Genomic DNA, 48,176 nt, shown 5'->3' with positions numbered 1-48,176 from the left:
TTTTTTTTTTTTTTTTTTTGGTTTTTTTTTTTTTTTTTTTTTTTTTTTTTTTTTTTTTTTTTTTTTTTTTTTTTTTTTGGGGGGGGGGGGGGGGGGCCCCCCCCGCCGATCGATGTCAGGCGGCGACCTTCTGCACTTCGGCGACGATCTTCTTCGCCGCATCGCCCAGGTCGTTCGCGGGAACGATGGCGAGGCCCGAATTGGCGAGGATGTCCTTGCCCTGCTGCACGTTGGTGCCCTCGAGGCGGACGACCAGCGGCACCGAGAGGTTCACTTCCTTCGCCGCGGCGACGATGCCCTCGGCGATGATGTCGCAGCGCATGATGCCGCCGAAGATGTTGACCAGGATGCCCTTCACGGCCGGATCGCTCAGGATGATCTTGAACGCCGCGGTCACCTTCTCCTTGTTGGCGCCGCCGCCGACGTCGAGGAAGTTGGCCGGGAACATGCCGTTGAGCTTGATGATGTCCATCGTCGCCATCGCCAGGCCGGCGCCGTTGACCATGCAGCCGATATCGCCGTCGAGCTTGATATAGGCGAGGTCGTACTTCGAGGCCTCGAGCTCCATCGGATCCTCTTCGCTCTCGTCGCGCAGCTCGGCCAGGTCCTTGTGGCGGAACATCGCGTTCGAATCGAAGCCGACCTTGGCGTCGAGGACGAGGAGGTTGCCCTGCTCGGTCAGCGCCAGCGGATTGACTTCGATCTGCGCGGCATCGGTGCCCTGGAAGGCGGCGAAGAGCGAGGCGGCGACCTTGGCGGCCTGCTTGCCCTGGTCGCCGGTCAGGCCCAGCGCAGCCGCGACGGCGCGGCCATGGTGCGGCATGAAGCCGGTCGCCGGATCGACGTCGAAGGTGTGGATCTTCTCGGGCGTCGAATGGGCGACTTCCTCGATGTCCATGCCGCCCTCGGTCGAGACGACGAAGGCGATGCGGCCGGTGACGCGATCGACGAGCAGCGCCAGGTAGAATTCCTTGGCGATGTCGGCACCGTCGGTGATGTAGAGGCGGTTGACCTGCTTGCCGTGCTCGCCGGTCTGGATCGTCACCAGCGTGTTGCCGAGCATCTCGTGCGCGGCTTCGCGCACCTCGGCCTCGCTGCGGGCGAGGCGGACGCCGCCCTTGGCCTCGGGCGGAAGCTCCTTGAACTTGCCCTTGCCGCGGCCGCCGGCATGGATCTGCGCCTTCACGACATAGAGCGGCCCGGGCAGCTTGTTCATCGCCTCGACCGCCTGCTCGACGGTGAAGGCTGCATAGCCGGCGGCGATCGGCGCACCGAACTTGGCGAGCAGTTCCTTGGCCTGATATTCGTGGATGTTCATGGGGAGCGCGCCCTCGTCATTTGTGGCGGGAAGGGGTTTGCGCGAGCCTTAAGCACGGCGCGCGCGCGAATCCAAATCTTTTCGGCGTAAATGAGATTGCGACGTACTTGCAAGAAGGCCTGGCGCTTCGTCCCACCTGGCTTGTCTGGCGATTGTCCGCAAAGATCGGGACCCCGTCCGTCATCCCCGCGCGGGCGGGGATGACGGACGGGGTGTTTGTTCCCCAGGGGAAAAGTCCGGGGTCGCAGGGACAAGGACCGGCCGGACGACTCGCATCCGCCGCTGACGGATCGCGTGCGAGCGCCTATCTACACCGCATGCCCTCCTGGCTCGGCCCCTTCCTGTTCCTCGCCACCATCGCCGCGATGGAAGGCTTCGCCTGGGCGATGCACCGCTGGGTGATGCACGGGCCCGGCTGGTTCCTCCATGCGAGCCATCATCGGCCCCGCACGGGCCCGTTCGAATGGAACGACCTCTATGCCGTGATCTTCGCCATGCCCTCGATCCTGTTCCTGTACGGCGGCGGGCAGGCGGGCTGGTGGCCCGGCTTCGCCTGGATCGGGGCGGGGATCGCCGGCTATGGCGCGATCTATTTCGGCTTCCACGACGTGATCGTCCACCAGCGGATCCGCCATCGCCACGTCCCGCGATCGCGCTACCTGAAGCGAATCGTCCAGGCGCACCGGCTGCATCATGCGGTCGAATCCAAACATGGCGCGGTCAGCTTCGGTTTTCTCTGGGCGCCGCCCGCCGACGCGTTGAAGCGCCAACTCAAGGTCAACGCCGGTTTGGCCCGCTTCCGCGCCAACCCGGATTGACGCGGCCCCCGGCGCCGGACACATGCTTTGCGCCATGGAGCATCTGAATCTCTCCGAGTCCGAGTGGCGCAAGCGCCTGAACCCGGAGCAGTTTCACGTGCTGCGCGAAGCCGGCACCGAGCGGGCCTTTTCCGGCCACTATACCGACAACAAGGCCGACGGCCTCTATCTGTGCGCCGGCTGCAAGCTCGAGCTGTTCGACAGCGCCGACAAGTTCGACTCGGGCTCGGGCTGGCCCAGCTTCACGCGGCCGATCGATCCGGAGAACGTCACCGAGCACGCCGATACCAGCCATGGCATGCGCCGGGTCGAGCTGCGCTGCGCGCGCTGCGACGGGCACCAGGGCCATGTCTTCCCCGACGGGCCGCCGCCGGCGGGCCTGCGCTACTGCATCAACTCGGTCAGCCTCGATTTCCGTTCACGTGGCGGCAACCAGAATGTCGCTACCAGCGAACCGAGCGGCGCCTGATCCTTGTGAGCAGGCCGAATAGGGCTTAATCGCACTCCCCCGATGCCATCGAAGAATTTGCCCACCGTGATCCGCACGCCCAAATGGCGTGACTTCTCCTTTTGGAAGCGAATCGCTTTCTGGACGCTGGTGACCGGCGGCGGCCTGGCGCTGCTCGGCTTCATCGCGCTGCTGATCGCGGTCTATTCGACCAAGTCGACGCTGCCGAGCTTCGACGAGCTCAAATCCTCGCCCAACGGCCAGATGATCCGCGTCCATGCCGCGGACGGCACCGTGCTGGTGTCGCTCGGGCCGAGCTATGGCGAGTGGATCAAGTACGACCGGATTCCGCAGGTGATGAAGGACGCGATCATCGCCACCGAGGATCGCCGCTTCGAATCGCACTGGGGCGTCGATCCCGTCGGCGTCGCGCGCATCTTCTGGCGGGCCAAGCAGCTGCACGACGAGGGGCGGCGCCTGCAGGGCGGCTCGACGATCACCCAGCAGGTGGCGCGCACCATCTTCCTGTCGAACAAGTACGATCTTGGCCGCAAGGTGCGCGAAGGCGTGATCGCGCTGGCGATGGAACGGAAATTCTCGAAGGACGAGATCCTCGAACTCTATCTCAACAAGGTCTATTTCGGCGGCGGCGCCTATGGCATCGACGCCGCGAGCCGGAAATTCTTCGGCCACCCCGCCACCAATCTGAGCCTGGCCGAGGCGGCGGTGATCGCCGGCCTGGTCAAGGCACCTTCGCATTATTCGCCCACCGCCGATGCCGAAGCCGCAGTCGGCCGCGCCAGCGTGGTGCTCGACCTGATGGCCGAGACCGGCAAGATCACGCAGGGCCAGGCCAAGGCCACCGATCCGCGCACCGTGGCGCTCGCCCCCGAACCCCAGCAGAACAGCGTGCGCTATTTCACCGACTGGGCACTGCCCCAGCTGGAGGTGCTGATCGACGAGACCGAGGCGCCGCTGGAAGTCTGGACCACGCTCGACCTGTCGATGCAGCGCGCCGCCGACGACGCGATCCGCGCCAACGCGCCGAAGAACGCGCAGGGCGCGCTGGTCAGCCTCGATCGCGACGGCGCGGTCCGCGCGATGGTGGGCGGCAAGGACTATGTGGCGTCCATCTACAATCGCGCGACCCAGGCCACCCGGCAGCCGGGCTCGGCGTTCAAGCTGTTCGTCTATCTCACCGCGCTCGAAGCCGGCCACAAGCCCGACGACATGGTGGTCGACGAGCCGGTGACCATCGCCGGCTGGAGCCCGCGCAACAGCTCGGGCGCGTTCCGCGGCGAGATGAACATCCGCACCGCCTTCGCCTATTCGGTCAACACCATCGCGGCGAAGCTGGGCCAGGAAGTGGGCTTCGGCGCGATCGCCAACATGGCGCGCCGCTTCGGCATCACCACCCCCGTCGACACGCATCCGGCAATGGTGCTCGGCACGTCGGACGTCCGCCTGATCGACATGACCCGCGCCTTCGCCTCGGTGGCGAACAAGGGCGTGGCGGTGACGCCCTATGGCATCACGCGCGTGACTGCGAACGGCGCGGTGATCTACCAGCATGAAGTCGACACCAGCCAGGTCCTGGTCGCGCCCTATGTCGCGGCGCAGATGACCGACCTGATGCAGACCGCGGTGGCCACCGGCACCGGCCGCGCCGCGCAGATCGGCCGCCCGGTCGCCGGCAAGACCGGCACCACCACGTCGAACAAGGACGGCTGGTTCGTCGGCTTCTCCTCCGGCCTCACCACCGGCGTGTGGATGGGCCGCGACGATGCCAAGGTGGTCCCCGGCCTGCAGGGAGGCACCGCCCCGGCACGCGCCTTTCACGATTTCATGGTCAAGGCAGTGGCGCGCCGGCCGGTCGAGCAGTTCGACACCCAGGTGACGCTGCCCGAATATCAGCTCGACGAAGAGAATGCGGCCTATGCCGAGCCGGACAATGGCCTGTTCGTCGATCCGGACGGCAATCCGCTGCCCGAGGATCAGCAGCCGCGCGGGGACGGCACCGAGCAGGCCCAGCCCCAGCATGGCCAGGACGAGCAGCTCGACCAGGACTGGATCGACCGGATGACCGGCCGCAAGGCGCCGGCCCCGGCACAGCGCGACCAGCGCGATGCCCCACGCGACCTCCCCCGCCAGCCGGGCCCGCCGCCAAGGGGCGACGCGCCGCGGGGCGAGCAGCAATAGGTCTGCGCTTCTCTCCCTAAGGGAAGCGGGAAGGGCCAGGTCGAGAACCCGGGCGAGTATCCGAGACCATATCCGTCATCCCCGCGCAGGCGGGGATCCAGGGTAGCTAGGGGCGATCGAAGCAATCTTGGCCAAGGCCGCCGGAGAAGGCACCGCGGGCCGCATCGCCGCCGCGCCTGGCCCTGGATCCCCGCCTGCGCGGGGATGACGGCCGACAGAATATCGGGACCCGCCTATCGCCCGTACCAGTGCAGCCCGGCGCCGTTACGCTTCAGCCACGCCCGCGCCCGCTCCGGATCCCCTTCATAGAGTTCCGCCACCACCCGGTGGAAAGCCGGCGAATGGTTCATGTGGATCCGGTGGGCGACTTCATGCGCCACGGTCGCGCGGCGGACATGGCCGGGCGCCAGCAGCAATCGCCAGCTGTAGCGGATCTGGCCCGAGGAAGCGCAGCTCCCCCAGCGCCCGCGCGGATCGCCGATCGATACCTTGGTGACCGTTACGCCCGCGCGCTCGGCATATTCCGCGGTCTCCTCGCTCAGCAGGTCGAGCGCGGCCTGGCGGAGCCAGCGTTCGATGCGCCGCTCCAGCCCCTCGCGCGGGCCGCCGCAGAGCAGCCGGTCACCCGCCAGCCGCGGCGTGCGGCCGGCACCCGGCGCGGGCCAGACAATCTCCACTTCGGCATCGCCGATCGGAATGCGTGCGGCGGGCGCGAACGGCCGCGCCTCCGGCATCTTCGCCTGTTGCGCCGCGATCCAGCCCTGCTGCTCGCGCGCCCAGTCCATGCCCTTCTTGAGCGAGGCCCGGGGCGGCAGCGTCAGCTTCACCCGGCCCGAGCGCGGATCGACCGAGAGCCGCATCCGCCGCGCGCGGGCGTGACGGACCACCTCGATCTCCGGGTCGCTCAAAGCTCGCGGTCCACCAGATGATGTTCGAAATCCACCACATCGTCCTCGCTCACCGTCCAGCCGCGCGTCGACTGGCCGGCCGCATGGACCGATTCCGGATCGCCGCTCACCAGATAATGCCAGTCGGGCAGGGGCTTGCCCTCGCCGCGCAGCCGATAGGCACAGGTGGAGGGAAGCCATTCGATGTCCCGGACGTTGCGCGCCGTCAGCCGCACGCATTCGGGGACATAGGCATGGCGGTGCTTATAGTCCGAGCAGCGCCCCATCCGCCGGTCGAGCAGGCGGCAGGCGACATTGGTCGGCACCAGCTCGCCGGTCTCCTCGTCCTCGAGCTTGTGGATGCAGCACTTGCCGCAACCGTCGCAAAGCGCCTCCCATTGCGCCCGGTCGAGCTGCTCCAGCGGCAGGTCTTCCCAGAATTTCCCGGTCATTTCACCCAATGGTCGAGCTGCTCCACCATGGCCGCAGCGTCCTTCTCGATCGGCAGCGACGTGATCGGCTTGCCGTCCTTGTCCATCAGATAGGCAATCTGGCTGTGTCCTACCAGATAGGCGCCGTTCGGGCCGGGCGCTTCCTTCTTGGCATAGACCGCATATTGCTTCTCCACCGCCGCGATCGCCGCCGGGCTGCCGGTGAGGCCGACGATGCGATCGTCGAAATTGCGGACGAATGCGCCGACCACCTTGGGCGTGTCGCGCTCGGGATCGACGGTGATGAAGATCGGCACGATCGCCTTGGCCTTTTCCGGCGCCTGCTTGTCGAGCATCCGCATCGCCTGGCCGATCTTGAGCATGTCGTTCGGGCAGATGTCGGGGCACCAGGTATAGCCGAAATAGACGATGCGGTACTTGCCGGCGAAGTCGCTGTCGCGCACCGGCTTGCCGTCCGGATCGGTCAGCGTGAAGGGACCGCCGATACGGGCGCCGGCGAGCGGCGGCTCGTCCGCGGCGCCGCTGCAGCCCGAGACGATCAGTAGCAAAGGCGCAAGGGCCTGAAAAATCCTGCTCATGGTATCTCCTGCCATGATCTGATAGTCCGGGGCTTGCAAGCACTGCCGCTATGGGGTTTGGGCAAGACATGATCGTTCGCGTATTGGGTGCCGCCGGCGCCGCCCTGCTGATGCTCGCCGCCGCGCCCGCATCGGCCCAGCAATTCTCCGACAGCTACAATTTCCTCAATGCCATCCGCGAGACGGACGGCACCAAGGTGAACAAGTATCTGGAGAACAAGTCGCTCCGCATCGTCAACGCCAAGGACCGCTCGACCGGCGAGGGCGCGCTGCACATCGTGACGCGGCGCAGCGACTCGACCTATCTGCGCGTGCTGCTCCAGCAGGACGACATCAATCCGAACCTGCAGGACAATCGCGGCAATACTCCGCTGATCATCGCCGCCGAGCGGGGCTGGGGCGACGGCGTGCAGATCCTGCTCAAATACGGCGCCAATGTGAACACCGCCAACGCCAGCGGCGAGACGCCGCTGATCCGCGCCGTCCAGGTCCATGACATCGACGTCGCCCGCCAGCTGCTCGCCGCGGGCGCCAATCCGGACCGGACCGACAATGTCACCGGCAAGTCGGCGCGCGATTATGCCCGTGACGAGACGCGCTATCCGCAGATCGCCAAGCTGCTCGCCGAAGCTCCCAAGGGCGGCAAGTCGAGCGGCAGCGCGGCTCCGGCGGGCCCGAAGCTCTAGAAAGCCGCTTCCGCGTCGGGATCGAGGATCTGGATGACTCGGCGCGCGGCGCGCCGGGCAAAGGCCAGCGTGCATTTCCGGCGCGTCGGCGCGGGCAGGGGGAATGTCGCCGCCTCACGCATCACCGCCGCATCGTAGCGATCGGCGACGATCAGCCCGGCACGCGCGGGCAGGAAACTCTCCTGCTCGAAGGGCCTGAGGTCGAACCCCGCGGGCACTGCCCAGAAGAAGCGGTCGCAATGGGCGAGATAATCGGTCCATTTCCCGTCGCCGAGCAGATCGGCGCGCGACACCTTGATCTCGACGATGACGATGTTGCCGCGCGAATCGATCGCCATCAGGTCGGCGCGGCGGCCACCCTCCAGCGGCACCTCGGCGAGCGCGACGCAATCATGGCGAAGGAGCAGCCGAGTGACGCCGCGCGCGACATCGGCGGCGATCAAGGGCCCATCTGGCTGCGGGTCTTCCTGAATCGAAACGGCCGGGGAAGTCATCCCCGACCGTCTAGAACATTACGCGAACGCAGGAAACCCCGCGACTCACCTATTCTGGATTCCGGCACCGGCCCGCTCCCCCGCCCGGCCACCCAACGGCAGTATTCCATGGGTGGCCGGGCGGGGGAGCGGGCCGGTGCCGCCAATCAACTATCAACGATAGAAAACATGGTTGCCGACGGAGCCCACCCGCGCGCGCTTCCAGCTCGGCTTCACATAGCGGGCATGGAAATAGAGCGCCTCGGGCACCGGCGAATCCCACTGGTCCTTCATCGCGACCTGGGCCACGGCGAGCGCCTTCTTCCACTGGCCGTTGGCCGGCGGAGTCGGCAGCTTGCCGCCGCGCACGAAGGAGAACTGGCCGCGCTGGGTCACCACACCGCAGACCGAGCGCGGAAAGCGGCCCGATTCGGTGCGGTTGAGGATCACGTCCGCCACGGCGAGCTGGCCGGCGAGCGGCTCGCTCTTCGCCTCGTAATAGACGCTGACGGCAAGGCAGTTGAGCTCGCTGTCGAGCGATGCAGGCGCATCCTGCGCGGCCACGGCTTCGGAGAGCGAGTCGAAATCTTCGTCGTCCGCATCCGCATTGGGGATCGGCTGGACGATCTCGGTCTTTTCCTGGATCGGAGTCGGCGCGGCCTGCGGGGCCGGCATGGGAACCTGCTGGAGGTTCTGGACGTTGACCTGCTGAACCGGCGCATCCTGCGCGTTCGGGGTCACGTCGATCGTGGCGGCATTCGCAAGTGCGCCAGCGCAAAAAGTCACGGCCGCGAAGCCCGCGGCGCGATGGAAGAACTTCATTAGGGTTCGTTGCTGTGCGGTTGGTGCGCGGCCGGCCCTTCTTGTCTAGTGGGCCGCCGGGCTTCCCCCCCGACTGCGTAACCTGCCGACTTCACACCCCGGCAGACACAACGCGATTGATAGTAGGCGCCGCCTTTCGCCGCGCGCGCCCCATATGTCAATTCATCGCGATCGTTTCAGCGGCGAAGCGTTCCCCATCCACGATATCCAGTTCGACCACCCAGAGGTCGGAATCGCGCTCGCGGCGCCGGCGCCAATAGGCCGTGACCTCGCCCTCGTCGGCGAATGCGCGCGGGCCCGAGGCGATCAGCGCGGGGTTTCCGTCCGGCCCGAGCCCGCGCTCGACGAACCGCGGATTGGCGCCGCGATCGACCAGCAGGAGCAGCACCGCGCCGGCAGTCGCATCCCCCCGGGCCAGCACCATCGCGCTCCCGCCCGCGCCCTCGGCACGGCGGATCAGCGCGTTGACGAGCACGCCGGTGGCGATCCGCGCCATCAGCCCTGGCGATATCCGGGCAACGAAGCGAGCGGGATGCGCGAGCGCATGAACGTGCCCGTACCGCGCGCCGCTTCCTCGCCGGTCGCATCGATCAGCCGCGCCTCGCCGACGAACACGCGCCGCTGCCCGCTCACCCAGCGCCCCTCCGCAACTACCGGCCCCGGGCCAAGCGGCTTGGTGAGCAGCAGGTTGAACTGGGTGGTCAGCACGAAGCGATCGGTGACGAGGCTGTTCACCGCATAAAAGGCGGCATCGTCGAGCATCTTGAAATAGCTCGTGCCATGCGCGGCGCCCGCCGCATGGAAATAGCGCTCGTCGATCGTGAAGCGAATGCGCGCGACGCCACCTTCCGGAATCTCGAGCTCGGACTCGAACAGCCGGTTGATCGGCGCCGCGGCATAAAGGGATTCGAGCGCACGGAAATGCGCCTCCGCCCCGATGGGCTCCTCAGGCCGCGTCACGCGCCTCCACGCCCGCAAGCAGCGCATAGAGCGCATCGCGCGATCCGGCGCCGCGCAGCTTGGCGGCGATCGCCTTGTCGCGCAGGCAACGCGAGACGCAGGCCAGCGCCTTCAGATGCTCGGCGCCCGCGCCCACCGGCGAGAGCAGCATGAAGACGAGATCGACGGGCAGCTCGTCCACCGCACCGAAATCGACCGGCTTGTCCAATCGCACGAACACGCCGCAGACGCGGCGGATCGCATCGAGCTTGCCGTGCGGAATGGCGATGCCGGCGCCGAAGCCAGTCGATCCCAGCTTCTCGCGCTCGGCAAGGGTTTCGGAAACGGCGCGCGCGTCGAGGCCATAGGCCTCCGCCGCGGCGGCCCCCAGCGCTGCGAACAGCGCCTTCTTGCTGGCAACACTCACGCCGGAGAGCACTGCCTCCGGCACGAGCAATTCAGTGATGGTCGTCATCGATATTCCAGTTGAGGTCCGCCCCCCGGGGCCTGCCTTTAATACTCAGGCGGCGCGATTGGGTTCCACCCATCCGATCGTCCCGTCGCCGCGCCGATAGACCATGTTATGGGCACCTGTCGCGCTATTTCGGAAAAGCAGCGCATTGGTGTTCCGCAGATCGAGCATCATCACCGCGTCCGAAACCGTGGCATCGGGCACATCCACCCGGGTCTCCGCGATGATCAGCGGCGCATCGACCGGCTCGTCCTCGTCCACCGTCTCCTGAAAGAGCGTGTAGCCGGCGTTGTTGTCATAGGCGCCATTCTCGGCGAACGCATTGACCACGCCGTTCTGGCGGTCCTTCAGCCGGCGCGTATAGCGGCGCAGCTGCTTGTCGATCCGGTCGGCTGCGCCGTCGAACGCGCCATGCGCCTCCATGCCCTTGTTCGTCGCCTTGAGGACAAGGCCCTGGGTTACGTGCATCACGATGTCGCAGGTGAACCCATTGTCGTGCGGTCCCTTGCCGAAGGTCGCCTGGGACGAGATCGCGCGCGAGAAATATTTGCCCGCAATCCCCTGGAGTCGTTCGTTGACCTGCGCCTTGAGCGCGGCGCCGGTCTCGACCTGATGCCCAGAAACCCGGATGTCCATTGTTCACCTCCACTTTGTACCGAGGACCCGTACTGGGGTGGGTCCGAGCCGATTGACCGCCGGCGATCGCCGGGAGTCAACTGGCCGGGGCGGTGCCCCAGAGCGGGTCCTCCATCTTAGAGAGAAAGGCCGCGTGGCGTTCGAGTTCCGCCGCGCTGGCCGTAAATTGCCGGGCCGGGCGCGCATGCACGCGCGACGGCGCCTCGACCGCGGTCTCGCGCACCACCGGCGCGTCCACCGCCAGGCCCAGCGTGATCTGCCGCCCGCCGGTAAGCTCGACATAGACCTGGGCCAGCAGCGAGGCGTCGATCAGCGCGCCGTGCAGCGTGCGCTGGGTAAGATCGATGCCGTAGCGGGTGCACAGCGCATCGAGCGTGTGCTTGGCGCCCGGGTGCTTGACGCGCGCGATCGCCAGCGTGTCGACCATGCGGCCCAGGTCGACGATCGGCCGGCCGCTGCGAGTCAGCTCGCCATTGATGAAGCCGAAGTCGAAATTGGCGTTGTGCGCGATCATCGGGCTGTCGCCGATGAACTCGAGCATATCCTCGACCACGTCCTCGAACAGCGGCTTGTCCGAGAGGAACACGTCCGACAGGCCGTGCACGTTGAACGCCTCGATCGGCATCGGGCGCTGGGGATTGATATAGGCGTGGTAGGTGCGGCCGGTCATCACGCGGTTGACCAGCTCGACGCATCCGATCTCGACCAGCCGGTCGCCACCCGAGAAGCTGAGCCCGGTGGTTTCGGTGTCGAACACGATTTCACGCATTGGGACCTTATCCTCCCACGCGGCCCGCTAGGCAAGCGATGACATCACGGACCACCGCGCGCGTCTCCCCGATCGGCACGCCGGTGGGGATGACGAAATCGGCACGCGCGCGCTTTTCCGAGTCGGGCAGCTGGCGGGCGAGGATCGCCTCGAAGCGGGCCTCGGTCATGCCGGGCCGGGCGAGCACGCGCGCGCGCTGCACATCGGCGGGCGCGGAGACCACGGCGACCCTGTCGACCTGCGCCCATCCACCCGCTTCGAACAGCAGGGGTATGTCGAGCACCACCAGCGGCGCATCGCGATTCGCCTGGAGAAACGCCTCGCGCCGCGCGGCCACGGCAGGATGGAGGATCGCCTCCAGCCGGGCAAAGGCACCGGGATCGGCCGTCACCGCCTCGCGCAGCAATGCGCGGTCCACCCCAAGATCGCCGGTAGTGCCGGGGAACGCCGCCGCGATCGCCGCCAGCGCCGCGCCGCCCGGGCCCTGGAGCCGATGGACCTCGGCATCGGCATCGAACACCGGCACGCCGTCTTCCGCGAACATCGCCGCCACGGTCGACTTGCCCATGCCGATCGACCCGGTGAGGCCCAGGATGATCGGGCGCGTGCTCATTTCAGCAGCAGCGCGCGCAGTTCCTCGTCGCGGTCGCGCGGCGGCTCGGCGCCGAAGAACAGCTCGAAGGCGAGCGCGGCCTGGCCGACCAGCATCTCGAGTCCGTCCACCGTATCGAGATCGCGGTCGCGCGCCTGGGCAAGCAGGCCAGTCTCGAGCGGAGCATAGACCGCGTCATAGACCACGGCGTCGGGGGGCAGCGGTGCGAGGTCGATCTCGAGCGGCGGCTGACCCACCATGCCGAGCGCGCTGGCATTCACCAGCAGCGCGGCCGGAGGCAGCTTGGCGGTGAGCGGCAGCGCCTCGCCCTTGATCCCGAAGCCGGAAAGCAGGGCCGCGCCCTTGAGCACATTGCGGTTGAGCAGAGTCACCCGGCCGATGCCGACCTTGGACAGCGCGAACAGGATCGCCCGCGCCGCGCCACCCGCGCCGATCACCACTGCATGCCTGCCGTCGAGATCCAGGCCCGCGATCGGGGCATAGAAGCCGCCGGCATCGGTGTTGGTGCCGATCAGCGCGCCATCCTCGGCCCGCACCACCGTGTTGATCGCGCCGATCGACTGGCGGATGCCGCCGCGATCCTCGACGAACTCCAGCGCCGCCTGCTTGTGGGGCAGGGTGATGTTGCAGCCGCGCCAGTCGGGATCCGCCCTGCGCGCTTCGAAATAGCCCGCGAGCGCGTCGGGCTTCACATGCGCGCGGCGATATTCGGCTGCGATGCCGAGCTGCGCCAGCCAGAAGCCGTGGATCAGCGGCGACTTGGACTGGGCGATGGGGTCGCCGATCACCTCGGCATAGGCAGTCATGACGTCAATATCCCCCGGATGCGCAGATAGTCGAGGATCGGCAGCAGCGGCATGCCGAGAATGGTGAACTGGCTGCCCTCGGTCCGGCTGAACAGCTGGACGCCGGGCCCCTCGATCCGGAAGCAGCCGACGCAACCGGCGATCGCGGGCCATTCCATGTCGAGATACTGCTGGATGAACCCTTCCGAGAGCGGCCGGACGTGCAGCCTGGCCCGGTCGACATGGCGCCACACCGCGCGGCCGCCCTCGGCGATCACGGCGGCGCTGTAGATGTCGTGCGTCCGGCCCGACATGCGGCGCAGGTGATCCGCCGCCTGCTCGCGGCTCTCCGGCTTGTCGAGCAGCGAACCGTCGTCGAGCGCGACCAGCGAATCGCCGCCCAGCACGAGCGCGGCCGGCACCAGGCCGGAGACCTTGCGCGCCTTGAGCTCGGCCAGCGCATCGGCCAGGTCGCGCGGGGAAATGCCGCCGGCGACCAGCGACTCCTTCGCCGAAGCCTCGTCCACCTGTGCCGTCACGGCGTCATGCGGCACGCCGGCGGCGTCGAGCATCGCGCGGCGCGAGGCGCTTTGCGACGCGAGGATGAACTTCATGACCTTCCCTTCTCGAGCGTCCGCTCGTTGCACAGCTGGATGATCGCCGCCGCGGTCTCCTCGATCGAGCGGCGCGTCACGTCGATCACCGGCCAGCCATTGTCGGCGAACATCCGCCGGGCATAGGCGACTTCGCGCGACACCGAGTCCTGGTCGACATAGCTCGTCTCGGGCGCCTGGTTCAGCGAGAGCAGCCGGTTGCGGCGGATCTGGATCAGCCGGTCGGCACTGGTGGTGAGGCCGACGATCAGCGGATGCTTCAGGTCGAACAGCTCCGTCGGCGGCGGCGATTCGACCACGATCGGGATGTTGGCCGTCTTGTAGCCGCGGTTCGCCAGGTAGATCGACGTCGGCGTCTTGGACGATCGGGAGACGCCGGCGAGCAGGATATCGGCTTCTTCCCAATCCTCGGCGAGCAGCCCGTCATCATGCGCGATGGTGAACTGGATCGCGTCGACACGCGCGAAATAAGCGGCATCCAGGGTATGTTGCCGCCCCGGCCGCGCCTTGGCTTCCTGGCCGAGCAGGTTGGAGAGCGCATGGTTGACCGGATCGAGCGGCGCGATCGCCGGCAATCCCATCGCCCGGCAGCGGCTTTCCAGCGTGCGGCGGATCTCGGGGTTCACCAGCGTATAGAGCACCAGGCCCGGGTTCTGGGCGATCTCCTGCAGGATGCGCTCGAGATGCGCCTCGCTGCGCACCATCGGCCAGAAATGCCGCAGCGTCTCCACATCGTCATACTGGGCGAGCGCCGCCTTGGCGATGTTCTCCAGCGTCTCGCCGGTGGAATCGGAGAGGAGGTGGAGGTGAAGGCGCATCAGTGGCCCTTGCGGGGGGCGCGCGGCGCCACGGGGGATGAATCTGTGGAGAACATGCCGCACAGCCACTAGCGCAACCGGGCGCACGAACCAATCGGGTCAGTTCCATGACTCCCGCTGGTGATTCGTCCACATGCCCGTCCCCAGCTTGTGATTCCGATCCACAGCCTGTTGAAAACGGGGACGGGGCCGGCGAATCCGGAGACTCCCGAGGGGCCCGCGGAGTCAATCTGTTGGCAAGTCGCGGACGAATGCATAAGCCCCGGCTTTCACGTCCCAACAGACTCCAACAATTCCTAGATTCTCTTTTAATAGTTTTAGGACCGAGGCCCTGACCGCTCCCCGAACCAAGCCGCTGCTCGAGACGCTGAAGGGCGTCCGACAGGAAGTGCCGCCCCTGTGGCTGATGCGCCAGGCCGGCCGCTATCTGCCCGAATATCGCGCGCTTCGGGCCGAGAAGGGCGGATTCCTCGAACTGGCGCTCGACCCGCAGGCCGCCGCCGAGATCACGCTCCAGCCGATCCGCCGCTTCGGCATGGACGGCGCGATCCTGTTCTCCGACATATTGATGGTGCCGATGGCGCTGGGCCAGAGGCTCTGGTTCGAGACCGGCGAGGGACCGCGGCTGGCACCGACCGTGACGTCCCGCGCGATCCTGGATGCCCTTGAATCGCGTCCTGAGGCCCTGCAGCCGGTGTATGAGACCGTCCGGCAGGTACGGGCCACCCTCGACCCCCGAGTGACCTTCCTGGGCTTCGCAGGCAGCCCCTGGACCGTCGCCACCTATATGATCGCGGGACAGGGCAGCCGCGAGCAGGCCGAGGCGCGCCGGCTCGCCTATGCGGATCCCGGACTCATGCAGGCGCTGGTCGATCGCATCGCGGACTGCACGATCGACTATCTGAATGCCCAGATCGATGCCGGCGTCGAGGCTGTGCAGCTGTTCGACAGCTGGGCCGGCAGCCTTTCGCCCGAGCAGTTCGAGCGCTGGGTGATCGCCCCTACCGCCCGCATCGCGGCCGCGGTGAAGAGCAGGGCGCCGGTGATCGGCTTCCCCAAGGGTGCCGGCGGCAAGCTCCCCGCCTATGCCCGTGAGACCGGCGTCGATGCGATCGGGCTCGACGAGACGGTCGATCCGGTCTGGGCGGACGGCGTGCTGCCCGAGCATCTCCCCGTGCAGGGCAATCTCGATCCGCTGGCGCTGATCGCCGGCGGCGAGACGCTCGATCGCGCGACCGACCGGATTCTTTCGGCCTTTCCAAGCCGCCCGCATGTGTTCAATCTGGGGCACGGCATCCAGCAGGACACGCCGGTCGCGCATGTCGAGCGGCTGCTGGCGCGGATCAGGAGAGGGTGATGGCGGCCCGCGAGCGGAGGCGAGCATGACTGGATTCCTGGGCGGGGCCTATCTCTGGGTCAAGGCGTTCCACATCATCTTCGTGATCTTCTGGATGGCCGGCCTGTTCCTGCTGCCGCGCTATCTCGTCCATCACCAGGAGGCGCTGGGCACGCCGGAAGCCGCCGCCTGGGCGAAGCGCGAGGCGCTGCTCCGCCGCATGATCCTCACGCCGTCGATCCTGGTGGTGTGGCTGCTCGGCCTGGCGCTCGCTGCCAATCTCGGGCTGTTCGAAGGGGGCGCCGGGCTCGGCTGGCTGCATGCCAAGCTGTTGATCGTGTTGCTGCTTTCCGGATTCCACGGCTGGGCGGTCAGCTATTCCCGCAAGCTTGCCGGCGGCCATGGGCCGATTCCGGCGCGGCGGCTGCGCATGCTCGGCGAGCTGCCCGCCCTGGCGGTGATCCTGATCGTCATCCTGGCGGTCGTGAAGCCCTTCTGACCGCAGGCGTAACATAGTTGCGCACGGCTTCCGTCTCCCGCAAGATGAAACCTGCCGCAAAAGCGCATTGCAGACCGCGGAGACCGGTTGACTTGGCCTTGGGCCCTACCTAATTCGGCGTTGTGGTCCGGGTCACCGGGCCATCCCTCCTCCAAGCATCGTTATTCGTGCGCGACCGTACCGCCGACCGACGCTCTCCCCAAGCAATCCAGGCATCCGGACTCCCAATGCATCTCAAGGACCTCAAGAAGAAAGCCCCCGCCGAACTGGTCTCGATGGCCGAGGAGCTCGGCGTCGAGAGCGCTTCGACTTTGCGCAAGCAGGATCTGCTCTTCGCGATCCTCAAGGCACAGGCCGAGCAGGGCGACCAGATCATGGGCGAAGGCACGATCGAAGTGCTGCCCGACGGCTTCGGCTTCCTGCGCAGCCCCGAGGCGAATTATCTCGCCGGGCCCGACGACATCTATGTCTCGCCCAACCAGGTCCGCAAGTTCGGCCTGCGCACCGGCGACACGGTGGAAGGCGAGATCCGCGCGCCCAAGGATGGCGAGCGTTATTTCGCGCTCACCCGCCTGGTCTCGGTCAATTTCGACGACCCGGATGCGGTTCGCCACCGGGTAAATTTCGATAATCTCACTCCGCTCTATCCCGAGCAGAAGCTGACGCTCGACAGCCTCGATCCGACGATCAAGGACAAGTCGGCCCGGGTGATCGATATCGTCGCGCCCCAGGGCAAGGGCCAGCGCGCGCTGATCGTGGCGCCGCCGCGCGTCGGCAAGACCGTGCTGCTCCAGAACATCGCCAAGGCGATCACCGACAACCATCCCGAGGTCTTCCTGATCGTGCTGCTCATCGACGAGCGCCCCGAGGAAGTGACCGACATGCAGCGCAGCGTGAAGGGCGAGGTGATCTCCTCCACCTTCGACGAGCCGGCGCAGCGCCACGTCCAGGTCTCCGAGATGGTGATCGAGAAGGCCAAGCGGCTGGTCGAGCACAAGAAGGACGTGGTGATCCTGCTCGATTCGATCACGCGCCTTGGCCGCGCCTACAACACCGTGGTTCCGTCCTCGGGCAAGGTGCTCACCGGCGGTGTCGACGCGAACGCGCTGCAGCGGCCGAAGCGCTTCTTCGGTGCCGCGCGCAACATCGAGGAAGGCGGCTCGCTCTCGATCATCGCCACGGCGCTGATCGACACCGGCAGCCGCATGGACGAAGTGATCTTCGAAGAGTTCAAGGGTACCGGCAACTCGGAAATCGTCCTCGATCGCAAGGTGGCCGACAAGCGCATTTTCCCGGCGCTCGACGTCGGCAAGTCGGGCACCCGCAAGGAAGAGCTGCTGGTCGACAAGTCCAAGCTCACCAAGATGTGGGTGCTGCGCCGCATCCTGATGCAGATGGGCACCGTCGATGCGATGGAGTTCCTGCTCGACAAGATGAAGGATTCCAAGACCAACGAGGATTTCTTCGACAGCATGAACCAGTGATCGTCCGGACCCTCCTTTCGGGGGAGGGGCGGACGGCGGATCGGGAAAGGCCGGGCATCACGCCCGGCCTTTTCTTTTGCCCGCGTCACGCTAGGGCTTAGCGATGCTCGACTTGCTCTTCAGCGCCGCCGCGGCCGGTATCGGTTCCCCGCTCGATATCTGGAACCATATCGTCGCCGATTTCTCGAACCTCGGCGATCCGTCCGCGCTCGCCGCCTTCGGCTCGGTGCTGATGATCGACCTGGTGTTGGCGGGCGACAATGCGATCGTCGTCGGCGCGCTTGCCGCGGGCCTGCCGGCGGAACAGCGCCGGAAGGTGATCCTGATCGGCATCGGCGCCGCGCTTGTCCTGCGCATCCTGTTCGCGCTGATCGTCAGCTGGCTGATGGGGATTGTCGGGCTGATCTTCGCCGGCGGGCTGCTGCTGCTCTGGGTGAGCTGGAAATTCTGGCGCGAGATCCGCGAGGGCGGGCCGCATGCCGATGAGGTCGAATCCGGCCTGAAGCCGGCCAGGAGCTTCGCTGCCGCCGCCTGGGCGGTCGCCGTGGCCGATGTCTCGATGAGCCTCGACAACGTGCTCGCCGTGGCCGGCGCCGCGCGCGAGCATCCCGGTATCCTCGTCGTCGGCCTGCTGCTCTCGGTGGTGCTGATGGGCATTGCCGCCAACCTGATCGCCAAGCTGATCAACCGCTATCCATGGATCGCCTATATCGGCCTCGTCGTGATCGTCTTCGTCGCCTTCCGGATGATCTATGAGGGCTGGGTGGGCACGCACGAGACGCCGGGCATCGTCAGCTTCTTCTGAAGAACGGGCTGGATGCCCTTGCAATGGCCCTGGACATCGCTGCTGGTGGTCGTGGCCATGGCGGTGGTGTCGCGGGTCGTTGCATTCCTGTTCGGAAAAGGGGAGGCCGGCCCGGCGCCCATCGCCGAAGCCGCTTCAGGCACATGAAGCCGTTCCCTTGATGGCTGCGCACGAGAGGCTTGCCGGCTTCCGGGCCCGTGGCGGCGATCGTCCGGCACCGCAAGCGGATGCGGAGACGGCGGTGCTGGGCCTGGATCCTCTGCTGCGAGGAGGGCGAGGATTATGGCCGGGTCGCCGTTATCGGCGCGGGGGATCGCCGGGTCGCCGACAGCTTCACCGGCTTCGTGAAAGCCGATGTCGCCGACGCGATGTCGGTGTGCTGAGGCAATCGCAAGTGGCGCGCCTCAGCACATGAATTTCAGTTCCCTATGATAGATTCCTCGCAAAGAACTCCGCGGTGCGTCCATCGGCCAGCTTAGCTGATTCATCCGAGCGGCGCTTGCCGAAGGTATCGGCGAATCCGTGATCCTCGCCCGGATAGTCGAACAGCGTGACCTTGGGATGGTCGTCCAGCCCGGCATGCATCGCCGCCTGCGTCTCGGGATCGACGAAATGATCGGCCTGCGGGATATGGAGCAGCACCGGATGGGCGATGCCGTGCTTCTCGCCGAGCAGATTGTCGATCCCCACGCCATAATAGCCGACGCTCGCATCGCTGTCGGTCCGGGCCGCGGTCATGAACGCCAGGCGGCCGCCCAGGCAGAAGCCCACCACGCCGACCTTGCCGCCAGCGCCGAGCGATGCCCGGGCACGCCGGATCGTCGCTTCGATGTCACGGATGCCGGCATCCTGGTTGAACTTGCCCATCAGACCCAGCGCCTGCTGGAACTGCTCCGGCACATCGGGATCGAGCTGGATGCCCGGCTCCAGGCGCCAGAACAGGTCGGGCGCGAGGCTGAGATAGCCCTTGGCCGCCCAGTCGTCGCACTTGCGGCGAATGCCCGGGTTCACGCCGAAGATCTCCTGGATCACGATGATCGCGGCGCGCGGCGTGCCTTCGGGACGCGCGACATAGGCCTGGAAGCTGCCGCTTCCGTCGATCGTGTCGATGCTGATCATCTCGCTCATGGCAATGTCCTTCCGGCGTGGCGCCGCTCGCGCTCGAGCGGCCAGGATCTGGTCTTCGGTCCGCAACTGCCGAACCGGCCGCCCTTGTGAGCCCGGTCCGGGCCAATGGGCGTTGCGATCACGGCACGGTCGCGCGCATAGATGGGTTCGAACTAGCAGCCACGGTGCTGCCCGCGCAACGGAGACGGCCATGAAGATCAATGTCGAGGTGGATTGCACCCCCGAGGAAGCGCGCCGCGCCATGGGGCTGCCGGACCTCGCCCCGGTGCACGAGCGCTATGTCGCGATGATGGTGGACGCGATCGACAAGCAGGGCAGCCCCGAAGCGTTCCGGGCGATGCTGCAGAGCTGGGCGCCGATGAGCGAGGCCGGCATGGGCTTCTGGCGCGCGATGTTCGACGCCGGGAGCAAGACCGAGAAATAATGGACACGATCTACGCGGTCTCCAGCGGCGCGCTTCCCGCCGCGATCGCCGTGCTGCGCGTGAGCGGGCCGCGCGCTTTCGACATGGTGCGCGATTTCGCCGGCGACCTGCCGGCGCCGCGCCGCGCCGCGGTGCGGGCGCTGGCCGATCCCGCCGATGGCGGCCTGCTCGATCGCGCGATCATCCTCTGCTTCCCGGGCCCGCGTAGCGCGACGGGAGAGGATCTTGCCGAATTCCATCTCCATGGTGGCCGCGCGGTGGTGCGTGCGGTCGAGGCGGCGCTGGCCCGCCGGCCGGGGCTCCGACCCGCCGAACCGGGCGAGTTCACCCGCCGGGCGCTGCTGCATGGTCGGATCGATCTGAGCGAGGCCGAAGGGCTGGGCGACCTGCTGATGGCCGAGACCGAGGCGCAGCGCCGGTCCGCGATCCGATCGGCGGAAGGGGCGGTTCGCCGGGCAGTGGAAGGCTGGACCGATCGGCTGCTGATGCTTGCCGCGCGAGTCGAGGCCGAGCTCGATCACAGCGACGAGGAGGATGTCGCCGACGCCACGCTGCTTCCGGCGATTCGATCCGGCGCCGCGGCGCTGGCGGAGGATATCGCAGCGGCGGCGGATCGGCCGCCGGTCGAGCGACTGCGGGACGGAATCCGCGTCGTGCTCGCCGGCCCGCCCAATGCCGGCAAGTCGTCGCTGCTCAACGCAATGGCCGGGCGCGACGCAGCGATCGTCTCGCCGATCTCCGGCACGACGCGGGACCGGATCGAAGCGCCGGTGGTACGCGGCGGCATTGCCTGGCTGCTGATCGACACGGCGGGCCTGGCGGCGCGGCCCGGCGACGAGATCGAGGCGATCGGCATCGCGCGGGCCCAGGCTGCCCAGGCCGAGGCGGACATCCTGTTGTGGCTGGGGGACGATGCACCCCCGGCACATCATGGCCGCAGCCTCTGGCTCAATCCGCGCGCGGACCTTCCCGGACGCTTGGCCGCGACGGACCGATTGTCGCAATCATCGCTTACGGGTGAGGGGCTGGACAGGCTGTGGGATGCAATGGCGGCGCTCGCTGCCGACATGCTGCCGCCGCCCGACCAGATGACGCTCAATGCCCGCCAGCGGGCGCTGGCGCAGAACGCCGCCGCGGCGCTGCGGGCGGCGGCGGGGGAGGGCGACCTGCTGCTGATCGCCGAGCAGCTGCGCAGCGCGATGCGTGGCTTCGACGCGATCACGGGCCGGGCCGGGGTGGAAGCGATGCTCGACGCGCTGTTTGCCCGCTTCTGCATCGGCAAATGACCCTGTTCCACGTGGAACGGTTTTGACGCGGCCGCGCGCATTCTGTAGCGCGCGGCCAATGGATTTCGACGTCATCGTCATTGGCGGCGGGCACGCCGGCACCGAAGCGGCCGCCGCCTCGGCCCGCCGGGGCGCGCGTACCGCGTTGCTCAGCTTCGACCTGACAAAGCTGGGAGCGATGTCGTGCAATCCGGCGATCGGCGGCCTGGGCAAGGGGCATCTGGTTCGCGAAGTCGATGCGTTCGATGGGCTGATGGGCCGGGCGACCGATGCCGCGGGCATCCATTACCGCATGCTCAACCGGTCCAAGGGCACGGCGGTGCAGGGGCCGCGCGTCCAGGCCGACCGGGTGCGCTATGCCGCCGCGATCCAGCAGATGCTCGCCGAGCAGCCGAACCTGCACTTGGTCGCAGGTGAGGCAGCGGCACTCGAGCTCGCGGGTGGTGCCGTCGCCGGCATCCGCCTGGCCGATGGCATGCTGCTTTCCTGCCGCGCCGTGGTGCTCGCCACGGGTACCTTCCTTGGCGGCCGCATCTTCCGGGGCGAGGAGCGCGAGACCGGCGGCCGGGTGGGCGAGGGTTCCGCCCTCCGCCTTGCCGAGCAACTGCGCGGGCTCGACCTTCCCATGGCCCGGCTCAAGACCGGCACGCCGCCGCGCCTGGACGGGCGCACCATCGACTGGGCGCGGATCGAGGAGCAGCCCTCCGATGCTGATCCCTGGACCATGTCACCGCTCACGCCGCGCCGGGAGCTGCCGCAGCTCCATTGCGGAGTTACTCGCACCACCCATGCCACGCACGACGCGATCCGTGCCGGGCTCGATCGCTCACCGCTGTTCACCGGCGCGATCGACGCGCAGGGGCCGCGCTACTGCCCCTCGATCGAAGACAAGATCCATCGCTTCGGCGATCGCGACGGCCACCAGATTTTCCTCGAACCCGAAGGCCTCGACACCCATCTGATCTATCCGAACGGCATGTCGACGTCGCTGCCGGTCGATGTGCAGATGGCGATGGTCAATTCGATTCCCGGGCTGGAGCGGACCGTGATCGTGACGCCGGGCTATGCCGTGGAGTATGATCATATCGACCCGCGCGCGCTCGACGCGACTCTGGCACTGCCGGCGATCCCCGGCCTGTGGTGCGCCGGGCAGATCAACGGCACCACCGGCTATGAGGAAGCGGCGGGGCAGGGCCTGGTCGCCGGGCTCAACGCCGCCGCCCATGCCCAAGAGCTCGCGCCGCTGATCCTCGATCGCGCGACTTCCTATCTCGGGGTCATGGTGGACGACCTTGTGCTGCAGGGCGTCACCGAACCTTATCGCATGCTCACTGCCCGCGCCGAGTTCCGCCTGCGCCTGCGCGCCGATAATGCCGGATCGCGTCTCGGCCCGATTGCCGCCGGACTGGGATGTCTGGGGGCCGAGCGGCTTGCCTGGCTCCAGGCCCGCGAACAGGGCAGGGCCAGGCTGGACCAGGCCTTTGCCGCGGAACGCACCGCCAGCGCCCTGGCGGCCAGGGGCGCTACCGTCGCGCAGGACGGCGCCCGGCGCCCGGCGCGCGAATGGCTGCGCTTCCCGGGTATCGAGCTCGCGCATCTCGATATCCATTCGGAGGCGGATCCCGATCTGCTCGCCGAATATGTCGAGGATGCTCGCTATGCCCCCTATCTCGAGCGCCAGGAAGCTGAGGTCGCCCAGCTGCGCGCGAACGATGCAGTGAAGCTGCCCGCCGGCATGGACTTCGCCGCCATTGCCGGCCTCTCCAATGAGATGGTGGAGAAGCTCAGCGCCGCGCGGCCCGAGACGATCGGCGCCGCCGCGCGCATTCGCGGCATCACGCCGGCGGCGCTGTCCGCCATCCTCCTCCACGCGAAACGGCGCGCTGCATGACCGAAGACGAAGCCCGAGACTGGATCCTGAATCGCTTCGGTGTTCCACGTGGAACGCTGCTGGAGCGCTTTGGAGCGATCCTCCGCGAAGAATCGACTCGGCAGAACCTGATCTCCGCGGCGTCCTTCGAGACGCTCTGGGCGCGGCACTTCGTCGATTCGGCCCAGCTCATCCCGTTGGCGGCCGAAGCGGGGGAGGGGATCTGGCTCGATATCGGCACGGGTGCCGGCATGCCTGGCCTGATCGTGGCGCTGCTGATCGATCGCCCGGTGGTGATGGTGGAGCCGCGCATCCGCCGCGTCGAGTTCCTTCGGGCAGCGGCCGAGGCGCTCGGCATTGGCGATCGGGCCAAGGTCGCCCATTGCAAGGTCGAAACCTATGTGCCGGAGGGCAAGGCCGCAATCGTTTCCGCCCGGGCAGTCGCGGCGCTGCCCGATTTGTTCCGCGCCGCGGCGCATTGCACTGACTCGTCCACAATCTGGTTGCTGCCAAAAGGGCGAAGTGCGCAATCGGAGGTGGATGCGGCGCGCGCGAAATGGCAGGGTGCGTTTCACGTGGAACCCAGCATCACGCAGCCGGAATCGGGTATCGTGGTCGCGCGAAAGGTACGCCCCAGATGATCTGCATCGCTATCGCCAACCAGAAGGGTGGAGTGGGAAAGACCACTACGGCGATCAATGTCGGCACCGCGCTCGCCGCGACCGGCCAGCGCGTGCTGCTGATCGACTTCGATCCGCAGGGCAATGCCTCGACCGGCCTGGGCATCACGCGTGCGGAGCGCGAGCATTCAAGCTACGACCTGCTCGTCAGCGATGTGAATCTCGAGGACGTCGCCACGCCCACCAAGGTGCCGGGGCTCGATATCGTCCCGGCGACGCAGGACTTGTCGGGCGCCGAGATCGAGTTGATCGAGTTCGAAGCGCGCACGCACCGGCTTGATGCGGCGATCGCCCGCCACCATGCCAATCGCTGGGATGTGATCCTGATCGATTGCCCGCCTTCGCTTGGCCTGCTCACGATCAACGCGATGGTGGCCGCGCATGCCTTGCTGGTGCCGCTGCAATGCGAGTTCTTCGCGCTCGAGGGGCTCAGCCAGCTGCTCACCACAGTCGAGCGCATCCGCAGCCGCTTCAACCCGGGCCTGTCGATCCTGGGCGTGGTGCTGACCATGTATGATCGTCGCAACCGCCTGACCGATCAGGTTTCGGACGATGTCCGCGCCGTGCTTGGCCGCGTGGTGTTCGACACGGTGATCCCGCGCAACGTGCGCCTGTCCGAAGCGCCCAGCCACGGCCTGCCGGCGCTGATCTATGATCATCGTTGCCCCGGCTCGGAAGCCTATATCGCGCTTGCCCGCGAAGTGATCGACCGCCTGCCCAAGCTCAAGAAAGCCGCATGACCGACGCCAACCGCAAGCCTCGCCCCGGCCTTGGCCGCGGGCTCTCGTCCCTGCTGGGCGATGCCGTTCCCGAAGCGCCGGTCTCGGGCACGCCCGATGCCGCTTCCGGCCTGCGGATGCTCCCGGTCAGTTCGCTGGTGCCGCATCCGGACCAGCCGCGCCGCCATTTCGACGAGGATAAGCTGGAGGAGCTGGCCCAGTCGCTCAAGCAGCGCGGGCTGATCCAGCCGATCGTCGTGCGGCCGACGGGCCATAACTACCAGATCGTCGCCGGCGAGCGCCGCTGGCGCGCGGCGCAGCGCGCCCGGCTGCACGAAGTCCCCGTCATCGTTCGCGATTTCGACGATGCGGAGACGATGGAAATCGCGCTGGTCGAGAATATCCAGCGCCAGGATCTCAATGCGATCGAAGAGGCGGAGGCCTATGCCCGGCTGATCCGGGAGTTCGGGCACAGTCAGGAAGCACTCGGCAAGCTCGTCCACAAGTCGCGCAGCCATATCGCCAACCTGCTCCGCCTGCTCGACCTGCCCGAGGGCGTGCGCCAGATGGTGGTGGTCGGCGATATCGACATGGGCCATGCCCGCGCGCTGATCGGCGCGCCCGAGGCGGAGCGGCTTGCCCGAGAAGTTGCCGCCAAGGGCCTGTCGGTGCGCGAGACCGAGAAGCTGGCGCGCAACGCCAAGCCGGGATCGCGGCGCAAGGCCGATCCCAAGATCCGTGACGCCGACATCACGGCGCTCGAGCATCAACTGGGCGATGTGCTCGGCCTCAACGTGCGGATTGTCCACGGCGCCAAGGGCGGCACGCTCACGCTTTCCTATTCGACGCTCGACCAGCTCGACATGGTCTGCCAGCGGCTGAGCGGCGAACGGATATAGATCGACCGAAATGGATTAGTCTCGACGCTTGAGGGAATTGCGCACTTCGCGTTGGTCGAGTCATCTCTCTCTAGTTGTGAAGGGAGAGATAGATGACGGAGCATGCCCCGCTAACGCCTAGTCAGCGCGAATTGTGCAACAAGATCGCCGCCGCTCCGATGAGGATGACGAGTGGAGAAATGACATCTGCTGATAGTGTCGGAAAGGACGCCACGTTCCTGATGAACGCAGGCTATCTTAACGGCGCCGTTGTCTATGTTGCTCAGGAAAGCCGGGACAGCGTGATCGAACTAGTGCGTTCAGGTAAGGCGCTGCCTGTCTAGGTTCACGATTCAATCAGCAGATATCGTCATCCCCGCGCGGGTGGGGATGACGATGACCCGTCCTTCAACAGGGCTGACAGAGACAGCCGGGGCTTAACCTCGCGCCCGCGCCGCCTGGCGCGCGATCGTCACCGCCTCGGCATCCGCCAGCACTTCGCCGGCGCTGCCCGAATGCATCATCGCCCGTTCGGCCTCGCGCACCCGATCGATCGCGCGGGCGAGCTGCACGCCGTTCCAGCGGCGCAGCGCGCGGCCGGTGGCGGCTTTCTCGCGGAAGAAAACGCGATGTTTCTCAAGCACTTCATCCATATCGCCGCCGCGATCCAGGTCGATCCGCATTTCGGCCATGGATTGCAGCCGCCGGGCGAGCTGGCGCATCAGCGGCACGCCGATGCCTTCGCCCAGCCGGGCGAGCTCGGTGCCGATATCGCCGACACGGCCATCCACCACCGCCGTGATCGCATCGCTCAGGTCCGAATCGCCCAGATCGGCGCCGATCGCGTCGAGCGCAGCGCCATCGGCATCCCTGGGCCGCTCCGGCGCCGCATCGAGATAGAGCGCCAGCTTCTCGATCTCGCGCGCCAGGATCGCCCGGTCGCCCGCGGTGGCGGTGGCGAGCCGTTGCGGCACGTCGCCGGTTAGCCGCAGGCCGTGCTCGCGCGCGATATTGGCGGCCAGGCGGGTCGCGTCGATGCCCTCGGGCACATAACAGGCATGGGCATAGGCGTTCTGCGCGGCGATCACCGATTTCACCAGCTTGCCGCTTGCCTTCAGCCCGGGGCCGATCGCTACCACCGGATTGCCGGCGCGCTCGGCGTTCAGCAGCAGTCCGATCGCTTCCGCCGCGCCTTCCTCGACGCCCAGCACGCGGACATAGCGGGCGCCGCCGAACAGCGAGAGCGATGCCGCTTCGTCGGCAAGCCGGCCGGGCTGCTCGCGCAACGCCTTCATGTCGAGGTCGATGCGTTCGGCTTCCGGCCCCAGCGCCTTGCCGAGCCTCGCGGCGAGATCGGCGGCGCCGGCCTCGTCAGGACCGTGGAACAGGTAGAGCCGCGTGTCGGGGTTGAGCTTCTCGATCGCGGCGCGGATCTGCGTCGCGTTGGCCTTCACTGGCTGCCCGTCCCGGGCGCGTTCTGCGCATAGCGGGCGACGCGCGCGACGATCTGGTCGGCGACGATGCCCGAAAGCCGCTCGAGCGCGCTCTTCTCGGCCGCGATCGTGGCATATTCGCTGCCGACCACGTCGATGCCGGCATCGGAGCCCGCGGTGGCGTCGAGCACGACATTGCCGTTCGAGAGGTCGATCAGCTGGTAGCGCGCACGCAGCGTCCGCCGCTCGCGTGCCACCGAATCGTCGCGCCGCACGCCCAGGCCCGCGATCTGGTCGTCCAGCGTCACTTCCAGCCGATAGCGGGCAGGGGCGTCATTATGGTCGAGCCGGTCCTTGAGCGCATTGGCGACCAGCCAGCCCGACTGGCCCTTGATCGGCGCGACTTCGACCGCGGAGAGCGTGGAGCGCACCGCGCCATCGGGCCCGCCGCCATAGAGCGGGCGAAGGCCGCAGCCCGACAAGGCGAGCGCGGCGGCGGCGAGGAGCGCCAGCTGCCTCATGCGACGATGTTCACCAGACGATCGGGCACGACGATCACCTTCCTGGGTTGCTTGCCTTCGAGCGATCGAACGATCTTGTCGCTGGCAAGTGCCGCGGCTTCGACCAGATCCTTGGCCGCGCCCTTCGGCATTAGCAGCGTATCGCGCAGCTTGCCATTCACCTGCACGGCGATCGTCACTTCGTCGTCGACGAGCAGCGCGGGAGCCACGGCGGGCCATTCGGCATCGGCGATCAGGCCCGGATTGCCCATGGCCGCCCAGGCTTCCTCGGCGATGTGCGGCACCATCGGCGCGACGATGCGGGCGAGGGTGCGGATCGCTTCCGTTCTGGACGCCGAAGGCTGCGCCTTCTCGATCGCGCCGACCAGCTCGTAGAGCTTGGCGACCGATTTGTTGAAGGCCAGCGCCTCCACATCCTCGGCCACGCCGGCGATGGTGCGGTGCAGCCGCTTGTCGAGCTCGACATCGCGGCCGGTGCCGGCTTCGCCGTCCGAAAGGCTGTCGAACAGGCGCCACAAGCGGTTCACGAAGCGCCAGGCGCCTTCGATGCCGTTCTCGGTCCACTCCAGGTCGCGCTCCGGCGGCGAGTCCGAGAGCATGAACCAGCGCACCGCGTCGGCGCCATATTGGTCGACGATCGGCTCGGGATCGACGGTGTTCTTCTTCGACTTGGACATCTTCTCGATGCGGCCGATCTCGATCGGCTCGCCCGAGGCGAGGCCCACTGCGCCGGCGCTGTCCTTGCGAATTTCCTGGGGCGAGAGCCAGCGACCGTCGAGCGACTTGTAGGTCTCGTGCGTCACCATGCCCTGGGTGAACAGGCCGGCGAACGGCTCGGTCACGTCGAGCTTGCCGATATGGCGCAGCGCCCGGGTGAAGAAGCGGGCATAGAGCAGGTGCAGGATCGCATGCTCGACGCCGCCGATATACTGGCCCACCGGCAGCCATTGCTCGGCCACGGCCTTGTCGAACGGCTTGTCGCTCGGCTGGCTGGCGAAGCGGATGAAATACCAGGAGGAATCGACGAAGGTGTCGAGCGTGTCGGTCTCGCGGCGCGCGGGCGCGCCGCATTTCGGGCAGTCGACATGCTTCCAGCTCGGATGGCGGTCGAGCGGGTTGCCGGGCACGTCGAAGCTGACATCCTCGGGCAGCACCACCGGCAGCTGGTCGCGCGGCACCGGCTGGGCGCCGCAGCTCTCGCAGTGGATGATCGGGATCGGCGTGCCCCAATAGCGCTGGCGGCTGACGCCCCAGTCGCGCAGGCGCCACACCGTCTGGCCCTTGCCCCAGCCACCTTCCTCGGCGCGCTGGATGACGGCGCGCTTGGCGTCGGCCACGTCCATGCCGTCGAGGAAGTGCGAGTTCACCAGCGTGCCCGGGCCGGTATAGGCCTCGGCATCGCGGAATTCGGGCGCGGTCTTGTCGCCTTCGGAGACGACGCGACGGATCGGCAGCGAATATTTGCGCGCGAATTCGAAGTCGCGCTGATCGTGCGCCGGCACGCCGAACACCGCGCCGGTGCCATAGTCCATCAGCACGAAATTCGCGATATAGACCGGAACTTGCCAAGCGTTATCAAAGGGATGCGTCGCGGTGAGGCCGGTGTCGAAGCCCAGCTTCTCCTGCGTCTCCAGCTCGGCCGCGGTGGTGCCGCCCTGCTTGCACAGCTCGATGAACGCGCCAACTTCCGGGTTCGAAGCGGCCAGCTTCTGCGCGATCGGATGATCGGCCGCCACGGCAATGAAGCTCGCCCCGAAGATCGTGTCGGGGCGGGTCGTGTAGACCTGGAGCTTCTCGCCGTCGGAAAGCGTCCAGTCGAACTGCAGGCCCTCGGACTTGCCGATCCAGTTCTCCTGCATCAGCTTGACCTTGTCCGGCCAGTGCTCGAGCCCGCGCACGCCTTCCAGCAGGTCCTCGGCGAATTCGGTGATCTTGAGGAACCACTGGCTGAGCTTGCGCCGCTCGACGAGCGCGCCCGAGCGCCAGCCGCGCCCGTCGATCACCTGCTCATTGGCAAGCACGGTCATGTCGACCGGATCCCAGTTGACCGCCGATTCCTTGCGGTAGACCAGGCCGTTCTCGAAGAAATCGAGGAAGATGGCCTGTTCATGGCCATAATAGTCGGGCTCGCAGGTGGCGAGCTCGCGGGTCCAGTCGAGCGCGAAGCCCAGGCGCTTCAGCTGCGCCTTCATCGTCGCGATATTGGCGCGGGTCCAGCTGCCGGGATGGACCTTCTTCTCCATCGCGGCATTCTCGGCCGGCATGCCGAACGCATCCCAGCCCATCGGATGGAGCACTTCCATGCCCTGCATCCGCCGGAAGCGCGCGAGCACGTCGCCCATCGTGTAGTTGCGGACATGGCCCATATGGATGCGCCCCGAGGGATAGGGGAACATCTCGAGGACGAAGCTCTTGGGCTTGGGCGAATCGTCACGCGCGGCGAAGGTGCGGTTCTCTTCCCACACCTTCTGCCATGCGGCGTCCGCCTTCAACGGGTTGAAGCGAGACAAATCAGTTCCTGCTGTCTTCTCGCGGTGCCGGCCTGCTTCGCCGGGCGGGAGAGCAGGCTGGAACCGTCACTAGGGGATCAGTTGGTGGCCACGGCGGCGCGGCGCAGGTCGCGGGCGCGCGTGAGGATGATGTCCTCGAGCTTCTGCACCGTTGCGGCCTGGACCGGCGCGGCGACCCAGGCGCCGCCCCGGTTCACTTCGCGCAGCGCCGCGACGCGCAGCGCATCGGCGCGCAGATCCTGGTCGAGGATCGTCACGGTGACCTTCATCCGCTCGGTCTGGACATTGGGATTCACGTACCAGTCGGTCACGATCACGCCGCCGTTCGAATCCGTCTGGAGCAGCGGCATGAAGCTCAGCGTGTCGAGGCTGGCGCGCCACAGATAGGAGTTGACGCCGATCGTCGTCACCTTCGAGGCGGCGAGATCCGCCTCGGGGCGCTTGGTGTGACCGCCGCACGCGGTGATCGAGAGAGCAAGCGACCCCAGGATCGCGGTGCGCAACAGGCGGTTCATCGTCACATTCCTACCAGGCGAGAAAAGTCGGGAGCATCTATAGTGGCGCATGTGGCGGGAGCAAGGCGGGAAGCCATGCCCCGATTCGCACGTTTGAAACACTGCTGGTTAAAGGGGCTGCAAGCAGATTCTGTGGGTCTGGTGCAACACCGTCACGAAATTTGTGCCACCGGTGGAACCATGGTTCCGAATCATGGTAGGCGACATCATCTAGGGATTCATGACGATGCGAGTCGGACGGACGAGGACGGGAATTGCACTGGGAGCGCTCTGCGCTGCCGGGCTCCTGCTCGCGCCGGCGATCCAGGCGCAGACCAGCAGGGTCGATCGCGTCGTCCCGGCCAAGCGCGCCGCCGTGCCGGCGCGCGGCGGCATCGGCATCTTCACGCCGGCTGCAGCCGATCCCAAGCTCGCCGCGGTGCTCGCCCGTTCGGGCCTGCCCGAGGGCAGCTTCCGTTTCACGCCGGCCGAAGCGCGTGGCGGCAGCCATGGCGTGACCGTCGCCGTCCGTGCCACTTCGAGCCGTGCGGTGCGCGGCCGCGACGTGGCGCATGAGGTTGCCGTCGCGGCGGCCGCGCCGGTCAACCTGGCGCCGATCTCGTACAATCTCGGCGTCTCGGTCGGCTGGAAGCGCCTCGCCGTCTCGGGCGATGTGACTCGTGTCGAGCTGGTGGACCAGCCCGGCAGCCGCGAGCGGGCCGATATCGGCGTCAGCTACACCGGCAAGCGCCTGAGCGGCCGGCTGAGTGCGTCGGCGGATCGTCCGCTGGCCAACACGCCGGTGCTGATCGGCGACAAGCCGAGCTATTCCATCGATCTGGGCGGCAGCTATTCGCTGACCCGCAACCTGGATGTGACTGCGGGCGTGCGCTATCGCAGCGAGGAAGATCGCCTGCCCAAGCTCAACGAGAGCCGCCGGGACAGCCAGGCAGTCTATGTGGGCACCGCCTTCCGCTTCTGACGGCGCGTCCGTCCTTCCCAACGCCTGACGTCATCCCCGCGAAAATTGCTTGCCGTAAGTCCGGATGCCTTTCCGTTGTCGCGACGGCGAAGCTTCGGGATAGTCCGGAGCAAGCCGCGCCCGCTCTGCCTGCGGCTCCGGATCCCTGTCCTTGCCGGGGTGGCGGAGACAGGGTCGGGTTCTTGATCCACGGGCACGCCTTAATCAGCAAACCCCGTCATCCCCGCGAAGGCGGGGTCCAGGGTAGCTCGGGACAACGACGCCACTAGGCGGGCGCTCTCCGGAAAGCGCAGGGCTCGACTGCGTGCAATCCGCCCCTGGCCCTGGATCCCCGCTTTTGCGGAGATGACGAAGGAAATCGATACGGCGAATGAAATCAAAGGCTTTGATCGGGTTTTGATCCTAGTCTGTCGATCCGGCCCAGGCGTCGATCGCCGCCCATCCATATATCCCGAACGGCCCGAGGCTGGCCGCCCTGCGCGCGTCCATTCCGCCCAGAGCGATCACCGGCACGCCGAGCCCCCGTGCCAACAGGCCGAAGCGCGCCCGCCCGAGCACCCGGGCGCCCGGATGCGAGCGGGTGGGAAAGGCGGGCGAGACGAACAGCGCGTCCACGCCCGTCCGCCGCGCGGCGATCGCCTCGCGCCGGCTATGCGCGGGCGCCGTGCGCAGGCCCGGGCCGCGCCCGCCATGCACGCCCGATTCGCCGCGCATCGGCTGCGCCCCGGCCCGAATGAGCGTCAGCCCGCGCCGGCGTGCCACCTTCAGCACCTTCGCGAACAGCGCCCGCCGCTCGGCCGGCGGCAGGCCGTAATGCCGGAACACCACGCCACCCCCGCGCGGCAGCCGCGCCAGCGCATCCCACAGGGCATCGCCCATGCGTTCGTCGGTCATCAGCCAAAGGCGCGGGAGGGGGTGGCGGCGGCGCATCGCCCTGCCTATAGCGCGGGCCATGCCGATAGACGAAGCCAGCCAGCGCCTTGCCGATGTGCGCGCCCGAATCGCGCGCGCGGCCAGGATCGCCGGGCGCGAAGCCGACGCGGTCACGCTGATCGCCATCTCCAAGACGCATGATGCCGACGCCATCCGCCCGCTCATCCGGGCTGGCCAGCGCGTGTTCGGCGAGAATCGCGTGCAGGAGGCCGAGGGCAAATGGCCGGCGCTGCGCGAAGCGGCGCCGGACGTGGCGCTCCACCTGGTCGGCCAGCTCCAGTCGAACAAGGCCGAGGACGCCGTGGCGCTGTTCGACGCGATCCATTCGGTCGACCGCGCTTCGCTGGTGCATGCGCTCGCCCGGGCGATGGACAAGGCGGGCAGGCGCCCCGCCTGCTTCCTCCAGGTCAATATCGGAGACGAGGAGCAGAAGGGCGGCTGCGCCGTGGCCGCGCTGCCCGAGCTGCTCGCCGAGGCGCGTGCCGCGGATCTCCCCGTGCAGGGGCTGATGTGCGTGCCCCCGCTCGATCTCGAGCCCGCCCCCTATTTCGCCCTGCTCGCCAGCATCGCCCGCGATCACGGCCTTGGCGGGCTCTCCATGGGCATGTCGGGCGATTTCGAGACGGCGGTGACGATCGGCGCGACGCATGTCCGCGTCGGCACTGCCCTGTTCGGAGCGCGCGCGTGAAATATGATGCGATATTGTTCGATTTCGACGGCGTGCTGCTGGAGAGCGAAGCGGCCGGCAACCGGCAGATCGCGGCCTATCTGACCAGCATCGGCCATCCGACCACGCCCGAGGATTCGATGGCCAACTTCATGGGCCTGTCGGGCGCGGATTTCCTGGGCGCGATCGAACGCTGGATCGGCCGGGCGATACCCGAGGATTTCCACGCCGCCCGCGCCGAGGAGGATGCGCGCGTGCTGGAGGAGGGGCTGCCCGCCGTTGCCGGGGCGATTCGCTTCGTCGAGGAATTGCCCGCCGGACTGCCCCGCGCGATCGCCTCGTCGAGCTCGACCCGGTGGATCAGCCGGCACCTCGCGCATCTCGGCATCCGCGCCGCGTTCGGCGAGCATATCTATAGCGGTCACGAGCATGTCGCGCGGGGCAAGCCGGCGCCCGATCTCTATCTCCACGCCGCGGCAGCGATCGGGGTGCCGATCCGGCGCTGCGTGATCCTCGAGGATTCGCCGGTCGGGGTGACCGGCGCGGTCGCCTCGGGTGCCGATGTCATCGGGCTGTGCGCCGGCTCGCATTGCGCGCCCGACCATGCCGAGCGCCTGCGCGCGCTGGGCGTGACGCTGATCGCGCATGATTTCGACGAAGTGGCGCGGCTGGTCGCCTGACCGGCACCGCAACGACGCGGCGAAGCGTGAGAAAGCGCCGTGGGCTAGAGGCCCCGCGCCTCGCGGGCGAGCAGATGCTCCCGCAGCGCCATGGCGTCAGCCAGCGCATTGTGCGGCCGCTTGCTCATCGCCGCGCTGTCGAAGCCGAAGGCGTCGCACAGCTCGAAGCGGATGCGGTCGATCGGATGGCGCCGGCCCGGCGCGACGATCAGCAGCTGCGCGGCATGGGCGATGTCCTCCGGCCAGTCGGCGACGAGCAGCGGGTCGGGGTCGTTGCCCAGATAGGCGGCAAAGGCCTGGCCCATCGCTGCACGCGATATCGGCGCCGTATCGAGCACCGGCAGGATGTGCGCCGCCACCCAGGGCGTGGGGTCGGGGCAGGGCAGCGCTTCGTAGAAGGGGGTGCTCCCATCCTCGGGCACCAGCGCCAGCGCGATCAGCGGCCCGCCAACGCCGTTGAACTCGGTGTCGAGGAAATATCTCAGAACTGGTGCCCCGTCCGGTCGCGCTTGGTGGCGAGATAGCGTTCATTGTGCGGGTTGGGCGGCAGGAAATGCGGCACCCGCTCGGCCACCCGGATTCCCGCCGTTTCCAGCGCGGCCACCTTGTCGGGATTGTTGGTCAGCAGCCGCACCTGGCGCTGGCCGAGCAGCGACAGCATCTTCGCCGCGGTGGCGAAGTTGCGCGCGTCGATCGCGAAGCCCAGCCGGGTATTGGCGTCGACCGTGTCGAAGCCCTGGTCCTGCAGCGCATAGGCGCGCAGCTTGTTGATCAGCCCGATCCCGCGCCCCTCCTGGCGCAGGTAGAGCAGCACGCCCCAGCCGCTGGCCCGGATTTCGCGGATCGCCGCCTGGAGCTGGGGCCCGCAATCGCATTTCAGGCTGCCCAGCACGTCCCCGGTCAGGCACTCGCTGTGCAGGCGCACCAGCGGCGGCTTGCCGTTCGGCTCGCCAATCAGCAGCGCGACATGCTCGCCGGGCATCTCGTCGGTGCGAAAGGCGACGATCTCGCTATCCTCGGCATCGGCGACCGGCAGCCGGGCGCGGGCGACGATGCGGAGGCGGTCGGCATCCTCGTGCGCGTCGATGTCGGCGGGGGTGATCGCTTCCTCGCCGGCGGCGCGGCGCACGAAGAAAGCCGGCAGCAGCCCGGCGACGCGCGCCAGCCGCAGCGCGGCGGCGGCCAGTACGGGCTCGGCCAGCGGAATCGCGCGGAAGGGGCCCTTCAGGGGCGTGGCGAGATCGAACTGGGGATCGGCGAGCGCCGTCGCCATGTCGAAATCGAGCCAGGGCGCGCGCGCCACCAGCACCGGCGCATCGGGCGTCGCCGCATCGCGCTGGTTGGCGAGCTTGAGCGTTGCCGCGCGTCCGGCCGAGAGCAGCAGGTCGGCCGTGCCCGCTTCGTCGAACGCCGCGAGCCGCCGGGCATCGCCGGTCTCGACCGCGAGCAATGCGAGGTCCCCGATCGCCACGGGCCAGCCCCGGCGCAGCGCATCGATGGCGCGGGCGGCCTGGTGCGCGCTCAAAGATCGAACTCGGTGACGATGGGCACATGGTCGGAGGGCTTGAGCCAGGAGCGGCAGGGCTCGCACACCTTGTGCGACACGGCCTTCGCGGCGACGTCGCGGCTCGCCCACATGTGATCGAGCCGGCGGCCGCGGTCGGACGCCGCCCAATCCTTCGCCCGGTAGCTCCACCAGCTATAATAGCGCGCCGGCGCGGGGATGAAGTGGCGGCCGAGATCGACCCAGTCGTTCGCCGCCTGGAGCCGGCCCAGCGTCTCCACTTCGATCGGCGTATGGCTCACCACGTCCAGCAGCTGCTTGTGGCTCCACACATCGCTTTCCAGCGGCGCGACGTTGAAGTCGCCGGTCAGGATCGAGGGGACGTCCAGCCCTTCGGACCAGGTGATCATGCGCTCGAGGAAATCGAGCTTCTGGCCGAATTTCGGGTTCACCGCACGATCGGGAACATCACCCCCGGCGGGGACATAGACGTTCTCCAGCCGCACGCCGCCCGGCAGCCGCACGCCGACATGGCGGGCCTCGCCGTTTGCCTGCCAGTCGAACCGGTCGTCCTCCACCACCGGCACGCGGGCGATGATCGCCACGCCGTGATGCATGCGCTGGCCGTGCTTGATGATGTGGTCATAGCCGAGCGCACGGAACGGGGCCTCGGGGAAGTCCCCGTCGATCACCTTGGTTTCCTGGAGGCAGAGGATGTCGGGCGCTTCCTCGCGCAGGAACTGCTCGACGATCTCGATGCGGAAGCGGACGGAGTTGATGTTCCAGGAAGCGATCTTCATCGGGCGGGATTTAGGCGGTGTTTCGCCTCCGCACCAGTGGGGAGGCCCGGACAAGGAAAGGCCCCCGCTCCGGGGGCAATGGAGCGAGGGCCGACCTAGCGTTCGTCACGCAGGCGGGAAGTGAAGATCCCGAGCAACAGGGGGAAAATCCCGGGTACGCCCTCACATCCGCAATACAGGTTCTAGGCTGGCCAACCTGTCGCCAGCATGAACGATGTTCAGCTTAGCGCGGCCCCTGGCGGCGGGGATCGTTCCAGCGGAACGTTCCGTCGCTGACGTTCGTGTTGAACGCCTGGTCCGACAGGCGGATCGTCGTGCGGTTGTTCTGCGAATCGAGCGCCACCCAGCCCTGGAGCATCAGCCCGCCCGGCGCCGAGGCGTTCTTCTGGAAGATCAGGGTGATGCGGCCATATTCGGGGTGATCCGTGTCATGCACCTCCACCGAGACGAGCTGGTCGCTCCCGGTGGGGATCACCTTGGCGTATCTGGCGATGTCCTTCTTGGGGTTGAGCAGCACGGCGAGCGGCGAGTTGCCGATCGGCCAGCGCTCGACCTGGCGGACCTGATAGTCGATGAAATAGAGGCTGCGCCCGTCGGCGACGATCAGCTGGGGCACGCCCTTCTGATACTGGAAGCGGATCTTGCCCGGGCGCTTCAGCGTCATCGTGCCGGTGAGCGTGCGGCCGTTGCGGTCGGTCTGCGCGAAGCTGGCAGTCATCGAGCTCACGGCTTCGAGATGCTGCTGCACCTGGGCGAGCTGGTCGGCCGGCGCCGGTGCCGAGATCGGTGCCGGCGCGGGCGCCGCCGAGATCAGCGCCGGGGCTGAAAGGGCGAGGCTGAGGGCGAGGGGCCGGGCAAACACGTGTCGATTCTCCGAAATTGCGGCTGATGCCCTGAGGGCATGGGCTTGAATGCCCCCTGAACCCGCCAGGCGCGGTTTTCGATCCCGTCTAGAGCTGCCGGCCGTCGGTATCCATCAGCACTTCCCGGCGGCCGACATGGTCGGGGCGCGAGACGAGCTCGTCCTTCTCCATGCGCTCGATCAGGCGCGCGGCGCTGTTATAGCCCACGCGGAGCTGGCGCTGCAGCCAGGAGGTCGAGGCCTTCTGGCTCTCCGCCACCAGCTGGATCGCGCGGCGATAGAGCTGGTCCTCGGGCGAATCGTCACCCTCCGGGGCGCCGTCCAGGCTGAAGCCGCCATCCTCGGGCTCTTCGGTGACCGCGGAGATATATTCGGGCGTGCCTTGCGCGCGCCAGTGATCGGACACGGCCTGGACTTCGTCGTCGCTGACGAACGGGCCGTGCACGCGGACGATCTGCTTGCCGCCCGGCATGTAGAGCATGTCGCCCTTGCCCAGCAGCTGCTCGGCGCCCTGCTCGCCCAGGATGGTGCGCGAATCGATCTTGCTGGCGACGTAGAAGGACAGGCGGGTCGGCAGGTTCGCCTTGATCACGCCGGTGATGACGTCGACCGAGGGGCGCTGCGTCGCCATGATCAGGTGGATGCCCGCCGCGCGCGCCTTCTGCGCCAGCCGCTGGATCAGGAACTCCACTTCCTTGCCCGCGGTCATCATCAGGTCGGCCAGCTCGTCGACGATCACCACGATCTGCGGCAGCGGCTGGAGGTCGAGCGCTTCCTCCTCGTAGATCGGCTTGCCGGTGTCGGGGTCATAGCCCACCTGCACCTTGCGGCCGAGCTTCTGGCCCTTGGCCTTGGCCTGGCGCACCTTGTCGTTGAACGAGGCGAGGCTGCGGACATTGGCATGCGCCATCATCCGGTAGCGATCCTCCATCTGCTCGACCGCCCATTTCAGCGCGCGCACCGCCTTGGCCGGCTCGGTCACCACATCGGCGAGCAGGTGCGGGATGTCCTTGTACATGCTCAGCTCGAGCATCTTGGGATCGATCATGATCATCCGGCACTGCTCGGGCGTGAGCCGGTAGAGCAGCGAGAGGATCATGCAGTTGAGCCCCACCGACTTGCCCGAGCCGGTGGTGCCGGCGACGAGCAGGTGCGGCATCGGTGCCAGGTCGGCGATCACCGGATCGCCCGCGATGTTCTTGCCGAGCACCAGCGGCAGCGTCGCCCCCTGGTCCTCAAAGGCCTGGCTGGCGACCAGCTCGTGCAGATTGACCGATTCGCGCGCCGCATTGGGCAGCTCGATGCCGATCACGCTGCGCCCGGGGATAGTGGCGATGCGCGCCGAAGTGGCGGACATGTTGCGCGCCACGTCGTCGGCGAGCTGGATCACCCGGCTCGCCTTGATGCCTGCCGCCGGCTCGAGCTCGTACATGGTGACGACCGGGCCGGGCCGCACCTCGACGATCTGGCCCTTCACGTTGAAATCGTCGAGCACGCTTTCGAGCAGCCGGGCGTTGCGCTCCAGCGCCGCCTTGTCGATCCCGGCATTCTTGTTGACCGGCGGCGGCTTGAGCAGGTCGATCGAGGGCAACTGATAGCTGTCCTTGAAATCGAGGCTGGTCTGGGTCGGCGGCTTGGTCCGTGCAGGCGAGGGGGTGAGGTTGCGATCGGCGATCACCGGGCCGGGCCGGGTGTCGGGCACCACCGTCTTGCGCGGTTCGCGACCCTCGCGGATCTTCGGCTCAGGCGCGGCGAGCAGCTCCTTCTCCGGCGCGCCGAGCAGGGCCGTCTTGCCCGGCCCCTTGAGGCTGGGGATGCCCGGCAGGCTCACGCGCTCGGGCAGCGAGAAATCGAGGCTGCGCCACCAGATGAACAGGCCGATCAGCCCGCAGACCAGGCCGAGGCCGCGCCCGGCCCACCAGCTGATCACCGGATCGCCGGCAAAGCCGATCAGCCAGTTGAAGAAGCCGGCGATCGACAGGCCGACCACGCCGCCCCAGCCGCCCGTCAGCGACAGCACCGCGTCGGCGGAGAAGAAGGCGAGGGCGGTGGCGGTGAAGACCACGCCCAGGCTCACGCCGCGGAACATGGTGCCCCAGTTGCCCACCGGCCGGTCCTTGAGCAGGCGATAGGCGACGATCAGCCCGATCGGCAGGAACAGCACCACTGCGGGGCCGAGCAGCGCGAACAGGAAATCGGCGGTCCAGGCGCCGGGCTCGCCCATCCAGTTGCGCGCGGGGCCGGCGGCCGCGGTGTTCATCGACGGATCGGTCGGCTGGTAGCTGCCCAGCGCCACGCCGAGCGCGAGCACGCCCAGGAACAGAGCGGCTCCGCCAATCACCGCGCCGCTGCGGCGCGCGCCGGCCTTCATGGTTTCGCGCCAAAGCGGCGCCTGTGCCCGGGACGCCATGCCCAGCCTCCAGATTTTCAGGGGTGCGGGCCGGTTAATCGCCCGAGCGGACTCCGTCGTCAAGCGTTCCCCGCACGTTCCGCCGCATCTCGCGCGGGGATGACGGACGGGAAGGGAGGCGCTACGGCGGGGCCATGGATCGCGCAGACGTTCTCATCCTCGGCGGCGGGCTGGTCGGCTCGGCGCTGGCTACCGCGCTCGATGCGCATGGCATTTCCTCGATCGTGATCGATCCCGCCGATCCGGCGCAGATCCTCGCCGCCCGGCACGACGGCCGCGCCTCGGCGATCGCCAGCGCGCCGATGCGGATGTTCGAGGCGATCGGCGTGGCGGCGCGGCTGGCGGGCAAGGGCTGCCCGATCGCGGGCATCCGCGTCTCGGACGGGCTCGACCCCGGCAAGCTCGATTTCGCGCCTGGCGAAGGCGAGGGCGCGCTCGGCCACATGTTCGAGAACCGGGTGCTGCGCACTGCGCTCTACGAAGCCGCGGTCGCGGCGCCCCTGGCCGATATGCGCATGCAGACGCGCGCGCTCCGCGTGGAGCGTGGCGCGTTCGGCGTCTCCGCCGAGCTGAGCGACGGCACCACGGTCCATGCCCAGCTGCTGGTGGGGGCCGAGGGCCGCAACTCGCCGACGCGCGAGGCCGCCGGGCTCAGCACGGCGCGCTGGAGCTATGACCATGCCGCGATGGTCGCCACGCTCGGCCATGAACGCAGCCACGAGAACATCGCCTTCGAGATCTTCTATCCGACCGGCCCGTTCGCGATCCTGCCGCTCCTGGACGACGCGCACGGCCATCGCTCGGCCGTGGTGTGGACGGTCCATGCCCGCGACGCCGCCGGCATGATGAAGATCTCCGAACGCGCCTATCTGGCCGAGGCGGAGAAGCGCATGGGCGGGTTCCTGGGCAGGCTGGGCCCGCTGACCGCGCGCTTCAGCCATCCGCTCGGCTTTCACCATGCCGCCTGGATCACCAGCGACCGGCTGGCGCTGGTCGGTGACGCCGCCCACGGCATCCATCCGATCGCGGGGCAGGGGGTGAATGTGGGCTTCCGCGACGTCGCCACGCTGGTCGAGGTGCTGGTGGACGGCAAAAGGCTGGGCCTGGACATGGGCGACCCGCAGCTGCTCGCGCGCTACCAGCGCTGGCGCGGGCTCGACACCTTCATGGTCGCGGCGGCGACCGACGGCCTCACCCGGCTGTTCGGCATTCCCGGCAAGACCGCCAGCGCCGTCCGCCGCTTCGGCCTCTCCGCGGTCGACCGGCTGCCGCCGCTCAAGCACTGGTTCATGGCCGAGGCGCGCGGCGAAAGCGGCGACGTGCCCAAGCTGCTGCAGGGGATGCCGGCCTAGAGATTTCGGGGAATGGCAGGATGAGCTGGGATTTGTACGCGCAGGATTTTCCGCCCGTCGCTTCGGTCGAGGACATTCCCGAGGACTTCGATCCCCAGCCACTGGGTCCGCGCGATACGGTGATCTTGAAGATCAGGGCCGTGCTGCCCGACGTCGATTTCAGTGACCCCGGCTGGGGCCTGCTCAGGCGTGAGGGCTGGTCGATCGAGTTCAATTTGGGAAACGATGCGGAATGCAGCGGCGTCTCGCTTTACGTGCGCGGCGGTGGCGCTGATGCGATGGAAGTGGTCGATTCGATCCTGCATGCGATAGGTGCACGCGGCATCGACCTCCAGACCAGCAGGTTCTTCACGCTGGAAGCCGCCCGAAAAAGCTTCGGGACATGGCAGGACTATCGCGATCAGGTCGTGGCCGAATATGCGCCGGCACCCAAACGCGGCTTGCTTTCCCGCCTTTTCGGCAAATAGGGAGCACCCTATTGCAGCGTCCCCTCGTCGCCATCGTGGCGGCCGAAGAACTGCATCAGCTGGACGATCAGCTCCGATCGCTCGGCGAGCGAATCCGCCTCCAGCAGCGCCTGTTTCGACGCCACGTCGAACGGCGCGATCTGGGCGATGCCGTTGACCAGCGATTCGTCGTCCAGCCGGCTCACCGCCTCCCAGTCGACCGCATAGCCGAGGCCATCGGCAAAGCGCCGCGATTCGATCTCGAGGGCGGCGCGCTCGGCCATGGCGAGCACTTCGATGTCGCCCGCCTGTTCCAACGCGGCCTCGACCTGGCGGAACGGCGTCGTGACGTCGAGCTCGCGCACCAGGGAGAAGCGGGCCAGCCCCTCGAGCACGATGTCGAAGCGCCCGTCGTCGAGCGCCTCCACTTCGGCGATGCGCCCGACACAGCCGATCTCGAACAGGGCCGGCGAATCGCCCGGGCCGCGCGGCTGGATCATTCCGATCCGCCGGTCGCGCGCCAGCGCGTCCGAGACCATCGCCCGGTAGCGCGGCTCGAAGATGTGGAGCGGCAGGTGCATGCGCGGGAAGAGCAGGGCCCCGCCCAGCGGGAATATCGAGAGGCGCGAGAGCGTCCCGCCGGGAATCATCCGAACAGGATCGCCGACAGCTTGCGGCGCTGCGCCGCGACCCAGGGATCCTCGATCCCGGCGGCCTCGAACAGCTTCAGCAGCCGCTGGCGCGCCGCGCCCTCGTTCCATTCGCGATCGTCGCGGATCATGCCCAGCAGCGTCGCGGCCGCCGCATCGCGATCGCCCGCCGCCATCTGGCCGCCGGCGAGCTCGTAGCGCGCTTCCATGTCGCCGGTCGCCGCCTGCGCGGCGAGGCCGCTCAGATCCTCGACGGGGCGGGCCTCCTTCGCCAGCGCGATCGCGGCGCGCGCCTGCTCGATCTCGGCGCCCTTGGCGTCCTCGGGCAGGGCGGCGAGCACGGCTTCGGCTTCCTCGGCCCGGCCCAGCGCCAGCAGCGCGCGGGCGCGGCCGGCGGCGACCGCGCCATGCTCGGGCGCCATCTCGGCGATCTGCTCGAAGATCGCGAGCGCGCGTTCGGCATCGCCTTCGGCCAGCACCTGCTCGCCCATCGCGATCAGCGGCTCCAGCTCGGCCTCCGCCTGCGCGTCGGCGCTCTGCACCGGAAGCTGGCGCAGGATCTGGTCGAGCATGGTGCGCAGCTGCGATTCGGTGCGCGCCGAGCTGAGGTCGGCGACCAGCTGGCCCTGGAACATCGCATAGACAGTGGGGATCGAGCGGACCTGGAACTGGTTGGCGATGAACTGATTCGCATCGACATCGACCTTGGCGAGGGCGACGCCCTTGCCGGCATAGTCGGCGGCGACCTTTTCGAGGACCGGTGCCAGCGCCTTGCAGGGGCCGCACCATTCCGCCCAGAAATCGATGATGACGAGACTGGTCATCGAGGGCTCGACGACGTCGCGGCGGAACGCGTCGACGGCATCCTTTTCCGCGGGGGTGAGTCCAAGCGTGGCCAAGGCGCGTGCTCCTGAAAAAATGCTTCGTGGTTTCGCGGCGATATGTGGGCTTTCGCGCGTCACGAGCCAAGCCTCTAAAAAAGTTGCACCCATGGGGTTGCCGACCCCCAAAGCCGGTGCTAGTGGCCGCGCCTCACCCGCCCGGTGCGCTGATCGCCCGGGCCAAAACGCCAGAGCGGGCGTAGCTCAGGGGTAGAGCACGACCTTGCCAAGGTCGGGGTCGAGGGTTCGAATCCCTTCGCCCGCTCCAGCGTTTCCTGCCGGATCCCCGGCACTTTCCAGGAAAGCTCCGAAATCGCCCCGGCCGCTGCCGATGGCGTTCCGGGTATCGCCCGGATCGGGGTGCTGCGCCTGGCCGTGGAGCCGGGCCGATCCGTCCGATTCGCGCATGCGGGCTGCCGGCCATTTCAGCCTGGGTACAGATTCCGGCGGCGATAAGCCCCGCCATGTTCGGCAAGTCCTTCCGGGCGATCCTGCCCGCGCTCGCGCTTTCCTCCACGCTGGTCGCCCCCGCGGCGGCCGGCTCGCCATCCGATGCGCCGATCGCCAGCGAGTGGCGCAATCCCGGCAACAGCGTCCATGTCCGCATCGACGAATGCGGCGGTGCGCTGTGCGGCACCATCACCTGGGCGAGCGACGGGGCGATCGCCGATGCCCGGCGCGGCGGCACCGAGCAGCTGGTCGGCACGCGCCTGTTCCGCGACCTCAAGCCCGCGGGCCCCGGCAAGTGGAGCGGCAAGGTGTTCGTGCCCGATATCCGCCAGACCTTCTCGGGCACCATCCAGTTCCAGAACGGCGACAAGATGGTCGGCAAGGGCTGTGTGCTGTTCGGGGTCGTCTGCAAGACGCAGACCTGGTCGCGGGTGCGCTGACCGGGTTTGGCCGCAGCCTTCGGGCTGGCGGCGCGGCGCGGAGCGGCTAGGGTCGGGCGCATGAGCATGGCACCCATTCGAGTCGGCATCGGCGGCTGGACCTTCGAACCCTGGCGCGGGACCTTTTATCCGGAGGGGCTCAGCCAGAAGAAGGAGCTGGAATATGCCTCGCGGCAGCTGACTGCGATCGAGATCAACGGCACCTATTATTCCAGCTTCAAGCCGGCGACCTTCGAAGGCTGGGCGAAGACGGTGCCCGACGGCTTCGTCTTCGCGGTGAAGGGCTCGCGTTTCTGCACCAATCGCAAGGTGCTGGCCGACGCCGGCGAATCGGTGGCGAAGTTCGTCGGCCAGGGCGTGGTGGCGCTGGGGGACCGGCTGGGGCCGCTGATGTGGCAGTTCATGGCGACCAAGAAATTCGACGCCGCCGATTTCGGCGCCTTTCTCGATCTGCTGCCGCGCGCGCATGAGGGCGTGGCGCTTCGCCACGCCGTGCAGGTCCGTCACGAGAGCTTCGCCGTTCCCGAATTCGTCACGCTGTGCCGCGGGGCCGGCGTCGCGATCGTCTATGCCGATTCGCCGCAATATCCCGCGATCGCCGACGTGACCGGCGACTTCGTCTATGCCCGGCTCGAGGCGGGCGAGGACGACAATCCCTTCTGCTATCCCGAAGCCGATCTTCCGCGCTGGACCGCGGCGGCGCAGGCCTGGGCTGCGGGCGGCCGCCCGGAAGGCCTGCCCTATGTCGAGGACCGGGACCCGCCCGCGGCGCCGCGCGAAACTTTCCTGTTCTTCATCCATGGCGGCAAGGTGCGGGCACCCGCGGCGGCGCGGGAACTGACCCGCCGACTCGGCCAGTCAAGCTGACCAGAACGCCTCCGAAATGGTTTAAAAAATGCCAGATCGGTAGTAATCTGAGAGGTTTCGACACAATTTTGCAGTCCTGCAACTTGGTAGAAACATTACAGCCAAGATGCGTGCTTTTCTGGATACAGAAGAAAGGCAAAACGCGAGCCGGCATCTTCGGCGCTTTACGCGCGAATCCGCGACTCTCATCCCGAAGCCAGTCCATGCCGTTCCGGCGGCACGGCCGGCTCACACCCCGCGCAACGCTAGCGCTGGGCAGTAGGGAAAGGGTACCATGTTCAAGCGTAATATCGCTCGTACGCTCCGTGCGGGGACCGCGCTCTCGGCGCTGTCTCTGGCCACGAGCCTCCTCGCCGTCCCCGCCTTCGCGCAGGACACCGCCCCCGCCTCCACTCCTACCCCCAGCCAGAACCAGCCCGCGCCGGCGGCCGACGACGCCGAAATCGTCGTCACCGGCTCGTTGTTCGCGACCCGGGTGACGACGTCGCCGGTAACCACCGTCACGGCCGAATCGCTCGATCAGCGCGGCATCAGCACCGTCCAGGACGGCCTGCAGCGCCTGGCCGCCAACAACGGTCCCTCGCTCACCAACAGCTTCTCGGCCAATGGTGCGTTCGCCGGCGGCGCGTCGGGCATCTCGCTACGCGGCCTGACGACCAACTCGACGCTGGTGCTGTTCGACGGCCTGCGCGCGGCCTATTATCCGCTCGCCGACGACGCGACCCGCAACTTCGTCGATCTCAACACGATTCCGGACGATATCGTCGACCGCGTCGAGGTGCTGAAGGATGGCGCTTCGTCGAGCTACGGCGCCGATGCGATCGCGGGCGTGGTGAACATCATCACCAAGCGCAGCTTCACCGGCCTCTCGGCCCGGGCCGAGGCCGGCGTGTCGCAGGACGGCATCGCGGCGACCCAGCGCTTCTCGCTGACCGCCGGCACCGGCGACCTCGATCGCGACGGGTTCAACGCCTATATCAGCGGCTTCTACTATCACGCCGACGCGGTCAGCACCCGCGACCTGCCCTATCCGTTCAACTCGGACGACCAGACCGGGATCGGCGGGCCGAACAACCTGATCAACGGCGACAATTTCGGAACGACCTCCGCCGGCTCGAACCTCTATGTCGCGCCGAGCTCGGGCGGTCGCTACCAGCTGCTCGGGAGCGGCTGCGCCAATGGCACGCCGATCCAGACCACGGCGGCCCAGCAGGCCGGCAGCGGCCTGGTGCCCCTAGCGATGTGCCAGCAGGACATGACCAACCGCTACGGCGTGGTCGCGCCGGAGATCGATCGCTTCGGCTTCACGGCGCACGTCGCCAAGACGTTCGGCGATTCGACCGAGGCCTATCTGGAGCTCAACTTCCAGCAGTCGCGCAGCCAATATTCGGGCCTGCCCTCGTCGATCTACGCCAATGCGCCGGCGGGCATCTTTTCTCCGCCCTATTCGACGCGCGGCAGCGGCCCGAGCTTCGCGCCGGGGTCGGGCCCGCTGACGCTGCCGGTCTATGTCTGCGCCGCGCGCGTGAACTGCACCGCGGCCAACGGCACGCTCAACCCGAACAATCCCTTCGCGGCTTCGGGCCAGACGGCGCTGCTGATCGGCGGCATGCCCAACATCACGCGCTATGACGAGACGCGCAGCCGCGTGTATCGCGCCGCCGCGGGCATCAAGGGCAGCTTCGGCGACGACTGGAACTACAAGATCGATGCCACGGCGATGCACACCGATCTGCGCCGCACGTCCAACGGCTATATCTATATCCAGCATCTGCTCGACGTGATTGCCGACGGCACGTACAATTTCGTCAATCCCTCGGCCAACAGCGCTGCGATACAGAGCTATCTGGCGCCGGAGCTGAACGTCGATGCCTCCTCGGATCTCTACCAGGTCCAGGCGAGCGTCAGCAAGGCGCTGTTCCAGCTCCCGGGCGGTCCGGTCCAGCTCGCCGTCGGCGGCTCGCTCTTCTACGAGGCGGTCGATGCGCCCTCGGCGAACAGCGACATCAACGGGCCGACCCAGCGCTACTTCACGATCAACGCGTTCGGTACCGAGGGGCACCGCACGGTCGCCTCGGCGTTCGGCGAACTGAGCGTGCCGGTGTTCGAGTTCCTCGAGCTCAACGCGTCGGGCCGCTATGACCATTATTCGACCGGTCAGAGCAATTTCTCGCCGAAGGTCGGCGCGAAGATCAAGCCCTTCGAGATGCTGACCCTGCGCGGCAACTGGTCACGCGGTTTCCGCATCCCCAGCTTCGGCGAGGCGAACGCGCTGCCGACCACGGGCTATGTCACCAACTCGGCCGGCCTGTTCAACGATGCGTATCTGGCCCAATATGGCTGCTCGGTCGCGACTTTCAGCACTGCCTGCCCGCAATATCTGCGGACGGCGAGCTATGGTCAGACCACGCTTGCCTCGCCGGACCTGAAGCCGGAGAAGTCGCGCAGCATCACGCTGGGTGCCGTCTTCCAGCCGCTGCACAGCGTCTCGATCAGCGTCGATTACTTCAACATCAAGAAGACCGATGCGATCACGTCGCTCTCCTCGGGTGTGGCGCTCCAGGCCTATTACGCCGGTAATCCGATCCCGGCCGGCTATACGATCATCCCCGACGCCGCGGATCCGGCCCATCCGGGTGCGCTGCCGCGCGTGGCCTATGTCCAGTCGCACTATGTCAACGCCAACACGCAGAAGGCGGAAGGCATCGACTTCGCCGCGAATGGGCGCTTCCGCTTCGGCGACGTGACCTGGACGAGCAACCTCGACGCGACGCTCATGCTCGAGCTCAGCACCACGCTGCCCGACGGCACGCGCCAGACCTATGTCGACACCCTCGGCAACTTCAACCTGACGGCGGGCACGGGCACGTTCCGCTGGCGCGGCAGCTGGCTGAACAGCTTCGCGATCGGCAACTATACCCTGAGCGGCACGGTCAACTACACCTCGGGCTACAACCTGTCGGCGATGGACCAGGGCAATGCGTATGAGGATTGCGGCCTGGCGCCGTCGCCCGCCTATACCGGCTGCCGGGTGAAGAGCTACATCACGTTCGACCTGAACGCGACGGCCAAGATCGCGGACAAGTTCACCATCTATGCGAACGTGCTCAACCTGTTCGATCGCCTGCCGGGCGTCGATCCGGTCACTTATGGCGCGTATCTCTACAATCCGGTCCAGGCCGGCGACAACATCTATGGCCGCCGCTTCACGGTGGGTGCGAAGGTCAATTTCTGATCTTCGGACAGGCCTGAAAGGAAAGAGGGCGGTCCCGAAAGGGGCCGCCCTTCTTCGTTGCCCTGTTGGCCCGCGTCAGGGCCGCCTGGGGCTGGCCCGGTCGGCGGCCATGCGCTCGCCGTCGATCATGATCGGCGTGGCGATCCCCGGCAGGCCGTCACGCTCGATCTTCATGCCCCGCGCCACCACCTGCGGATCGGCGAACACTTCGTCGACTCCATTGATCGGCCCGGCCGGCACGCCCTCGGCCTCCAGCGCCTCGTAGAGATCGGCCTTGGCCCATTGCCGGATCGCGGCCTCGAGCAGGGGGATCAGCGCCGCGCGGTTCACCACGCGCTGGGGATTGGTCGCGAAGCGCGGATCGGCGCCGTACGCGAGCCCCAGCACCCCGCACAGCTTGCGGAACTGCGAATCATTGCCCACCGCGATGATCAGCTCGCCATCCTTCGCGTGGAACGCCTGATAGGGCACCAGATTGGCGTGTCCGTTCCCCATCCGGTGCGGCACCTGGCCCGATGCCATCCAATTGAGCGCCTGGTTGGCGAGCACGCCCACCTGGGTGTCGAGCAACGCCATGTCGATATGCGCGCCCGCGCCGGTAAGGTCGCGCTTCCTGAGCGCCG

Annotated in this window: 53 protein-coding genes and 1 tRNA gene (1 of these 54 running past the window's edge); 25 read left to right on the top strand and 29 right to left on the bottom strand. The window is 67.6% G+C overall.

Translation table 11 applies throughout. The features are described from left to right. Positions 1-115 precede the first annotated feature (115 nt). Positions 116-1,318 (bottom strand): ADP-forming succinate--CoA ligase subunit beta, encoded by a 1,203-nt coding sequence (sucC, locus tag ACIQCS_RS09630; protein ID WP_086127765.1) that lies wholly within the window; start codon positions 1,316-1,318, stop codon positions 116-118. A 317-nt stretch (positions 1,319-1,635) separates the two neighbouring features. Between sucC and ACIQCS_RS09625 the strand changes: the two genes are divergently transcribed. Genes ACIQCS_RS09625 through ACIQCS_RS09615 form a run of 3 tightly spaced genes read left to right on the top strand, consistent with a single transcriptional unit; the run spans position 1,636 to position 4,783 of the window. After that, entirely contained in the window at positions 1,636-2,136 is a 501-nt protein-coding gene (locus ACIQCS_RS09625; RefSeq protein ID WP_345849471.1) for a beta-carotene hydroxylase, read from the top strand. Between the two features lie 34 nt (positions 2,137-2,170). After that, positions 2,171-2,605: a peptide-methionine (R)-S-oxide reductase MsrB gene (gene msrB / locus ACIQCS_RS09620; protein WP_345849472.1), complete on the top strand. Its 435-nt coding sequence runs from the start codon at positions 2,171-2,173 to the stop codon at positions 2,603-2,605. Between the two features lie 42 nt (positions 2,606-2,647). Continuing rightward, positions 2,648-4,783, top strand: a complete 2,136-nt coding sequence (locus ACIQCS_RS09615) for a PBP1A family penicillin-binding protein (protein ID WP_345849473.1) — start codon at positions 2,648-2,650, stop codon at positions 4,781-4,783. Positions 4,784-5,016: 233 nt separating this feature from the next. Here ACIQCS_RS09615 and ACIQCS_RS09610 read toward each other — a convergent pair whose 3' ends face one another. From ACIQCS_RS09610 to ACIQCS_RS09600, 3 genes are read right to left on the bottom strand one after another with little or no spacing between them, the layout of a single operon-like run. Next, complete coding sequence (locus ACIQCS_RS09610) at positions 5,017-5,691, bottom strand: SprT family zinc-dependent metalloprotease (protein WP_345849474.1); 675 nt, start codon at positions 5,689-5,691, stop codon at positions 5,017-5,019. Further along, complete coding sequence (locus tag ACIQCS_RS09605) at positions 5,688-6,122, bottom strand: YcgN family cysteine cluster protein (protein WP_345849475.1); 435 nt, start codon at positions 6,120-6,122, stop codon at positions 5,688-5,690. The genes ACIQCS_RS09610 and ACIQCS_RS09605 overlap by 4 nt, the downstream gene beginning before the upstream one ends. Next, positions 6,119-6,700 carry an SCO family protein gene (locus ACIQCS_RS09600; RefSeq protein WP_345849476.1) on the bottom strand — a complete coding sequence of 194 codons (582 nt, stop codon included), beginning with the start codon at positions 6,698-6,700 and terminating at the stop codon, positions 6,119-6,121. The genes ACIQCS_RS09605 and ACIQCS_RS09600 overlap by 4 nt, the downstream gene beginning before the upstream one ends. Before the next feature lie 68 nt (positions 6,701-6,768). On the opposite strand from ACIQCS_RS09600, the gene ACIQCS_RS09595 reads away from it, so the two are divergent. Next, positions 6,769-7,386 carry an ankyrin repeat domain-containing protein gene (locus ACIQCS_RS09595; RefSeq protein WP_345849477.1) on the top strand — a complete coding sequence of 206 codons (618 nt, stop codon included), beginning with the start codon at positions 6,769-6,771 and terminating at the stop codon, positions 7,384-7,386. Here ACIQCS_RS09595 and ACIQCS_RS09590 read toward each other — a convergent pair. The 11 genes from ACIQCS_RS09590 to ACIQCS_RS09540 form a co-directional block, all read right to left on the bottom strand. Beyond that, positions 7,383-7,880 carry an MmcB family DNA repair protein gene (locus tag ACIQCS_RS09590; protein WP_345849478.1) on the bottom strand — a complete coding sequence of 166 codons (498 nt, stop codon included), beginning with the start codon at positions 7,878-7,880 and terminating at the stop codon, positions 7,383-7,385. The two genes, ACIQCS_RS09595 and ACIQCS_RS09590, sit on opposite strands and share 4 nt — an antisense overlap. 153 nt (positions 7,881-8,033) lie before the next feature. Beyond that, on the bottom strand, positions 8,034-8,681 hold the full coding sequence (locus ACIQCS_RS09585; RefSeq protein ID WP_345849479.1) for a cell wall hydrolase: 648 nt from the start codon (positions 8,679-8,681) through the stop codon (positions 8,034-8,036). A 157-nt stretch (positions 8,682-8,838) separates the two neighbouring features. Beyond that, positions 8,839-9,177: a DUF1491 family protein gene (locus tag ACIQCS_RS09580; RefSeq protein ID WP_345849480.1), complete on the bottom strand. Its 339-nt coding sequence runs from the start codon at positions 9,175-9,177 to the stop codon at positions 8,839-8,841. Then, on the bottom strand, positions 9,177-9,668 hold the full coding sequence (locus ACIQCS_RS09575; RefSeq protein ID WP_401530681.1) for a PaaI family thioesterase: 492 nt from the start codon (positions 9,666-9,668) through the stop codon (positions 9,177-9,179). The genes ACIQCS_RS09580 and ACIQCS_RS09575 overlap by 1 nt, the downstream gene beginning before the upstream one ends. After that, entirely contained in the window at positions 9,628-10,095 is a 468-nt protein-coding gene (locus ACIQCS_RS09570; protein WP_280277419.1) for a PTS sugar transporter subunit IIA, read from the bottom strand. Before ACIQCS_RS09570 ends, ACIQCS_RS09575 begins: the two co-directional genes overlap by 41 nt. A gap of 45 nt (positions 10,096-10,140) precedes the next feature. Next, positions 10,141-10,728, bottom strand: coding sequence for a ribosome hibernation-promoting factor, HPF/YfiA family (hpf, locus tag ACIQCS_RS09565; protein ID WP_086127777.1), 588 nt, complete (start codon positions 10,726-10,728; stop codon positions 10,141-10,143). Positions 10,729-10,804: 76 nt separating this feature from the next. Beyond that, positions 10,805-11,497: a DNA polymerase III subunit epsilon gene (gene dnaQ / locus ACIQCS_RS09560; RefSeq protein WP_345849482.1), complete on the bottom strand. Its 693-nt coding sequence runs from the start codon at positions 11,495-11,497 to the stop codon at positions 10,805-10,807. 7 nt (positions 11,498-11,504) lie between these two features. After that, positions 11,505-12,110 carry a dephospho-CoA kinase gene (gene coaE, locus ACIQCS_RS09555; RefSeq protein WP_345849483.1) on the bottom strand — a complete coding sequence of 202 codons (606 nt, stop codon included), beginning with the start codon at positions 12,108-12,110 and terminating at the stop codon, positions 11,505-11,507. Continuing rightward, a complete protein-coding gene (gene aroE, locus ACIQCS_RS09550) occupies positions 12,107-12,916 on the bottom strand; it encodes a shikimate dehydrogenase (protein ID WP_345849484.1) in 810 nt (269 codons plus the stop codon). Before aroE ends, coaE begins: the two co-directional genes overlap by 4 nt. Then, on the bottom strand, positions 12,913-13,509 hold the full coding sequence (locus ACIQCS_RS09545; RefSeq protein WP_345849485.1) for a nucleoside triphosphate pyrophosphatase: 597 nt from the start codon (positions 13,507-13,509) through the stop codon (positions 12,913-12,915). The genes aroE and ACIQCS_RS09545 overlap by 4 nt, the downstream gene beginning before the upstream one ends. Further along, complete coding sequence (locus tag ACIQCS_RS09540) at positions 13,506-14,330, bottom strand: pyruvate, water dikinase regulatory protein (protein ID WP_345852033.1); 825 nt, start codon at positions 14,328-14,330, stop codon at positions 13,506-13,508. Before ACIQCS_RS09540 ends, ACIQCS_RS09545 begins: the two co-directional genes overlap by 4 nt. Before the next feature lie 328 nt (positions 14,331-14,658). Here ACIQCS_RS09540 and hemE point away from each other — a divergent pair, with 328 nt between their 5' ends. From hemE to ACIQCS_RS09515, 5 genes are all read left to right on the top strand, one after another. Further along, positions 14,659-15,684, top strand: a complete 1,026-nt coding sequence (hemE, locus tag ACIQCS_RS09535; RefSeq protein WP_345852034.1) for a uroporphyrinogen decarboxylase — start codon at positions 14,659-14,661, stop codon at positions 15,682-15,684. Positions 15,685-15,709: 25 nt separating this feature from the next. Then, positions 15,710-16,162, top strand: a complete 453-nt coding sequence (locus ACIQCS_RS09530) for a CopD family protein (RefSeq protein WP_345849486.1) — start codon at positions 15,710-15,712, stop codon at positions 16,160-16,162. Between the two features lie 227 nt (positions 16,163-16,389). Continuing rightward, positions 16,390-17,646 (top strand): transcription termination factor Rho, encoded by a 1,257-nt coding sequence (rho, locus tag ACIQCS_RS09525; protein WP_137862830.1) that lies wholly within the window; start codon positions 16,390-16,392, stop codon positions 17,644-17,646. Between the two features lie 103 nt (positions 17,647-17,749). Beyond that, on the top strand, positions 17,750-18,451 hold the full coding sequence (locus ACIQCS_RS09520) for a YjbE family putative metal transport protein (protein ID WP_345849487.1): 702 nt from the start codon (positions 17,750-17,752) through the stop codon (positions 18,449-18,451). Positions 18,452-18,678: 227 nt separating this feature from the next. Continuing rightward, entirely contained in the window at positions 18,679-18,834 is a 156-nt protein-coding gene (locus tag ACIQCS_RS09515) for a hypothetical protein (RefSeq protein WP_401530673.1), read from the top strand. Positions 18,835-18,877: 43 nt separating this feature from the next. Here ACIQCS_RS09515 and ACIQCS_RS09510 read toward each other — a convergent pair whose 3' ends face one another. Next, the gene (locus ACIQCS_RS09510) at positions 18,878-19,579 is read right to left on the bottom strand and encodes a dienelactone hydrolase family protein (protein WP_345849489.1); all 702 of its coding nucleotides are present in this window, start codon (positions 19,577-19,579) and stop codon (positions 18,878-18,880) included. 190 nt (positions 19,580-19,769) lie between these two features. Between ACIQCS_RS09510 and ACIQCS_RS09505 the strand changes: the two genes are divergently transcribed. The 7 genes from ACIQCS_RS09505 to ACIQCS_RS09475 all read left to right on the top strand — a co-directional run bounded on the left by ACIQCS_RS09505 (position 19,770) and on the right by ACIQCS_RS09475 (position 25,780). Then, positions 19,770-20,003: a DUF6489 family protein gene (locus tag ACIQCS_RS09505; RefSeq protein ID WP_086127787.1), complete on the top strand. Its 234-nt coding sequence runs from the start codon at positions 19,770-19,772 to the stop codon at positions 20,001-20,003. Continuing rightward, positions 20,003-21,289 (top strand): tRNA uridine-5-carboxymethylaminomethyl(34) synthesis GTPase MnmE, encoded by a 1,287-nt coding sequence (gene mnmE, locus ACIQCS_RS09500; RefSeq protein ID WP_345849490.1) that lies wholly within the window; start codon positions 20,003-20,005, stop codon positions 21,287-21,289. Before ACIQCS_RS09505 ends, mnmE begins: the two co-directional genes overlap by 1 nt. A 58-nt stretch (positions 21,290-21,347) precedes the next feature. Continuing rightward, entirely contained in the window at positions 21,348-23,180 is a 1,833-nt protein-coding gene (gene mnmG, locus ACIQCS_RS09495; RefSeq protein WP_345849491.1) for a tRNA uridine-5-carboxymethylaminomethyl(34) synthesis enzyme MnmG, read from the top strand. Further along, on the top strand, positions 23,177-23,800 hold the full coding sequence (locus ACIQCS_RS09490; protein ID WP_345849492.1) for an RsmG family class I SAM-dependent methyltransferase: 624 nt from the start codon (positions 23,177-23,179) through the stop codon (positions 23,798-23,800). Before mnmG ends, ACIQCS_RS09490 begins: the two co-directional genes overlap by 4 nt. Beyond that, entirely contained in the window at positions 23,797-24,579 is a 783-nt protein-coding gene (locus ACIQCS_RS09485; protein ID WP_167300051.1) for a ParA family protein, read from the top strand. Before ACIQCS_RS09490 ends, ACIQCS_RS09485 begins: the two co-directional genes overlap by 4 nt. Then, entirely contained in the window at positions 24,576-25,457 is an 882-nt protein-coding gene (locus ACIQCS_RS09480) for a ParB/RepB/Spo0J family partition protein (RefSeq protein WP_345849493.1), read from the top strand. The genes ACIQCS_RS09485 and ACIQCS_RS09480 overlap by 4 nt, the downstream gene beginning before the upstream one ends. Positions 25,458-25,549: 92 nt before the next feature. Then, positions 25,550-25,780 (top strand): hypothetical protein, encoded by a 231-nt coding sequence (locus ACIQCS_RS09475; protein WP_345849494.1) that lies wholly within the window; start codon positions 25,550-25,552, stop codon positions 25,778-25,780. A 93-nt stretch (positions 25,781-25,873) separates the two neighbouring features. Here the strand turns inward: ACIQCS_RS09475 and holA are convergent, their stop codons facing one another. The 4 genes from holA to ACIQCS_RS09455 all read right to left on the bottom strand — a co-directional run bounded on the left by holA (position 25,874) and on the right by ACIQCS_RS09455 (position 30,415). After that, entirely contained in the window at positions 25,874-26,890 is a 1,017-nt protein-coding gene (gene holA / locus ACIQCS_RS09470; protein ID WP_345849495.1) for a DNA polymerase III subunit delta, read from the bottom strand. Further along, positions 26,887-27,390 carry an LPS assembly lipoprotein LptE gene (gene lptE, locus ACIQCS_RS09465; RefSeq protein ID WP_280277442.1) on the bottom strand — a complete coding sequence of 168 codons (504 nt, stop codon included), beginning with the start codon at positions 27,388-27,390 and terminating at the stop codon, positions 26,887-26,889. Before lptE ends, holA begins: the two co-directional genes overlap by 4 nt. Continuing rightward, positions 27,387-29,900, bottom strand: a complete 2,514-nt coding sequence (gene leuS / locus ACIQCS_RS09460; RefSeq protein ID WP_345849496.1) for a leucine--tRNA ligase — start codon at positions 29,898-29,900, stop codon at positions 27,387-27,389. Before leuS ends, lptE begins: the two co-directional genes overlap by 4 nt. Positions 29,901-29,977: 77 nt before the next feature. Next, positions 29,978-30,415, bottom strand: a complete 438-nt coding sequence (locus tag ACIQCS_RS09455; RefSeq protein ID WP_086127797.1) for a DUF3576 domain-containing protein — start codon at positions 30,413-30,415, stop codon at positions 29,978-29,980. A 220-nt stretch (positions 30,416-30,635) separates the two neighbouring features. Here ACIQCS_RS09455 and ACIQCS_RS09450 point away from each other — a divergent pair, with 220 nt between their 5' ends. After that, positions 30,636-31,376 carry a hypothetical protein gene (locus ACIQCS_RS09450; RefSeq protein ID WP_345849497.1) on the top strand — a complete coding sequence of 247 codons (741 nt, stop codon included), beginning with the start codon at positions 30,636-30,638 and terminating at the stop codon, positions 31,374-31,376. 402 nt (positions 31,377-31,778) lie between these two features. Here the strand turns inward: ACIQCS_RS09450 and ACIQCS_RS09445 are convergent, their stop codons facing one another. Further along, positions 31,779-32,270 (bottom strand): thiamine phosphate synthase, encoded by a 492-nt coding sequence (locus ACIQCS_RS09445; RefSeq protein WP_345849498.1) that lies wholly within the window; start codon positions 32,268-32,270, stop codon positions 31,779-31,781. Positions 32,271-32,328: 58 nt separating this feature from the next. On the opposite strand from ACIQCS_RS09445, the gene ACIQCS_RS09440 reads away from it, so the two are divergent. After that, complete coding sequence (locus tag ACIQCS_RS09440) at positions 32,329-32,997, top strand: YggS family pyridoxal phosphate-dependent enzyme (protein WP_345849499.1); 669 nt, start codon at positions 32,329-32,331, stop codon at positions 32,995-32,997. Continuing rightward, positions 32,994-33,656 (top strand): HAD family phosphatase, encoded by a 663-nt coding sequence (locus ACIQCS_RS09435; protein ID WP_345849500.1) that lies wholly within the window; start codon positions 32,994-32,996, stop codon positions 33,654-33,656. The genes ACIQCS_RS09440 and ACIQCS_RS09435 overlap by 4 nt, the downstream gene beginning before the upstream one ends. Positions 33,657-33,700: 44 nt before the next feature. Here ACIQCS_RS09435 and ACIQCS_RS09430 read toward each other — a convergent pair whose 3' ends face one another. From ACIQCS_RS09430 to ACIQCS_RS09410, 5 genes are all read right to left on the bottom strand, one after another. Next, positions 33,701-34,078 carry a hypothetical protein gene (locus ACIQCS_RS09430; protein ID WP_345849501.1) on the bottom strand — a complete coding sequence of 126 codons (378 nt, stop codon included), beginning with the start codon at positions 34,076-34,078 and terminating at the stop codon, positions 33,701-33,703. A gap of 59 nt (positions 34,079-34,137) precedes the next feature. After that, complete coding sequence (gene ribA / locus ACIQCS_RS09425) at positions 34,138-35,181, bottom strand: GTP cyclohydrolase II (protein ID WP_345849502.1); 1,044 nt, start codon at positions 35,179-35,181, stop codon at positions 34,138-34,140. Next, a complete protein-coding gene (locus tag ACIQCS_RS09420; protein WP_345849503.1) occupies positions 35,178-35,960 on the bottom strand; it encodes an exodeoxyribonuclease III in 783 nt (260 codons plus the stop codon). The genes ribA and ACIQCS_RS09420 overlap by 4 nt, the downstream gene beginning before the upstream one ends. Before the next feature lie 223 nt (positions 35,961-36,183). Then, on the bottom strand, positions 36,184-36,822 hold the full coding sequence (locus tag ACIQCS_RS09415) for an outer membrane lipoprotein carrier protein LolA (protein ID WP_345849504.1): 639 nt from the start codon (positions 36,820-36,822) through the stop codon (positions 36,184-36,186). 88 nt (positions 36,823-36,910) lie between these two features. Continuing rightward, a complete protein-coding gene (locus ACIQCS_RS09410) occupies positions 36,911-39,232 on the bottom strand; it encodes a DNA translocase FtsK 4TM domain-containing protein (RefSeq protein ID WP_345849505.1) in 2,322 nt (773 codons plus the stop codon). Positions 39,233-39,366: 134 nt separating this feature from the next. Here ACIQCS_RS09410 and ACIQCS_RS09405 point away from each other — a divergent pair, with 134 nt between their 5' ends. Continuing rightward, entirely contained in the window at positions 39,367-40,584 is a 1,218-nt protein-coding gene (locus ACIQCS_RS09405) for a UbiH/UbiF/VisC/COQ6 family ubiquinone biosynthesis hydroxylase (RefSeq protein WP_345849506.1), read from the top strand. Positions 40,585-40,604: 20 nt separating this feature from the next. Continuing rightward, positions 40,605-41,051, top strand: a complete 447-nt coding sequence (locus ACIQCS_RS09400) for a hypothetical protein (protein WP_345849507.1) — start codon at positions 40,605-40,607, stop codon at positions 41,049-41,051. A gap of 8 nt (positions 41,052-41,059) precedes the next feature. Here the strand turns inward: ACIQCS_RS09400 and ACIQCS_RS09395 are convergent, their stop codons facing one another. Then, positions 41,060-41,680: an LON peptidase substrate-binding domain-containing protein gene (locus ACIQCS_RS09395; protein ID WP_345849508.1), complete on the bottom strand. Its 621-nt coding sequence runs from the start codon at positions 41,678-41,680 to the stop codon at positions 41,060-41,062. Further along, positions 41,677-42,579 (bottom strand): tetratricopeptide repeat protein, encoded by a 903-nt coding sequence (locus tag ACIQCS_RS09390; protein WP_345849509.1) that lies wholly within the window; start codon positions 42,577-42,579, stop codon positions 41,677-41,679. Before ACIQCS_RS09390 ends, ACIQCS_RS09395 begins: the two co-directional genes overlap by 4 nt. A 175-nt stretch (positions 42,580-42,754) precedes the next feature. On the opposite strand from ACIQCS_RS09390, the gene ACIQCS_RS09385 reads away from it, so the two are divergent. The 4 genes from ACIQCS_RS09385 (at position 42,755) to ACIQCS_RS09370 (ending at position 47,553) form a co-directional block, all read left to right on the top strand. After that, positions 42,755-42,829, top strand: a tRNA-Gly gene (locus tag ACIQCS_RS09385). Positions 42,830-43,025: 196 nt separating this feature from the next. Further along, positions 43,026-43,451, top strand: a complete 426-nt coding sequence (locus tag ACIQCS_RS09380; RefSeq protein WP_345849510.1) for a DUF2147 domain-containing protein — start codon at positions 43,026-43,028, stop codon at positions 43,449-43,451. 60 nt (positions 43,452-43,511) lie between these two features. Next, a complete protein-coding gene (locus ACIQCS_RS09375; protein ID WP_345849511.1) occupies positions 43,512-44,318 on the top strand; it encodes a DUF72 domain-containing protein in 807 nt (268 codons plus the stop codon). Positions 44,319-44,592: 274 nt separating this feature from the next. Next, positions 44,593-47,553, top strand: coding sequence for a TonB-dependent receptor domain-containing protein (locus ACIQCS_RS09370; RefSeq protein WP_345849512.1), 2,961 nt, complete (start codon positions 44,593-44,595; stop codon positions 47,551-47,553). A gap of 75 nt (positions 47,554-47,628) precedes the next feature. Here ACIQCS_RS09370 and ACIQCS_RS09365 read toward each other — a convergent pair whose 3' ends face one another. Next, positions 47,629-48,176, bottom strand: the 3' portion of a protein-coding gene (locus ACIQCS_RS09365) for a CaiB/BaiF CoA-transferase family protein (RefSeq protein ID WP_345849513.1). The gene runs 559 nt beyond the window's last position; only the last 548 of its 1,107 coding nucleotides appear in the window; the start codon falls outside the window, past its right edge — the gene reads right to left on this strand; its stop codon occupies positions 47,629-47,631.

It is taken from the genome of Sphingomonas sp. NPDC092440 (assembly GCF_044754985.1).
Lineage (GTDB): Bacteria > Pseudomonadota > Alphaproteobacteria > Sphingomonadales > Sphingomonadaceae > Sphingomonas.
This window is presented reverse-complemented; position numbering and strand designations above follow the sequence as displayed.

Coding starts and splice junctions, on each gene's coding strand:
- ACIQCS_RS09475 (WP_345849494.1), top strand. CDS start 25,550: ATGACGGAGCATGCCCCGCTAACGCCTAGTCAGCGCGAATTGTGCAAC.
- hpf (WP_086127777.1), bottom strand. CDS start 10,728: ATGGACATCCGGGTTTCTGGGCATCAGGTCGAGACCGGCGCCGCGCTC.
- ACIQCS_RS09490 (WP_345849492.1), top strand. CDS start 23,177: ATGACCGAAGACGAAGCCCGAGACTGGATCCTGAATCGCTTCGGTGTT.
- mnmE (WP_345849490.1), top strand. CDS start 20,003: ATGGACACGATCTACGCGGTCTCCAGCGGCGCGCTTCCCGCCGCGATC.
- ACIQCS_RS09600 (WP_345849476.1), bottom strand. CDS start 6,700: ATGAGCAGGATTTTTCAGGCCCTTGCGCCTTTGCTACTGATCGTCTCG.
- msrB (WP_345849472.1), top strand. CDS start 2,171: ATGGAGCATCTGAATCTCTCCGAGTCCGAGTGGCGCAAGCGCCTGAAC.
- lptE (WP_280277442.1), bottom strand. CDS start 27,390: ATGAGGCAGCTGGCGCTCCTCGCCGCCGCCGCGCTCGCCTTGTCGGGC.
- ACIQCS_RS09580 (WP_345849480.1), bottom strand. CDS start 9,177: ATGGCGCGGATCGCCACCGGCGTGCTCGTCAACGCGCTGATCCGCCGT.
- dnaQ (WP_345849482.1), bottom strand. CDS start 11,497: ATGCGTGAAATCGTGTTCGACACCGAAACCACCGGGCTCAGCTTCTCG.
- ACIQCS_RS09605 (WP_345849475.1), bottom strand. CDS start 6,122: ATGACCGGGAAATTCTGGGAAGACCTGCCGCTGGAGCAGCTCGACCGG.
- ACIQCS_RS09420 (WP_345849503.1), bottom strand. CDS start 35,960: ATGAAGATCGCTTCCTGGAACATCAACTCCGTCCGCTTCCGCATCGAG.
- ACIQCS_RS09590 (WP_345849478.1), bottom strand. CDS start 7,880: ATGACTTCCCCGGCCGTTTCGATTCAGGAAGACCCGCAGCCAGATGGG.
- ACIQCS_RS09370 (WP_345849512.1), top strand. CDS start 44,593: ATGTTCAAGCGTAATATCGCTCGTACGCTCCGTGCGGGGACCGCGCTC.
- ACIQCS_RS09615 (WP_345849473.1), top strand. CDS start 2,648: ATGCCATCGAAGAATTTGCCCACCGTGATCCGCACGCCCAAATGGCGT.
- ACIQCS_RS09410 (WP_345849505.1), bottom strand. CDS start 39,232: ATGGCGTCCCGGGCACAGGCGCCGCTTTGGCGCGAAACCATGAAGGCC.
- ACIQCS_RS09510 (WP_345849489.1), bottom strand. CDS start 19,579: ATGAGCGAGATGATCAGCATCGACACGATCGACGGAAGCGGCAGCTTC.
- ACIQCS_RS09455 (WP_086127797.1), bottom strand. CDS start 30,415: ATGAACCGCCTGTTGCGCACCGCGATCCTGGGGTCGCTTGCTCTCTCG.
- ACIQCS_RS09400 (WP_345849507.1), top strand. CDS start 40,605: ATGAGCTGGGATTTGTACGCGCAGGATTTTCCGCCCGTCGCTTCGGTC.
- ACIQCS_RS09595 (WP_345849477.1), top strand. CDS start 6,769: ATGATCGTTCGCGTATTGGGTGCCGCCGGCGCCGCCCTGCTGATGCTC.
- ACIQCS_RS09570 (WP_280277419.1), bottom strand. CDS start 10,095: ATGACGACCATCACTGAATTGCTCGTGCCGGAGGCAGTGCTCTCCGGC.
- sucC (WP_086127765.1), bottom strand. CDS start 1,318: ATGAACATCCACGAATATCAGGCCAAGGAACTGCTCGCCAAGTTCGGT.
- ACIQCS_RS09505 (WP_086127787.1), top strand. CDS start 19,770: ATGAAGATCAATGTCGAGGTGGATTGCACCCCCGAGGAAGCGCGCCGC.
- rho (WP_137862830.1), top strand. CDS start 16,390: ATGCATCTCAAGGACCTCAAGAAGAAAGCCCCCGCCGAACTGGTCTCG.
- ACIQCS_RS09485 (WP_167300051.1), top strand. CDS start 23,797: ATGATCTGCATCGCTATCGCCAACCAGAAGGGTGGAGTGGGAAAGACC.
- mnmG (WP_345849491.1), top strand. CDS start 21,348: ATGGATTTCGACGTCATCGTCATTGGCGGCGGGCACGCCGGCACCGAA.
- ACIQCS_RS09530 (WP_345849486.1), top strand. CDS start 15,710: ATGACTGGATTCCTGGGCGGGGCCTATCTCTGGGTCAAGGCGTTCCAC.
- ACIQCS_RS09515 (WP_401530673.1), top strand. CDS start 18,679: ATGCGGAGACGGCGGTGCTGGGCCTGGATCCTCTGCTGCGAGGAGGGC.
- ACIQCS_RS09395 (WP_345849508.1), bottom strand. CDS start 41,680: ATGATTCCCGGCGGGACGCTCTCGCGCCTCTCGATATTCCCGCTGGGC.
- ACIQCS_RS09545 (WP_345849485.1), bottom strand. CDS start 13,509: ATGAAGTTCATCCTCGCGTCGCAAAGCGCCTCGCGCCGCGCGATGCTC.
- ACIQCS_RS09380 (WP_345849510.1), top strand. CDS start 43,026: ATGTTCGGCAAGTCCTTCCGGGCGATCCTGCCCGCGCTCGCGCTTTCC.
- ACIQCS_RS09585 (WP_345849479.1), bottom strand. CDS start 8,681: ATGAAGTTCTTCCATCGCGCCGCGGGCTTCGCGGCCGTGACTTTTTGC.
- ACIQCS_RS09375 (WP_345849511.1), top strand. CDS start 43,512: ATGAGCATGGCACCCATTCGAGTCGGCATCGGCGGCTGGACCTTCGAA.
- ACIQCS_RS09440 (WP_345849499.1), top strand. CDS start 32,329: ATGCCGATAGACGAAGCCAGCCAGCGCCTTGCCGATGTGCGCGCCCGA.
- ACIQCS_RS09575 (WP_401530681.1), bottom strand. CDS start 9,668: ATGCGCTGCTTGCGGGCGTGGAGGCGCGTGACGCGGCCTGAGGAGCCC.
- aroE (WP_345849484.1), bottom strand. CDS start 12,916: ATGACTGCCTATGCCGAGGTGATCGGCGACCCCATCGCCCAGTCCAAG.
- ACIQCS_RS09625 (WP_345849471.1), top strand. CDS start 1,636: ATGCCCTCCTGGCTCGGCCCCTTCCTGTTCCTCGCCACCATCGCCGCG.
- ACIQCS_RS09405 (WP_345849506.1), top strand. CDS start 39,367: ATGGATCGCGCAGACGTTCTCATCCTCGGCGGCGGGCTGGTCGGCTCG.
- ACIQCS_RS09450 (WP_345849497.1), top strand. CDS start 30,636: ATGACGATGCGAGTCGGACGGACGAGGACGGGAATTGCACTGGGAGCG.
- ACIQCS_RS09480 (WP_345849493.1), top strand. CDS start 24,576: ATGACCGACGCCAACCGCAAGCCTCGCCCCGGCCTTGGCCGCGGGCTC.
- ACIQCS_RS09520 (WP_345849487.1), top strand. CDS start 17,750: ATGCTCGACTTGCTCTTCAGCGCCGCCGCGGCCGGTATCGGTTCCCCG.
- ACIQCS_RS09445 (WP_345849498.1), bottom strand. CDS start 32,270: ATGACCGACGAACGCATGGGCGATGCCCTGTGGGATGCGCTGGCGCGG.
- coaE (WP_345849483.1), bottom strand. CDS start 12,110: ATGAGCACGCGCCCGATCATCCTGGGCCTCACCGGGTCGATCGGCATG.